Genomic DNA, 56,396 nt, shown 5'->3' on the forward strand with positions numbered 1-56,396 from the left:
GTGGATGCTTGAGTGGGAAGGGCAGCAGCATGGAACACTCTACATTTCAGGAGATACAGTCTTTTATGAAGATATCGTAGAGATAGGCCAGCGTTATCACGTTAGCACGGCATTTCTCCACTTTGGAGCTTCTCATGTTGATGCCTTTGGTCCAGATCCTCTATCGCTCACAGGGCAAGCAGGCATTGAATGTGCAAACCTTTTTGAGAAGGCGACTATCATTCCCATCCATTATGAAGGATGGTCCCACTTAACTGAGGGTCGTTCCGAAATTGAGCAAGCATTTGCCGCAGCGGGATTAACGCAACGGTTATCCTTCCTTCCTTTGGGCAAAACTGTTGTTCTCAATGTATGACTACTCCCCATCTGATGTGTGTTTGAGATGCTGTTCAACGAATCAACCTGGAAAACTTGGTCCAGATGGAAACCAGTTCATGCCTCTGCCTCCCATCTTGGAGCGAGGCACACACCGTTTATCACGTTTCATCCATTAGCCCATACGAAACGGCTCGACAATGGGGCCAAGAGCGAGAACCGCAACAGATGCCAGCCCAACAACAATCAGCATGGTAAAGATGATCACTATTCCCAAAAGGACGGAATCGGTTTGCAGCTTTCCCGGCGTCATGGGCCGGCGACTCTGTCTGCTCAACTTTCCAGCGTGCAGCAGTCCAGTGGAACCAGATACTGCTTGCCTATTATTGCGGAAACAAGATAATCTGATCATTTTCTTCTCAATGCAATATGTCAATGCAGGTAAGATGAAGTATATTGCGGCATCATCTTACCTTTATGCTCCCTACTGAGTCATACCTATCCAGCACAATCTCGTGCGAAGCCCTGAGCATTCATGCTTCCATTGTCCTAATATCTTCCAACTCTAAAAGGGAAGATGCTTATGCTTCCTAATACTGTTTTGCAGGTGCAATGAGAGAACAGCATCTGATTGACATCTCCCCATGGCTCAAGCCAGGGGATTCTCACCCTCGCGAGTGAGCTTTCCTGCTTCGTTGGAGGTTGCCGCCAGAGTGACACGTCACTCTCTTGGTCTTACACCGCCTCCACAGGCCTCACTTTCCCTGAGCCCCAGGGGAGTTTCTCAATATTGCAAGTGGGAACGTGGTTCTTGTCCCCGTTCATCAACTCACATGGTTCTCGTGAGTTGGCAATGGAAAGAGAGTGGACATTGGTGAGACACGCTCGTGCTTTTCCCCACGGGAGCGATGTACCGTGGAACGCCCAAACACTCTTCCGTTTTCAATGGACTACTCATCTCTTCTCATTGAGATCTTCAAAACCGGAAAGGAGAGCGCCATTCATCCCCATGTCTGAAGAACAGGGGTCTTCTGGCGCGCTTAGATAAAAGGAGGCGCCAGATATACCATCTTGACCTTGCTCGCCAAGCATCGCGCTTGCGCAACGCTGTCCAGGAGATTGGCTATGCTACCTGTGGCAAGGGAGGCGAGCGTCTCTCTATGAAGCTTGGTATGCTGGTATCTGATGCCACCCTGCTTTGGTCCTTGTATTTAGTTCCACTTCCGCCAATTGGTCAGATTGAAGTTCTAGGCATTGACGATTGGAGTTATCGACGTGGAAAACGCTATGGGAGTATCCTGGTTGATCTGCGGACTCATAAAATCGTTGACCTGTTGCCTGAGTGCAGCGTCAAATCTGTCGTGGCTTGGCTCGAGGAACATCCCGAAATCGAGATTATGAGTCGAGATCAAGGCAGCACCTACGTGGATGGAGCGGCCCAGGGAGCTCCTCTCGCAATTCAGGTGTGTGACCACTGGTACCTGCTCAAAAACTTGGGAGAGGCTGTCGAAACGTTTCTCACCCGAACCCACGTTCGTCTCCTGACAAGGCAAGCATTACACCGTTACATGAGCAACGCGAAGCAGCGAGGGAGTCAAGTCGCGTGATATGAGCTGTGCGGGGAGCTGCGGACACTCCACACGCACCTCCTTCGTAGGGAGATGTATGTATACGCATCCGCTGCTCGGCCACGTTCAGTCAGGGCGTCAACCCAGAAGCTCCGCGAGGATCCTTGAGGCCGCTTCGACGTAGAACTCGGGGTCGATGACGGCCATCGTCATCAGGCCATAGGGCTCGACGCTCGGTCGATGCTTCTGGAGAATGGGCATGAGGGCGTCGGAGTCGAGTTTGATCCCCTCCGTCTTCATGGTGGTATTGTCAAGTTATCGACTGGAGAAGAGAGGAACTGTGAGAAAAAGCTTGTCAGGAGAAATATGGGAGGTGAGAACTGGAAAAAGAGGCCCGTTAAGCCACCACCTTCTCGATGGTAATCTCATACCACGTCTGAAATCGTTTCTGCATGAAGGCACGATAGTCTGAAGCATTGAGGCGATGCCTTTTGGGTCGAAAATGCTCAGAGATGGGTCCAAAGGCCGAGAGGAACCGTTGGGCGTGACCAGGGGATTTGAAACAGCGCATGGTTCGCTCTCGTTGTCGGGTAGGTTGATGGGAGTTTTCAGCCCGATTGTTCAAGCTTTTGTGTTGGCGGTGTTCCACACCTGGCAGGATCTCTTTCTTTGCTGCGCTCTAGCTTGCCAGTGTATCGGTAATGATGACCCGTGGGACGTATTCAAGCCCTTTGAGCAGCTTGCGAAAGAAGCGTTTGGCCGCTTTCTTATCACGTCTGCTTTGAACCAGGATATCAAGCACGGTGCCATCCTGATCAACTGCGCGCCAGAGGTCGCTCCGATTCCCACTGATGGTGAGAAAGACCTCATCAAGGTGCCACTTGTCCCCCGGCCGAGATCGCTGACATTTCAGTGTATTGGCGTAGGTTTGACCAAATTTCCGACACCATTGCCGAATCGTTTCAGAGGTCAGCATGATGCCGCGCTCTGCCATAATCTCCTCGACATCACGAAAGCTCAAAGAGAAGCGAAAATACAGCCACACGCAGTGGCTGATAAGAATGGGCGGAAAGCGATATCCTTTGCATTGAGAAGCAGTGACATGCGTTTTCATACCGCTGAGTATGCCAGACGTTTCCCTTGACTGCAATCAATTCTTGCTAACTTGACAGTACTGTGCAGACCTCGTTCTTGCATGATCTCTTCCAGATCTCGATAGCTGAGCGTATAGCGAAGGTACCAGCGGACGCAGAGGAGAATGATCTCAGCTTCGAAGTGACGCCAGTTAAATGGAGCTTGTGTTGTCATCAATTTCTTTTCTCATCTTTTGTTTTATCATATCTGATGAGTTTTATTTTTGCAACACAACCCAAGGGTGGTATCCTACATCTCAACCCCTTGAAGAGAGGCGCCTCGCAAGGAGAGCTGTGAGAGATCCAGACCACACAAGTGTCCGCGCAACTCTCGGAGCAGCGCAAGCAGATTCGCTGGTCCATACCCCTGAGCCTCGTCAGCCCAAGAGCGAAGCTCGTCGAGGAGAGCAAGGAGGTGTTCCTCTAGCGCGGTTCGCCTCGGATAGGAGCGGCGCAGACTAGCCAGAATGGGGATCACCAGGAGGCGCTGTTGGGTCTGCCGCACATCTTCCTGGGAGGAAGCCAGTTCCAAACTATGCTCGACCAGACGCGAATATCGGCCTTGTTTGATCTCGTCGGTCACCTCCACAATAAGCCGTGCCGTCACATATTCCATCACGGCCGATTGCAACGTGAAGATCCCCGGTCGCAGGCCTAGCTCAATAAGAGCACGGCTGTGCAAGCTCTCGATGGCTTCCAGCACAGAAGTGCGTGGCAGGGACGCGCCGAGCACAGCCAGCAACTCCTGTAGGTTTGCCGGTTCGCGCAGGATCGCCAACCACAACAGCACACTCTGTTCGACCACTGAAAGGCGGGCGTACTGCTCATCGAGCAGCGCCCGCACCCCGCCAAAGACGACCTCCCCTTGTTCCAGGAACGGGACGATCTGGCCCTCGAAGAGTTCTACGATGGTCCGCGCGACGATTTTGAGCGCCAGGGGATTGCCCGCATACGCTTCGATGAGCCGCATTTGCTCTGACGTGCTGCCTGCCACTCCCTTTTCGACCAACAACTGGTAGCACGCCTTGGCCTCCAGCCGGGCCAGGCGCAAGGCCCGTACAGCAGATCGGTTGCCTTCCAGCGGCACCAATTCGCTCGGTTTCTCCCGGCTGGTCAGCAACAGGCAGCTCTGATGCTCGGTTTCCGCTACCCGGCGCAGCACCTGGAAGAATCCCTCATACCCTGCACGTATGCGGCCGCAGTCCTGCCCTTCCTCTAAGAACGACTCCAGGTTGTCATAGACCAGCAGGACACGCCTGTTGCGCAAGCATTCCAACAGGAGATCCTGGCGTCTTTCGAGGCTCGCAGAGGTGCCGAAGAGTGCCTGGGGAGCAAGGACCTGCAGACAGTTATCGAGCAGCGCTTCGCAGGTCGGGACATCGCGCAGGGAACGCCAGATTACCACTTCGAAGCACTCGGCCCCCTGATGCATCACCTTCGTTGCCAAGGCCGACTTGCCAATGCCCCCCTGGCCCAGCACACTGACGACTCGACAGCGTTCTTGAAGAATCCACGTAGAGAGCAGATCCAGTTCCCGCTCGCGTCCATAGAAGCTCGCCACATCTGGCGCGTCGCTCCAATCAACACGTGGTCCACTCCTGAAAGGAGAAGCGAACGCATGGGCCGTAACACCAGTCTCCTCCGCGGGCTGGGGTGCAGGGGAAGCCAGTGTGTGGGAGAGCAGCCCACCAAGCCATCCATCATCCAGGAGAACCTTCTGGCGGGCCATTTGCCAGAGCGTACGAGCCTCCTCTGCCTCACACCCGACAGGCCAGGCCTGGCGCTCTACGGCCAGAGCCACGAAGCGTTTGAGGTGATCGACACTTGGATAGCTGAGACCTCCCTCCCAATCGGTCACGGAGCGACGCCTGACGCCAAGTCGGCCAGCTACTTCGGTTTGTGTCAATCCAAGCCTGGTGCGCAAGGTCAGCATGACCTGGCCAAAGGCGTAGTCTCGCTCGCGGTACGAGTATCTCTTCATGGCCCTTCTCCTTTCGTCTCCTTCTCATAAATGCCGCGATGTGAAGGAATGTGTGGTGTGAAAGTGAGGCGATGTCCAGTGACATACGAGTACGTTACTTAGTATACTCCAAAGCAAGCGAACAGTCTATTAGCGCCCTTCCACAACGATCGAGCTGCGCAAGGACGAGAGGATGAAAGGAACGTTATTTCACTGCAGACATGATGTATATTGTCTGTCATTCGTCATCGAGGAACCAGATCCATGACCATAAGCCGCATGTTGGCACGTGACCGGAAAAGCAAGGCTTAATGCCCTGGTGGGTTGTGTTGCCAGAATGACGTAGACAAAAGGAGAATCATGTATGACACTCCAAACCTACGAAACTACACCAACCCGCTTCGTTGAAGCGAACGGCATCCGCTATGCCTATCGAAGCTTGGGGAAGGAATCCGGCACCTCGCTGGTATTCCTGATACACTTCCGGGGCACGTTGGACAACTGGGACCCAGCTGTCGTCAACGGCCTGGCCAAAGACCGACCTGTCGTCCTCTTCGACAATGCCGGGGTTGCTCGCTCAGGTGGCCAAACGCCCGACAATGTTGCCCAGATGGCCCGCCACGCCCTGGCGGTTATCCAGGCGCTTGGGCTGAGACAGGTTGACCTGCTTGGCTTCTCTCTGGGCGGCTTTGTAGCCCAGCAGGTAACGTTAGACCGTCCTGACCTGGTTCGCCGTGTAATCCTGGCAGGAACTGGCCCGCAGGGCGGCGAGGGGTTTGCCCCATTCTCGCCGGAGGTCCAGGCGATTACCGAGCAGGAACAGTCCAAGCCGGAGAATGCTCTCTTTCTCTTTTTCTCCCCGACGCAAACAAGCCAGGCGGCAGGCCGGGCCTTTTTGGAACGGCTCGGGGCACGCAAAGAGGATCGCGAGCCGCCAAGCAGCGTCCAGGTCAGGGATGCCCAACTCGCCGCGATCCAAGCATGGGGCACACCGCAAGGTGAGCGCTACGCACGTCTGCGGGAGATCAAACAACCTGTTCTCGTTGTGAATGGCAACCAGGACATCATGATTCCAACAATCAACTCCTACATCCTTGCACAGCACTTGCCAAACGCTCAACTCATCCTGTACCCGGACTCAGGTCATGGCTCCCTGTTCCAATATCCAAATTTATTCGTCGAGCACGCCTCTCTGTTTCTTCACGGCTGAAGTGCTTGCGGGACGGACCGCACCATGCCGACCGTCTTGCCAGCATGGTGCGGTCCAGACCACGCTCGATATGGAGGTGCGCTGTATGCGGGTTCGGAATCTGTCACAAAGTCGATTTGTTCCTCTTTGAAAACGAATCTGGGGATGGACGACGGTGATGTATGATCTGCCGTCTTCATTGATGACCATAGAACAAAATCCTGTCCTCAGAGATGCGGTGCGTGTACTCGACCGCGAGTTACGGGCTTTGGTGAGCCGCGTAGTTGTGGTAGAACTGGATCGGACACTGAAGCAAATGGACCATCAAAACTGAAAAACGCCTCACCGTGGAAGCGTTTCGTGAACGCTTCCACGGGAGCGTCATCTCTTCAGTTTTAAGGAACAGGCGGTCTTTCCGCACGTCTGGTATGGAGACAACGAAAGAGGAGGAGGCTTTATGGAAACCGTTAACAAATACCCAATGCTCTCCGAGCGCACACGTGGATGGCTCAAATACCTGCACCGCAAGGTCAACACCCCCGACAATTGGGACCGAGGGGGGCATCCCTCGCCGATGTGGGATGATAAATCCACTCCGCCGACGCTGTGTTTTGCCCGCTTCGATCTTATCGACTCCAGCTATGCGCTGGCGCTGATGGCCGATACGACACCCGCGTGGCGCGAGGTGTATGGCTCCATCCTCGACCAGTTGCTCCAACGTTATGGGACCTACTGGGGAGCCATCGACTGGCAGACGCAAATTGATGACGATCCGCTGCGCGGCGCCTATCCCGAGTCCTGGAACCGCATCTACATCCCACCCGATCGGGTGGGTCGCTACAATGTAGCTGGCTGGACCGCCAATGGCATCGAACCGTGGGGACTGCAGATGGACCCGATTGGGGCCGATGGCAACCTCTTCTACAAAGGGTTTTTCAATCTGCTCCTGGGACTGTACCGCTACGTGAGCGGGGATAAAAAATGGAACAGGCCTTTCACCATCATTGGTGATGGAGCAAACACCTTCACCTACAGCCACAGCAGCATTAATCACCTTCTCACGCGGCAGTTGGCCGCTCGTCGTGAGGGATGCCACTGCGAGAACACGAAGATCTGGCCTTATTGCATGGTTCCCGCGGGCCTTGGTTTGAAACTCCACGATGTGCTCTACCAGACGCAGACTCACTGGGTCTTCGACCGCTGGTGGCGGTACGCCAAGGAACACTATGTGCGGCTCTCCGATGCGGGACGGCTTGAATGGGCTGCCTATTACTATGACCCAATCATTGACTATCTGTGCGACGGCGGTTTGGCGGCGGCTGCCTCTCTGGTGTTCTACCTCTCACCACAGCACTACCATGACGCCCTGCACCTTTATGAACAATGGGCCGACGATACAACTTGTCCCCCTGTGTCCCAAGACCCCGATCCGGCAAGAAAGAAGGCGCTGCTCGTTGATCCTCGCAGCTTTGCTGTGTGCCTTTTGTGGGCACGTGAAATGGGGGACGCTGCACGTTACCATGTTCTGCACGCCCTTGCCGAGCAGATCTGTGAACCAACGTGGAACCGAGAGCGTGGCGAGTTCTATTACCGCTTTGGGCTCTCCGAGCCGTATCCGCGTGGGCAGGCCAATGCCGTCATCATGGCTGCTGAGGCGGGTGGCAAGCAGGCGTGGTGGCGGATTTTTAACGAGCCAAACTTGCGCAAGTTCGACCAACCGACCGTGTCCGGTGTCGACTTCCCCCGACTGGGGATTTCTCAAGCCATCTGCGATGAGGAAAAAGAGATCCTAGCAGTGTCGACCTATGCCGCCGACCCCTGGATGTCTGGCACCTCGACGACCTTCGTGGTGGATCACCTGCGCGAGCCAGCACAGGCTCGCGTTCTTCGTGATGGGAATGTCTACGAGGGATGGCGGGTCAGCAGGGAAGACCAGATAGAGATCAAGGCGGAGGTGCAAGACCATTCGTATCTCGTCATGCATGTATGAGGGGCAAGAGTGCGAAGCTGGACGGACGGTTGGGAGGCGATCTTATAGGTTCAATCTCCTCGTTCTTGGGTTGCACTATCACACGCATTTGACGGCATTATTCGAGCAGCCTGTAGAAGAAGAAGTGATAAAGAGTGTAGCTATTCCCATACCGCTCGTGCCATCAAGCAAATAGGTTGAATACCATGGTCATTACTTCTCTTGTTGAGAGGTGAGGAAAGGAAGAACCCATTATGACACAGCAAGATGAGAACAGAATCTCCGAGAGAGCCGATCTGTCCATCACCGAACACACAGTCAAGACCGAGAGACATACCACCTTCTATCTGGCAGCGGGTCCGGAAAATGGTCCACTCATCATCTTCGTGCATGGCTGGCCTGAGTTATCGGCAAGCTGGCGGCATCAACTGCCTACACTAGCAGCGCTGGGGTTTCGCGCCATCGCGCCAGACATGCGCGGGTATGGGCGTTCCTCTGTGTACTCCCAGCCCGCTGATTATGCCCAAGAGCACATCGTTGGTGACATGCTCGAACTACTGGACGCTCTGGGCAGAGAGAAGGCTGTCTGGGTCGGTCATGACTGGGGGAGCCCAGTTGTGTGGAACCTTGCCAGTCATCATCCCGATCGCTGTTATGCCGTGGCCAGTTTATGTGTGCCTTACTACACGCTTGAACGTGGATTGGACCAGTTGCTGGCCCTGGTCAATCGCGAGGTGTATCCAGAAAACGAGTTTCCTGCAGGTCAGTGGGATTACATGCTGTACTATGAAGAGAATGTGGCTGAAGCTATTGCGCCCATGGATGCCAACGTCTTCCGATTTGTGAAGCTGCTGTTTCGCAAGGGGGATCCAACTGGGGAGGGAAAGCCAGCACCTACTGCGACGGCCCGTCGGAGTCACGGCATCCATGGGATGAGTACGATCCCCGACCTGCCACGAGACACTGACGTGCTGACAGAGGAAGCCCTGAGCATCTATGTCTCCGCCTTGGAGCGCAACGGATTTTATGCGCCAGCCTGCTGGTATCTGAATCATGGCGTCAACGCTGAGTACGCTATGACAGCCCAGAATGGTGGTTATCTCGAAATGCCTGTCTTATTCCTCAACGCGCGGTATGACTACATATGCGAGTGCACCCATTCGCGATTGGCCGAGCCTATGCATACCTACTGTCGCCAACTCACAGAAGAGACGATTCGCTCAGGCCATTGGATGGCGCAAGAGAAGCCGATTGAAGTGAACGCAGCTTTGGTGAAGTGGCTGGCGACCAGAGTCCCTGAGGTATGGCCACAGCAGAAGTGAGGCCAAATGCTTCGGTGAGCATCGCAATAGATTCCCAGGCTCGCAGATTAGGGGGAACGCGCGCAACGCTGAGGAACAATTCTAGATCTGCGTCAAAACGTATGTACGATTGCTCGAGGTGCATGCGCATCAAGGATGATGAGCAGCCAGTTGCTGTCAGCCAGCTCAAGTGAAGGGAGAACTGCGATGTGAAGGAATATGAGGTGTGAAAGTGAAGCGATGTCCAGTGACGCGCAAGTACGCTGCTTAGTATACTCCAAAGCAAGTAAACAGCTCTATCGGTGTCCTTCCGCAACGATCGTGCTGTGTAAGAACAAGAGGATGGAAGGAGCGTTGTTTCACTGAAGAAACGATGTGTATTGTCTGTCATTCGTCATTGAGGAGCCAGGCCCATGACCAATCGGATTGAGCTTGAACCCGAGGCGCAAGCCTTCACAGAAGCGGCTGCCAGGTCACCTTTGCCTTGTACTCTTGGCCCCCAACAGGGGCGGCTCGCCCTCGATGAGGCGCAATCTGGCAAGATTCGCAAGCCTTATGTCTATATGAAAGACCTGATCATTACAGCCGATCCAAGAGAGCAGGTAGCACTTCGCATCCTGCGGCCCCAGAACGCGCAGACACCGCTGCCAGTCATCGTGTATTTCCATGGTGCCGGCTGGGTCTTCGGCAGTCTGCAGACACATGATCGCTTGGTACGCGAACTCGCCGTCGGAGTAGGGGCCGCGGTCGTGTTCCCGGTGTATCAACGCAGCCCGGAGGTCCGCTACCCAACGGCCCTTGAGGAATGCTATATGGTGGCACAGTGGGTCGAGAGATTCGGGCAAGAACATGGCCTGGATGCTGGGCGTCTCGCTGTGGCTGGCGACAGCGTTGGGGGCAACATAGCAACGGTGATCACGAGGCTCGCCAGGGAGCGTGGGGGGCCAGCCATTCGGCTCCAACTGCTGTTCTACCCGGTGACCGATGCGGCCTTCGATACAGCGTCCTACCGCCAATTTGCCGAGGGGTACTCCTTGCGGCGCGACACCATGATATGGTTCTGGGATCAGTATACGCGCCATCCTGGCGAGCGCAACGAGATCACGGCCTCGCCGCTTCGAGCCAGCGTTGAGGAATTGCAAGGACTTCCCCCGGCGCTCATCATCACTGCCGAGGCCGACGTGGTGCGCGATGAGGGGGAAGCCTATGCCAACAAGCTGCGACAGGCAGGGGTGCGTGTCACGGCTGCTCGCTTCCAGGGGACCATCCACGACTTCGTGATGTTGAACGCCCTGGCTCAGACCGCGGCCACGCGGGGGGCAATTGCTCTTGCAACTGCTTGGCTACGTGAGGGGTTCTCGATTCAGCTCATCTAGGAGCTTTGCGCTCCAAACACCCGTATGGAGATATCACACCTCGTCACATGAGTAGGGGTCTTCCGTAGAGTTGATACCACTGGCGAATCCCTTTAAGCCAAGTCGTAGAGGCGAACAAAAGCGGAACGGCGAGTCTGAGCACGAGGCAGACCCTCAAACCATGCCATACTACGCACGATATTGAGAGCAACAGCTGTGGCGACGTGTTGCAAATGAGTCTTTTCCTCTCCAATAGAGCGGGAACGACGCAAACCCATCATGCGAACTCCTTGAGAATTTGTCCCTTCAACTCCGGCTCGCTTGGCGTAGATCTGGGCAAATTCCTTGGTCTGCTCCTGCTTTCGCCTCTGCATCAAGGCAACATATTGTTCCTGCGGACGGATCGTCACTGTCCTGCGTGTATGGCAACTTGAGTGTGTGCAGAGAGAGCGAGACGGGCATGCCTGGCAATCGGTGGTCGAGAACTTGATTTTGATGACCTCGTTGGTCCGGTTGTCAATAGCTGGCGCCCAACTACTACTTGTGCGACCCTGCCGTCCATGTCGCCTGTTGCCGTTCCCAATCGATGAGAAAGTGATCAACATCGAACCCCGTGTGTTGAGTGGCTTGCCAATGAGAGTTCTTGCGAGTCGGACCTACCAACTCAAGTTGATAGTCGCGCTGACTCTCGACGAGGAATTTCGCATCCACATAGCCAGTATCCACAATATGCTCGGCTGGCAATAATGCTTTGCGGTCCAGCTTGGCATGAATGGTTGCCGTCATCGCATCATCAGAGACGGGAGCCGAGGTGGTTTCGACATGGGTGATGAGCAAGGGCAGATGAGGTTCGCAGCTCTCGATGAGATGCACTTTGTAGGATAGGAAGCCGACGAGTTGCCGTTCTTAGTACTTTTCCGACTTCCCTCCTCCGAGCCTAGCATGCGCCCTTTCGATGCACTAGGCTCTCCAGTATCGTCATATGATGTTCATGAGCTTGATAGCTGTGTTTCACCGGAAATCCATGCTGGATATCCTTGTGACACGTTCGGCAAAGAACCAGTGTTTTGCGACGTCGAGCGGCCATGATTTTCACCCAGAGAGGCTTCTCACGGCCTCGACGCCCCGTGACCGCGCTCCTGGGATCGACGGAAGACGCAAAGCGTGCCCTGGCTCACTTTGAAGCCCAGTTGCCTGAACTCCATACGCACTTGAGCAATGCCGCAGGCTGGTTTGAGGTCTTCTTTGTCCCTAAACGAAGCGTCACACCCGAACTCCATGCCTTCCTCAAAGCCCTGGCAAGCCTGCGCGAACGGGGGCAGCCCATCCCTGACGGCCTAGCCCAGGCACTCCCTCTCAAGGTCGTCTCCCTCCTGCAGGGGACGACCTCCCGCGCCAGTACCACAAGGTGATCTTCCATACTGTCAAGTTGGGACCCTACGTCCGCTATCGCTGGCGCGAAGACGCGCACTTGTATACCATCTCACTCGGTCTCAGCCAGAACGCCTTGCTCACGAAGTCATTGAACCGCTTCACAGGGGATTTTACCTGCCCATCGGGGAAACAGAGCAATACTGTCCTGCTGGAAATACAGCAAACAGATAGAAGAGGAGAAGAATCAGCCCATAAACTATGAGAAGGAGGCGTATGCTTTTAGGGAAACCTTGACGGAAGTGAACCTTCTCAAAAAAGAGATGAAGGAGCCTTCGTGTAAACGTCAAGAGAGCAACACTTGCTATGAGGAGAGTAGCGCCAAAGAACTCGATGTTAAACCAAAGCCTTCCACCTGCCTCAAGGTTGCCAAAGCATTGAACACTAAGAATGTAGTTAGAAGCGAGGCAAGCAAGAAAGGCGACAAGAGCGATAAATCCATCAAGGATCACTTTGAGGCAGAAGTAAATGACAAGAGATCCAGTGAGATGAGAGCGAGCCATAAAGGAAAATCCTCCTGTTTATTCGTAGCCGAGAAATATATCATAAGGGCATTGCTAGTATCAATGTCGTAGAAGTTACTTCTTGCGCCCATAGGTGTAGATTTCGCGCACACAAGTTCCTCAAGAGGAGAAAAACAAGAGACTTTTTCAAGGTTCTCCGTTTGGTTGACAACAACCGCACATGTGAAACTATGTCACAGGGAAGAGAATAGCTGTTTTTCGCCACGGATATTGCATGTCGTTGTCGAGATTGTGGCGAGGTTTACTGCTTTTCCTGAAAGCTTTGAAAGATGGCATTAAAGATGCCCTTGTTCGCAGCAAATTGTTCTGGTGGTGTGCTAAACCAGATGTTATAGAGATGATGGTGGCTCGCGTACGCGATCTCAACCTTCGCAGGCGAAAGATACGACTGACCCGCAGGCATATTCACCATGGCAGTTGACCAGGTGAGCTGATGAATAGTTATTTTGCCTTGCCGCTCGATCGTACCTATTTTAACCGCATTATTCTGACACAGTCTCTCCGGTGACATTGACCCATTTTTCTTTGCAGTCACAACCAACAAGATGTTCTCAATTTTATTTGAGGGGTGAAGCTCTATTTGTTCTAAAAAGAGATCACTCTTGTTCGGATCTAACGTTGTAGATCTCGCTATCCATGTTGCCGGGTAACGAAAGGTAAAGTACGGCGAGATAAGTACTTTCCACCCCCGAGGATCATCAAGAGAAGCGACCGGCGATGGCGAAGAAAGGGGAGGTGTCTGAGTAACTCTATTGGTGGTTTGCGAAGGTATCGTGGCTGTCATCGATGGCGCGCTTCCAGATCCAGATTGCGAGCTACACGCGCTTACAATCCAGCTAGAGAGTAGGAGCATTAAGAGAGAAATAAGGGCATTTAGCATTCTACGAGAATAGGGAGAAAGAGAGGGTATAGATTTTTCATGAGAAGAACGCATGGTGCTACCTTTCCAATATAATGATCATTGGCACATGTATAATGTTCTCTACAAGTGTAGTCATAGCTGAGGGCACACGCCACATCGACAACTCACATTCTTCTCATGATCTGCTCATTGATTTATACATTGAGAAACGAAGTGAAAGGAGAACTGCGGAGCTCAGTGAGTGGGAGAGGAAGCGAAAAGGAAGAAAAGAGGATTTTCTGGAAAGAAAAAGACAACTAAAGAGGTGACACTGATGCTATGCTTCTGCGATGCTCCAACCAACTTGTACGCTAGACTACAATGTAGTCAAAGACTCTACTTGCCGCAGATTAAATATCACTAAGTTTGCACTTTCCAAATGGGTAAAAAATTGAAAGCATGGAAGACTCATGATACAAAAGAAACAAGCAAAAAACGTCTTTTGTCAGGAGTCAGCCATGCCACACCCTATTGTATGTCTGGACGCGCGTTTTCGCCAGTATCTCGAACACTGGCAGACCTTGTTTTCGCGCCCACAATTTCAGCACTTCGTCACCGTGCTGCTTGCGTTGGTCGTCGGTTCCCAAGGGTTCACGCTCTTGCACTTCAAACGGGCGGTGGCTGGGAGCAAAAGCCTGGCAAGTCTGAGCCGTTTCTTTGCTCAAGCTCCGTGGGACCAAACGCCTCTGCATGCCCTGGCCTGGTCTCGCTTTGTGGCTCAGATGCAGCCCTGGGTCCACCAGGATCTCTCACACCAGCGCACGTTGCAACCTGTTGGACGAGGTCGCCCTCGCAAGCTCTTCGTGATAGGCTACTTGATTGGCGATGACTCGACGATAGGCAAGCCAAAAGGCGTAAAGATGCAAGGCCTGGGGCGACATCACGACAGCAAGCAGAACCAGCGGGTCAAGGGCCATTCCCTGGTGCAAGGCCTCTATGTCTTGCTTGGACAGCATTTTCCGCTCGAGCCCCGACTCTATCGTCAGCAGGCGACCTGTGTGCAAGAAGGGATCCCTTTCCAGAGCAAGATTGCCCTCATGATCGAGATCATCAAGCAGTTTGAGCCACCGCAGAACACGCTCACCCATGTGTTGCTCGGCAGTTGGTACAGCGCCAAAGCCATCTGGAAAGCGGCGCGAGATCGTGGCTTTTTGATCACCACGGCCTTGCGCAGCAATCGCTCAGTGCGCATCCCGGATGCGACCTCGCCACAAGGCTGGCGTTGGCAACGCCTTTGCGCCTATGACGAAAGCTTACCGGATGTGGCCTTTGTGCCCTGTGCCTGGCCGCGCAACCCCGAACATCGGGTGTGGGTGCATGTATTGAACAGTTCGGTGAAAAGCTTGTATCGCTGTCAACTGATCATCATTCGTCAGCATCTCGATGATCCAGTGAGCCGGGCCCGCTTCTGGGCTTCAAGCGATCTGCAGGCCGATGTGGAGCAGTTGCTCACCTCTATCTCTCGTCGTTGGGACATCGAGGTTTTCTTTGAAGACGTCAAAGAACTGCTGGGCATTGATCACTATCAACTGATGAGTGCCCAGGGGCTGCAGCGCTATTGGAGCTTGTGCTGGATCGCCTTCTCCTTTCTGGAGGAGCATCGCGGCTCCTTGCAGACCCAGCGGCAACGGCATGTAACGCTGGGGGAAGCCAAACGGGATCTCCAGCACATTCATCACCGCTTGCTTGTGGCATGGATCACTGATCACGCGCGTCAAGGCACCACAAGCGATCAAATTGCTGATCTCTTGGCCGCTTAAGCGGCTTGTTTGTAAATGTGCAAACTTAGTGTTTGTATTTCTTGTACACCTTCTTCACCGATATTCTGTGCTTGCTTGCTAACGTCTTTGTCAGCGATTGTTCCATGACCCATTTGAGTTTGCTGAGGGTGTACAGGTTGTAGGCCATGCGGTAGTAGTTGACGAGCCCCCGATATTCAAGCTGATACGTCGCTATGATGGTAAAGTCACTTTCGTTGAGCAACTCCGCTCGGTGCGTGGGCTTCCCTTGGCGCATATATCGCTTGCATTTGTCCTCGATGACCTTTTTTGGCAGCTTCAGACCGATGCCACCATTGATGCTTCGGCCTTTTCGCCCGTCCTTGTCACGGGTTTGTTTGGCGTTGCTCTGGAAGGTGGTGATTTCGTAGTTCAGAAATTTGGCAGCGCTGTCCCGTGTGTGGGTGATCAACGTCTTCTCGTCCGAAAGATTGAGCTTGAGTTCCTCAAGCAGAAATGTTCGGAGCCGCCGTTTGATAGCCTCTGCTTCTTCCTTGGAACCGATAAACGACAGTGCAAAATCATCGGCATACCTTACGTATCGCAGTCGTCGGAAGTCGGGGTCCTGGGGATCAATGGAGGGAAGTCTTTGGGCCTGTTGCTTGATTTTGCGGGCAGCCTCCGTCTGCCCTCTTTTATGCAGTTTGCAGGCGCGATTGATCAGGCGATTGTATTCCTGATTGGGCTTTCTTTTCTTTCCTCTGGTGTATTCAGGGATGAGTTCTGTTTCCACGAACCTGTCCAATTTTGAGAGCAGGATATTGGAAAGTATGGGGCTGAGTATTGAACCTTGGGGGACACCACTCAGTGTTTTCTTCACCTTCCAGTCTTCCATATATCCTGCGTCGAGGAGCTTTTTGACGAGATTGAGAAATCGCCCGTCCTGGATATGTTCGGCGAGTGCCGAAATGATAAGGGTATGATCGAGGGAGCCGAAGCAATCCGCTATGTCCCCCTCGATGATCCACACTGTGCCTTGCCAGATCCGGTAGATTTCTCGGAGCGCCGTATGGCATCCCCGTCCTTCACGAAAGCCATGAGAGTGCTCGCTGAATGTCCCATCGAAGTAGGCGTCCAGGATCATTCTCATGACCTCAGCAAGCAGTTTGTCACTCCAAACGGGGAGGCCGAGCGGCCTCTTTTTCTCGCTCTTCTTCAAGATGTAGGTTCTTCGTGCTGGTTGCCAGTGATATCGTTCCTGCTTCAGTGCAGCAATGATGGCTTCAAAGGTTTCCAGTGAGGTGCCGTCGGACGTCTCTTCCATCACGCCGGGCGTCATTGCGCCAGCATTTCGATACATTCGACCGTAGGCGGTGAGGTACAGGTTGGTGTTGTACAGTTGTCTGTAGACGCGCTTTACTGGCAAGCCCCGCTTGCCCCGTTCACGGAGAAGTCCTACATACGCTTCGGTTGTCTGCACTTTCGCATACCTCCATGCATGAGGAACTTCCTGATACCTTCCCTCTGTGTGGGTATCCATCACACACTCTGGCCCTCCTTCAAGGGCTGCCCCTTCATTCCTCGCGGGAGCATCGTTGCTCTTTGAGTTCTTACTATGGGGGTTCCGTCGCCATGCGGTAGAGTAGACGGCGGGCGAGGTTCCATTGCTGGACCTTTTCCCTCCGTCCCTCTCCGAACCACGCATGCCCGTTTCCGTAGCACGTGGCTCTCCGGCCGCAGCTGGGGCCAACCGCATCTTTCCCGTGTCAGCGGCAGAGCTGTGCCCTTCTGACCTCACCGCTTGGCGGACCTTGCGCCATACGCTCGATTATCGCGGTGAGGGCCGTCGCAAGCAACTCCGTTTTCGCCGCGACTCTCAGACCTATCTCACCTTGTTGGAGGAGCTGCTTTGCGGATCAGGTTTGCCGTCGTAGAAAAAAACTAGAATCGTAAACTCATCTTAGAGAGGCGTTGCTCCAGAGCAACCAAGTATGCGTGAGGATCTTTGTGAAAGCGAGACTGTTTGCGTCGAATCTCTTGGCGAGATGACACCTCGCAGCGCAATTGACGCCAACGGGTCAGATCGTCGGGAATCAGCTCCTCGTCGCTGAAAAGATGCAAGCGGGCGGCCAATGTCGTGGTCAGGCGAACCGGTCCGCGCACTACCAGCCCAGGAATGGCTCCTCGACGCCCCGTTGCTCGGCGCTCACTCGCTCGCACCTTGCCAAATGCTTGCTCCAGGTCATTGTTGGTTTTGGGCAAATCCGCAATCTGATAGCAAAAGAAGAGATGAGGTGCATAGCTCTGAGTCACTTTGAGGAAATGCACCAGGGCTGGGCGTCCAGTGTCTGCTTGTTTCGCGGCGGTTCTCATTCGCTCGAGCGTGGCTTCAAAGTGGTTCTGAACGATATCTGCCTTCCACTGTTCCTGGTTGCGCAATATCTCAGCCACGTCCCAGAGCCATGCAACAAGCGGGCAGACCACCGCAAAGAGTTCCTTGGTAGCCTGCAGACCTTTGTGGAAGAGACGTTTCAATCGTTCAAGTTCTTTGGGAAGCCCCTTTTTTCTTCCATGCGATCCAACGAGTTGCTGATGGCTTGTAGCCGCTGCTGTAACCGGAGTCCAGAAGCGGACAATGGCGGTATGCCATCGTCGGTCACACTGGCTCGAACCGCCAAGCAATACGCGTGAATCACTTCAGCCTCCTCATCGTCTCTTCCCTCGATGGCTCGTTCGATGGGACGAACTCCTCGCACCTGCTTTTTCAATTCCTTTTTCGCATGTCGATCGGCTTCGTAGAGAGGCTTGCCAGCTTCTCGCAGGTAATGGAAGTGACAGAGTTGATGGGGGACCTGAGGCATGGCTGTGGCAACCGCACGGCGAATGGAAAGCTGCCCATCGGAGATGATGCCGTGGATCGGGACGCTGAGCAGGTCTTTTGCTTCGCAAAGCAGCCCTGTCAGATCGTCTTGCGTTGAACTCAAGAGCGCGCGCCAACACGATTTCCCCAGAGAGGACTTCTCGAATGACCCAGAGGACCTCGTGACCTACATCGGGCTGGAGTCCATCGATGGCCAGAATCACGCGTCCCTGAGAGGTGAAGCGTTCTTGGTGGCGTTGCCGACACGAGAGATGCAGCGTGACCAATTCCTCGTAGCGGTGCATGAGATGCTCCACCGTTCGTTCGCATACCCGCAACCCACGTTCATGCAGCATGCGCTGCATCTCCGGCGCTGAGCGATGCTCTCGGTAGCGCCATTGACCCACCAATGCGATCAGGTCTAGCCCGCTTTCCCCATGCGGTAACGCCCAACGACCTTCTTCCTCTGGTCGGTAGGGCTGCTTGTAGGCCTGGCAAGCGGGATTGTGGCAACGACGAACGACGAGGCGCAATTGGACGAGGCCCTTAGTGGTCAGGATCTTGCGATGGGCATGGTAGCTCACCGGCATCCAGGTCCCACACGACTGGCAATGCTGTTTTTGTGGCTCTAAGCGGATATGTTCCTCTGCTTCCGGGCGAGCAACTCTTCTTCCTCTTGCTTTGAACCAGAATATCAAGCATGTTGCCATATTGATCGACCATCAAAGTGAGCTTCGCTTCACTTTGATGGTCAAAAACACCTCATCAAGATGCCTCTTGTCTCCAGTGTGGCTACATCGATGTTTGAGCCCGTTGGCGCAGGTCTGACCACATGCGAGGCACAGATGCCTGGTGGCCCAGAACTTGTGGCGATATCTGTCAGAATAGGAGCAACTGCTAACCTTTATAGCGCACACGCGCACTTTACGGAAGAGCTTGAAGATAACGCTACCGTCTACTACTTCGATGGCTATCAAACAACGATCAAACGCTTCACCATGACGGAACTCTCTTGAACAAAAAACTTCTAGGAAAAGTAGCCTGGGCTAGTCGCACAAAGATGCCTATTGAAAACCTCCCCTGACCTCGTTAGATGATCATGCTCATATATGTTAATGCGCTTCGATTAACGGCTTCTGCAACGAGATCGCTCAAATTCAAACTTGGCCGCCGACAAGCACACACCTCCTGCTGGCCCTGGACAATAAGCTCCTCCAGATCAGCGAGATTCCCCTATAAATACTCTCGCCCATTTGCGGGTGCCTTTTGTTTTGTTGTAAGCTTGCGACAAGGCATGGCAATAGGACGATGCGAGAGATGCACACAAACGCGAGGGGCTTTTTTTCAGAGGGAGAGTTATATGCTGCCAACTATAGAAGTTCGCTGGTTTTGCCAGGGAGACCTTTCGCTCTCTATCTGGCAACATTTCCTCAACAACACAATCGGCCAGGAGGAGGCCGTGGAGAAAAGGCTTGATATCTACCTCGCTCTGCCGGGCGTCGAGGACCTGGGCATAAAGTTGCGGGGGCAGGATGCCACGCCTCAGAAAGCTTCCGACAAGCTGGAAATTAAGTGTCGACAGGAAGAGCGCAGCCTCACCCCATTTACGGGCACCGGCAAGCTCGAACACTGGCAAAAGTGGGGTTTCAGCGGCGAAGAGGGAACGAGCCAGCTTTCAAGCCTCCTAACGGAGAACGAGCCAGCCTGGATCAAAGTAGAGAAAACGCGTTGCACCCGCAGGTACGCCGCCGTAAGTGACACCATCGTACACGCATTATCTCCCGCAGAGCAATCCAGCAACAGTTGCAACGTCGAATTGACCACACTGTACGCCAGGCAGCAAATATGGTGGACACTGGGCCTTGAAAAAGTCATCAGCCTCCATGGCTTAGAAGCCGCAGAGCACACACTCAAGCTCGTTGCACAGCATATTCTCACCGAATTAAACATTGATACGTTAGCTGTAGAACACTCTTATAGCTATCCTAAATGGCTACAAAAAATAGGTAGTTGCGATTTTAGCAATAGTATCGGCTAATACCCAAGGGCCAATCAGACCTCGTCACCTCTTGCGGCAAAAGGAGGCCTCGCGCCTTCATTATCAGCATAAGATGAGGATGACCCTGCTCCAGTTTTGTGGAGTGTTTAGCTGTGGAAGCTGAAACATTGCAAAAGTGCCGATGAATGGTTAAAGGCCCCTCTGAGCATCTTTCTGTGTTTGCACTTTGTAGGCTAATGGACTCAAATAGCCAAGCGAGGAATGACGTCTGACCCGATTGTAAAAAGCCTCCAGATAGACAAAGAGCGCTGTTAAGCGTTAAAACTGTTTTACACCTATGCTAGCTGCTGCTAAATTTCAGCGGGGAAGAGATAAAGAAACAGCGTATTTTAGACTCAGGACAAATATCCGTCTTATAATTATATGAAGTCACCACATGCTAATGAGATCTCTTCCTTCACTCACACAGGAGAAGAAAGGATACACCATGAGCCGGAATCTTGTTATACTAGTGAGCCTCGTCACACTTCTCATTACTATGTTTCTCTTTGCATTTCTTTCCTCTCTCCCGTATCGATTAGCTGTTATTGTAGGCTGGGTACTTCTTACCTGCATTCTTCTCGATCTTTCAAGACGGCATTCTGCACCTCTTGCCCAAGGAGAGAAGCCTCAAAAACTGGGACCATATACGATACGACAAAGCCTCAGTTGGCTAGACATGGCTTGGCGTGATCGACAGAGATACGATCAAAAAAACGATGGGAAATAGCTACAATGCGGTTGAGATCGTTATCTGCATAGACTCAAGATGCAACAAAACATCTCTGGCAGTTGCCACCAGATCTTCACACGTGCTCGCATTGAAGAAGAGTCCGTGAACACGTGCATCTTCGAGTGGAAGGCTCCCAAAGGCAGGTCACGCAACGGCGCGTGACCTGCCTTTGGAATCAGTTCTCGTGCGTTCAAAACGTGTGGCATCATTTCCATACCTTTCTTACTTCAGTGCCTCAAACTGAGCTCTCTTTGCCAAGCAAGAGAATGACCCGCTCTCTGAACGCAGGCCCCATATTCTCTTCGCCGAGCAAGTGCGCCCTCAGATGTTGTACACTGATCCCTTCGAAGCTGCGCTTCTGTGAAGCAGATGAGAACTGTTCAGGTTGTGCTTCCTCGACACCACGACCTGCTCATTCTGCACGGGAAACCGATCGAATTAGTGGAGACTGCACTGATGGGGAGGATTCTGCCAAGCGGATATAGTGGTCGCTGATGCTTGACAGTGCTCACGTAGCGAACACGCTCGGCAATAGCCGATACACACCACAAGAGCACCCGCAATGAGCCGTCGCGCTCTGGTCGCCACTCTTGTTGGATGGCTCTCCGATTTCTCCACGACTTTGCGTCCCTTTTGACAACGTTCAAGCCGGACGGGATCTTCGTATGATGAAGATCCCGCAAAAGCCTCTGGAGGCCTTCGTACCCAAGAGGGCATTGCCAGGTTTGGCGGCACTCGCGGTTATCTTTCAATGTTGCGTAAGCTAGAGGTGAAGCTGCTTGCTACACTGGAACAAACCTTGGCTGGGAATCCTGTTCTTCCGCTTTTGCCAGAGCCTTCTGAATAGTTGCTATTTTCGCGTGTATCCTGGAGGAACCTCGTTTAGGAATACTGATGCGCCCAAAGCGCCCCTCATCCTGGAGCATCGGTCAAGTAACCGTGACGACAGGTGACAAGCCAGCAATCACAACTGCCAAAACGTGATGTGCCATCTCCTCTTTCGTGATGGTTTGGTCTCCCCAGCTCCACTGCGCTGCGGGGCCGATAATCGCCCAACTGATGGCCTGTGCTGTGACTTCTCTTGCCTCTACGCGCTCAGGAACCTCTGATGGAACCTGCTTGAGCCATCTCAAGAGGAACTCATAAAGTTCTCGTTGAAGTGCTATCTCGTAGAGCGGCTCAAACTGCCGATCGGATGGCTTGTGATACCGACGCACAAGCGCCCAAAAGTCGAACACGGTCACTATCAATCGATGTAAGGTCTCCTTTTGCAGGGTGGAGGAGGCAGGAAGTTGGCGCGCGAGAGCCCTTTGAAACTTCTCGCGTAGCCAGCCCTCCACAAGCGCATATTTGTCTTCAAAGTGGGCATAAAACGTGGCTCGATTGACGGTGGCACGTTCCGCGATTTCTTGCACGGAGATCGAGTGGATATTGTGTTTTTCTTCAAGCAATGCGATGAACGCTTGTAACAACAACTGACGGGTCCGTTTAACCCGTGGATCGTTTGCATTGACGAGTGTGGTCATATTCCTTGAAATACTCTCTTATTTCCCTTCTGAAAGAAAGCAACACTTTCCTGCTGGTGTGTCTACACAACGATCCCGCCTGTTTGTTGATTGCTTTCAGCGGATGACCTATCTTACTATTCCTACAGTGTAGTATACACGAAACTGCTATCTAAGCAACACTGTTGTGCTTCTATCCTTGTCACTCTGGCAAGCAATTGGAGGCCGGCAAAGAAAGGATGAGTCGTATGAAAGCAATGGGAAGAGCCGCTGGAAGACCGGCTAGCGTTGTGAAAAAGGCGCTTTCAGTCTCCTGTCCGCAAGCCTACAGGGTACTCGTCAAGGTCCACGCACCTTCTCTCAATCCGACCTGGAGGTGGTTTTCATGATTGTCGTCGCAACTCCCACCGGCCTGATCGGTCACCAGGTCCTCGACAATGTTTTTGACAGTGCAGAGCCCATCCGCGTGATCGCACGCGATCCCTCTCGCCTCCATCACCTCCCCACAGTCATACCCTCGCGAGGGCCTCGGCCGCAACCTTCTCCGCTCCTCCTCCCACAACCCTCCCATGCTCTTCTCCTTCCCCCTCACCGTTCGCTCATTCTCGCGACCACACCGCGCGCAACAACAAGCGGTTCAACTCCTCATACCCTGGGACTCGCAACGTCGGAACACACATGCCTCTCCGACTCTCTTCTCCCTCTACATCTCATAAGGCATATAGAATACGTAAAAACAGCAGAGAAAACTCTTTAACGTAATCTGACCGGAAAGTGGCCGCTTCCTGTCCTGGTCGAAGATGACCATCCCTCATATACTCCTAAGTTAGTGTTTGATTCTCGCCATCTAGCCGATAAGAAAGAGAAAGAGGTGTTTTCAAAAAAGGAGCAAAAGAGATGAAAAGAAGCCAACAGCGCATGCCGATGACGCTTGATCGGCCGGCCTACCCCTCCGATCTCAGCGATGAGCAGTGGGCCATATTGGAACCACTGGTGCCAGCCCTTTCGCCAGAGGCTGCCTACTACGTCCACGAGCGACGCGAAATTGTCAATGCCATTTTCTATGTGTTGCGCAGTGGCTGTCCCTGGCGCATGCTCCCTCACGAGTTTCCAGCCTGGGAAACCGTCTATTATTACTTTCGCAAATGGGAACACGAGGGCGTCTGGGAACGGATCTTGCACATCCTTCGGATGCGTGTACGCCGCAAGCAAGGCCGAGAGAAAGAGCCCAGTGCTGCGATCATCGATAGTCAATCCATCAAAACGAGCGCTGTTGGCGGCCCGAAGAAGGGCTTCGATATGGGGAAAAAAAATCTGGGGTAGGAAGCGTCATGCACTTGTTGATACGCAGGGCAACCTCTTGGGAGTGAAAGTCACTGGAGCTGAGAGTTCCGATCAGGAAGGAGGCCGACTCTTGTTAGAGTCAGTAAAAAAGCTCCTTCCTCGCCTTAAGCTGATTTGGGCAGACAGCCACTACGGAGGCACCTTCCGCACCTGGGCCAGGGTAATCCTGGGGTGGGAAATCCAAATCGTCAAAGCACTCACCGTTCCCAAGAGGGGACTGCTGGTCTACGAGGATGAGGAGGTCGACTGGGACAAGCTCTTCCCCAAAGGCTTTCATCCCCAGCCCAGAAGGTGGGTTGTCGAGCGTACCTTCTCCTGGATTATCCTCTGGCGTCGGCTCTGTCGCGATCACGAGGGACTTCCCTGCAGCAGCGAGGCTTTGATCAAAATCGCAATGAGCGCTCGCATGTTGCACCTGCTCAAGCCCTCTTTTTTCTCGTATTGAGAATCAAACACTAACTAAGAGTGTGTCTGAACTAGAAAGAAAAGGATTGGAAAGGCGTTAACCGCCGAAGAAAGAGCTGGATAGAAGCGATCTGGATGAAGGCTTCACTGCATTGGGGCAAGCTCTCATAATCGCGAGCCAGACGCCGGAAACGAATGAACCACCCGAAGGTTCGTTCGATTTTCCAACGATGGAGTTGGACGAGAAACCCCTTTGCAGGTGAGCGAACGAGTTCGCCATTGATGAGGATCAATGGATCGGCCTTGGGGACGATTTCAGTGTCCCAACCCAATGTGGTTTTGATCCATTCGATGAGAGAATCCGTGTAGCCGCTATCAGCGAACAGATGACACAGGCGAGGGAAGCAGCCTCCCAGGTCTTGCAAGAGCAGTGGGGCTCCTAGGCGATCCATCAAGCGAGCCGTATGGACCTTGACTGCCAGAAGCAGTCCCTGGGTATCAACCAGGACGTCCGCTTGCGCCCGTGAATTTTTTTTCCCAGCATCAAAACCCCGTTCGCTGCCTCGCACAGGGCTGGTTTTGATCGATTGACTATCAATGATGGCCGCGCTGGGTTCGGGGTCGCGCCCCATGTGGGCACGCACCTCTCGGCGCAAGCTCGTCATCGCTCGCTCCCAGGTTCCATCACGTTGCCAGCGGCGGAAATAATGGTACACGGTTTTCCCATTGGGCAAATCGTGAGGCATTTGCCTCCACGAACACCCGGTTCGCAGGACAGAGAGAATGCCATTGATGATCTCGCGACGCTCGACTCATTCTCTCGGACTCCACTGCGCTGGAGGCGGGAGCAATGATTCTAAGCGCTCCCACTGCTCATCCGTCAGATCGGAGGGATAGGCTTTCCGTTTCTGGTAATCACTCATCTGTTCTGCTCCTTTCTTTGGCTCTTGTTGGCTCCTTTCTTTCAGTCTAGCACGACTTCGTTTAGTTCAGACACACTCTAAAGAGGATGCAAGCGAAAGGATTTGGTATGGCAAAAGAAACCCAAATTGAGAAAGTGGTTCACTACTACACGATTGCAGCAAGAGACTATAAACAGTTCTGGACCGGTCCTGAGGATCTCGCCATGCACTTTGGCTACTATGATGATACAAAGGGAATCTCGACGCATGAAGAAGCCCTGCTCCATATGAATAACATTCTGGCCGGATACGCACACATTACACCGGAAGATCGGGTACTGGACGCAGGGTGTGGTTATGGTGGCAGCTCTCTCTGGTTGGCTGGCAACGTCGGGTGCCAGGTCACAGGCATTACACTTGTGCAGGAACAAGTTCAGGAGGCTCAGGCCGCAGCCCAAAGGCGCCAACTGGAGCATCGCACCCAGTTTGAATGCATGGATTTCGCACACACAACGTTTGCTGACGCCACCTTCGATGTGATCTGGACATTGGAAAGCCTGGTCCATGCAGAACACAAGCGTGACTTTCTCCGTGAAGCATTCCGTCTCCTGCGACCTGGTGGTCGCCTCCTCATCTCTGAATATATGCTTCGAGAAGATCCACCGCTTTCGTCTGAGCAACAAGCATCGCTCACGCCCTGGCTCACAGGCTGGGTAATGCCAAATCTGCTGACGCCAGATGAGTATACCTCCATGATGCGTGAAGAAGGCTTTGGAGCCATCCAGGTCAGAAATCTCACGGAGTGGACGCGCCTTTCGATCAGTCGGCTCGGCAAAACCGGCCTCCCTGTCCTGCCTGCCGCTTCACTGGCAATTGTACTGACTCGCATCCTCTCCCTCTTCCGTCTGTTTCGCAAGGAACGTGTCCACAATTTCGAAGCGGGAGTCTGCATGAACCAGGCGTTACGCAAAGGGTTGTGGCAATACATCGTCATCATTGCCCAAAAGCCCTCAGCTTCAGCGATGCATCTCTAGTACTAGTATGCGGTGCGAAATGACTCTCCAGGCCGCTTGAAGGCTAATTGTTGATGCGCTTTTCATTTCGCACCAAGGATCCTGGCCTGTCTCCAGGGTCACGCCGTCTTCAGGAGGGCGATGCGGCGCAGATTGCTGGCGATCACCCCCAGGCCCAGCCATCGCTCCATCCCATCTCTGCCATGATAGCGGCTCTTGCGCCAGCCATAATCCCGCCGCAGGCTGGCAATGCGCCCTTCGATCCCGGCTCGCCACCGATACCCGCGACGGAAGCGTGGAGTGCGTTCCAGAGCTCGGCGTTCCTCCGATGCCTTCCCAACTGCCGGGATCGCCACCTGTTTAACTCCTGCGGTCTTGAGCTTCTCTTCAGTGTCAGCGGAGTGAACCCCGCGATCTGCTGTTACCAAGCGAGGAGGCTGAGCAAACACCTCCCAATGGTGAGCGACCGCATCAATCGCCTGCCCATGCTCTTGCGGGTGCTCCAGGAGCTGATAGCGCGTTACCAGCCCTCCCTCAACTTCATCGAGCGTCACGAGTCGCCCAAACTCCACAAGCGCGCCGCCTTTGTGCCGTGGAATGGCTCGTGTGTGTGGCTCAAACAGGCTGAGCACTTTCTCGCTGGATGGTACCTTCTTGTTCTCCAGGACGCGCTTACGGGTTTGCGCGATCACCCGCACAACCTGCGGCAATACCTGTTCCACTTGCTGCAGCAGGCGGGTCGCTGGTTCCTGGGTCTCCTTGCCCAGCACGCTTACCACCTGGCGCACCTGTTTGACCATCTGCTCGGTCGTCTCCACCAGCTTCTCGTACAGCTTCTTCTGCTCAGCTTCCTTGTCTTCGCCTTTGCGTCGCAGTCCACGGTGGAAGGTTTGGGCGGTTCGCCGCGCAGTCCGCAGCCGGGAACGGCAGAGCTGCTGCACATTGTTCACCCGCTCTTTGAGCAAGCCTTTGGCCCTCTGCGCCACGCGGGAGAGCACCCGCACACTGTCGACCAACAGTCCGCCATCGGTGGGGTGGTGGATCTGGGTTTGCACACAGGTGGCGTCCAGTCGCAGCTTGCGCCCTTGAGTCACCTTGGCATGGACCGCCAGTTGCACCACACGATCGTTCAACGCATGCAGCGTTTCTGGACGCAGGGTATGGGTCCACCGAATCAGAGTGGCTTTCGTGGGCACGGTCTGGAAATACACGCGGCAGAACCACCGGAGCACCAGGCCATCGGCCACGCGCTTTGTGGTCTCTTCGTAACTACAGCCATAAAGGTGTTTGATCAGGAGCAGACGCAGAATGACTTCCACTGGCATGGAGTGCCGTCCATGCACCAGGGTGTGTTGGTAGCGCTTCCCCAAGTCGGTGTGTACGGCCTGATACAACTGGTCATCTTCCAGCAGCGTGTCCAGAGTTTTGAGGATGGGGTCGGTCTGGGCCGCTACTTCTGGGACACGAGCAAACACATCCTCGACGGGGTAACTATCGATGAGCATGGGATCCATCCTTATGCTTGTTTTTCCTCCTATTTTACCACAGCTATTACAGCCGCAAGCGGCCTGGAGAGCCATTTCGCACCGCATACTAGTACTAGAAGAAAAACGGTCGGTCGCCTTGTTCTCAGAGCACATGCATCAAGAGCACCCCCCTGTCAATATGTGTCAAACCTCATGTTAGTCGGTCTGCGCCTGAGCAACGCTGCGGGCTGGTTTGAGGTCTTCTTTTTCCCCAAACGACGCGTCACGCCCGAACTCCATGCCTTTCTCAAAGCCCTGGCGAGCCTGCGTGAACGGGAGCAGCCCATCCCTGAGACCCTGGCCCAGGCTCTCCCTGCCGAGGTCGTCTCCCTCCTCCTGCAGGGCGTCTCTCTTACCGATCTCCCGCGCCAGTCTCACAAAGTCATCTTCCATCTCGTGCAGCTGGGACCCTCTGTGCGCTCTCGCTGGCGCGAAGACGCGCACACCTACCAGGGCATTGTAGGGCACGAGATCAGCTAAAATCCCTGACAACATAATGTCAGGGATTACTGGTATGCTAGAGGCAAGTTGCTTTTTGATCTGCAAGAAAGGATAAGATCTATGAACTCAGCGCACCTGTTCCCTGTTTTTGATGGACATAATGACACCCTTACCTACCTCTTTCGCTCACCGGAACGCAGCTTCTTACAGGAGAATTCCCAGGGACACATTGATCTGCCTCGCGCCCGCAAGGGTGGATTCGCGGGCGGCTTCTTTGCTATTTTCCCCCGCTCGACTAGCCAGCAGGGTCAAAAGCCCGGAACATCTCCAACCGGAGAGCGTTCATTCCCGGCCCTTGACCCTCAGCAGGCTCACCAGTTCACCTTGTCTGTCATGGCCTACCTCTTTCGCCTGGAAAAAGAGGCAGAGGGGCAGATAAAAGTTGTTCGCACAGGTGAACAATTGGCCTGGTGCCTACAGAACGATGTTCTGGCAACCGTGCTCCACTTTGAAGGTGCTGAAGCTATTGATCCCAACCTCGATGCACTTGAAGTCTTCTATCAGGCGGGACTTCGTTCTCTGGGCCTCGTATGGAGTCGCCCGAATATTTTCGCTCAAGGTGTTCCCTTCACGTTCCCCCACTCTCCCGACACAGGTCCAGGGCTCACGGATGCCGGACGGGAACTGGTACGTGCCTGCAACCAGCTACGTATTATGCTTGACCTCTCTCATCTCAATGAGAAGGGCTTCTGGGATGTGGCTCGTCTCTCCGATGCGCCCCTGGTCACGACACACTCAAATGTCTTCGCCATCTGCCCCTCGCCGCGCAACCTCACAAATAAGCAACTCGACGCCATCAAAGCCTCCGAAGGGATGGTCGGACTAAACTTCGCGCTGTCCTTTTTGCGTGAGGATGGGCACAACAATCCCACAACGCCCCTTGATATCATGGTACACCACATCGACTATCTTGTTGAGCGTATGGGCATTGATCATGTCGGCTTTGGCTCGGACTTCGATGGCGGAATCACCCCGTCACAAGATATCGGTGACGTTACAGGTCTCCCCAGGCTCATCTCGGCCCTACACAATCACGGCTATGATGACGCAGCCCTGCGCAAGCTCACCCACGAGAACTGGCTCCGCGTCTTACGCAAGACCTGGCAATCCTAAAACGATATTGTGGCGCTCATAAATATCGTGCCTACATATTACGGAAGAGTGGGAACATGTAGAGAACGAGTCACAGGTTGCGCTCATAAATTACGCGCCTACATATTACGTTCTCGCATGTTGTACATGATCGCGTGTAAATAATATGGCATGCGACCATGGAACGGTAATGGCATATGTAATATGTAGGCGCGTAATTATGTTCTTTTAAAACTTAATCTGATGATATAGACTGGTGGGCAAACACTAGGTTGTGATGAGGTTTCCACTACACCTACCTATATTCCCACAATAGTGCACCCACTACATCCTACATGCTTTCTCTCCTCTTCTTCGCATGCTTCATACGTTAGCAGTAACACCTACGCAGGACATTTGCCAAGGGTAATACGCTCGCACGTTTCCCTATCGGATATGTTGAAGTAGTTGCTCTCCAATTCGTAATGAGGAAGAAACTGACCTTGTTAGCGCTGATGTTGTCGTTCCGTTCAGCTCCTAATAATTGCTAAGGAGAGTTTAGGTGTCAGATGAGGAACAGAGGTGTTGCTTGATACGTCCAAGCAAACGCTCTTGATCAGCTTTGTTTCTGATAAAAAAGACTTTCTCTTGATATTTTTTTAGATACCTACGCACAAAGGCTGCTGTAGGAGGAACTGAAATTCCATCTCTTTCCAGACATCTGAGTAAAATTTCTGCATCTGGTGGTTCTCTCCTCTCTCCATACTCTTCAAAATACCTGCGCATGAAGGCTGCTTTAGGCGAGTGAGAAGGGACCTTATTTAAATAGTGGTTGTGATTATCTTTTAAGAGTTTCACAAGCAATTTTATGCCATTGACACCGGGATAAGGATTGATGCCACGGAGGCTTTTTGAGATATGACGACGAATCATGCGAGATGCAGCCACAGGCCAGGGGATCTCAAGCAACACGATATAATCAGCCTGATAGAGCAACGGGTCTGTCCAGATAATATAACTTCCTTCTGTGACCCATCCAGGTTGCTCAGCAATAGAAAAGGCATCATTGAGAGACTCTGCCATCTGCGTCCCATTTTTCTGGCTTATCTTATCTAGCTCATAATGAGGAACAGCAAACCTGGAAGAGAGAGACTCTGCCAAGGTTGTCTTTCCACTACTAGACCCTCCGATAATGTGTATTTTTATCATGTTTTTCCTTGGTTGCAATGTTTATCTTCCTTGGAGCAAGGATACTCAATTATTGTGAAACATGCAAAATTTGCCATATTTGCTGATATCTCCGCCGCATAGAATGCCTGGAGGATAAAAAGGCAACAACTCATTGCTCCTCTGAGGGCGAAAACAGAAGAGCTGGATGTTTGCCAGATGCTTTAGCACTGCTTGCGTGTCTGAGGCAAGCAAAATCGTTGCCAAGTAATGTGGCAATCTTCATTTTTCTTTGGCACATACTTGATCGCTCCATCCAACGCGCAACAGAACAGGGCAATCAGTGTGAGCAAAGCATTGAAGCAGGAGGGACGTTCGTTTTGACAGAAAAACACCCATCATCCCGAATTGACAGAAGGAGGAATGGAGAGGAAAGATCAGCCAGAGGAAGCTGAGCGCCCCCTTCAAGCGGTAGAGCGGCACCTATGCCAACAGGTGCTGCTCTACCATGCCATGGCATTCCTGTTGCAGCAGGTCATGTCGAAGCACCTTGGAGGAAACCTCAAGCAAGGAGAGAAGAAAGGCAAAGATGAAACTGGCCATCAACAAGCGCTTTCTGTGTTGCTCCCATGCCCACAGGCTTGATTCTTCCCACAATATTTTGGAGAGGCATAGCAAGCGAATCGAATCACTTGGTCAATACCCTTACAAATAGCAAATCTGGCCCTCCAACGGAAGCATTTGCCCTCCGATAAGGATCTGGCATAGGTTTAGTAATAAGCTGATCAATATTTGGCCAATGCTCTCATCTGCAGTTTTTCCTTCCCCTTTCATCTCCTCCATATAGACACCCTCTGGGAGTCTCATCTATACTACTGCAAAGGGAATGATCTATTTGTGAGAGAAGCCAGATTTCATGCCTGATAGCGCATTTCATTGGGAGATCTCCTATGCCACAAGCTACTAACGGGCATTCTCAACATGTCACCGTACCGCTGCGTATCGAGCACAATCGCCCCTTTGTGGACTTTACATTGAAGGGGGTGGATGGCAGTACCCATACAGCTCGCTTCTGGATCGATACAGGGGGCGGCGCTTTTCTCATCTCCGAAGCCTTGGCACGGAAACTTGGAATGTCGTGGGAGGAGGTGATTGAAAGCGATGAGGGCCGTTTTGCCCCTTGTTCGCCACCAGCGCTTCGCCTCGCTGGTATGCCGATACGTCTTGAGCATACCCAGGCTCTTGTTGTCCTCGACCAGCCTGTGCACATGACGCCTGGAATCTTTGCCGATGGGCTGATATGCGGTAGCCTTCTCGCACAGTATCATGTCATTTTTGATTTTCCTCACCACCAATTCACACTGGCAACACCTGGCACCCTACCACCTCAGGGCGCTCCTCTGGGTACGCCCATTCACCCGGAATCGGGTTTTCCTCGCCTTGAGGTACAGATCGATGGGCAAACATACGGGATGCTGCTCGATACTGGTGCCTCACATACCATGATCTCACGTCCCTTGTTGGAGACGTTCACAACGGCGCATCCCGATTGGTCACGCGCAGATGGAGCGATCGGCACTGCTAACATGGGGGACGAGCAAGCAGATACCAAGCAATGCATGGTACGCCTGGCAACATGCACATGGGGACCATACCAACTTGCCGATGTCAGTGTCGTCTCACGAGATCCTGGTGTGTTTGAGGAGCGTCTGTCTCCATGGATGACAAGTCCAATCGTTGGCGCGCTCGGTGGCAATGTGCTCAGATGTTTTCGCGTTGAAATCGACTATGCCGGACAAACAACATACCTGGAGCAATACGCCACACCCACTGCCCACGACATGGACCTGATTGGACTCACGCTGTTGCCTCAGAGAGATGGTTCCTATCGTGTCCTGGAGGTAGCAACAGGTGGCAACGCTCAAGAGGTCTCTGAGCAGATCCAGGTGGGTGACATCCTTCTGTATGTCGATCAACAGGAGATCTACGGTCTCTCGCTAGCGAGCGCAGTGGATGCATTGCGCGGTGTGCCTGGTCAGATGCATACATTGCAACTGGAACGCATGGGCCAACATCGAGAGATACAGGTTCCTGTCAGGCGCGTTCTCTAAATGCGGTGAAGCACGCGCTGGCGCAGGAGGGCAAAGCCCATCTTACTGTACATCAGAAAGCGCAGCCAGGGGGAGGAGGATATCATGGTATGAGCGAAACGAGAGCGACGCAAACGAACCGACAACTGGGAACAGATCTAGCAATGGGGCCGTCATCCGGAGCAACGGTTCTATGAGAACATCAGACCGCTCTCGCTCTTTGGTATTCCACCTGCTGAACGAACACAGGAGACTGGGTGAACAGAAAACACATTGCGAAGGACTGCTGATGCTTTCTGCATAGAAGGTATAACAAGCCTCTTTCGTCCGACGAAGCAGCAGCGGGAAGATCATCATCGATCTCTCCCTATTCCCATGTGTCTGCTTATTGTTGATTTGAAGGCCGAATATCCTGACTTCAGTCTCCGCGAGATTGTTGACATTTGTTTCGTCCAGTTTGATCGTCGCCCTTATCACAATACGGTCAAGCAAGTCCTAGCTGATGGCCTCAGGATTCCATGATCAGTTACTTTGCCTGATGCTCAAGGAAGGAGGTTTCCGAATCGGCGAGCTTTTATGTTTGCATATAAAAGATCTTGATTTTGGACAGGAGGAGGTCTACGTTCGTTTTCGCCCTGGCAATGAGAACCAAACTCGTGCCAAGTCCGATACAGCAGAGAACGCTTTGTTCATCTTCCTCCCACGGTAATGGGCCTGCTTGATATCTACATCACTGAAGTCTGGGTAGAGGCCAGCCCTCAGACTGATCATCTCTGGGTTGTGCTCAAAAAAGATGCCAAGAATCGTGAAGGGAAGGCAACGGTTTGGGAGGGCTCTCTCTGTAGCCGCTGTCGAAAAGATGTTTCAGCACTACTCGAGAAAATCAGGTGTGAACTTACTTATGAGGGAATTACTTGGAGTCTCGTCAACCCCAGAACTGGCTTGTTTTTGCCTGATTGCTCTTTTCCCAAGCAATTCAGCTTGTTGTCTTTTCAGAGATGAGATGATAGACAATGAGATGAACATGATGCTCATCTCGTTGATACTCAAATGACTGTTTCATGATCTAATCATGCATCTTATTAAACCATGAAGCAAGAGGTAAAACCGCAATAGCCTCACCGCTTGGGATGAATCCCAGCGGCTTGCAGCGGGCTAAAGCCCTATAGTGTCAGCCATTCTTCTCTGCACATTGAAGCGGGTTTCGATGTAGTTCTAATATGGGCGGCCCTTCTTGATTTCTTTCTTCTCGATGCACAGGGCCTCATACACCCTTCTGGCATCATGCGAGAGAAAGACGCTACCACTGGCACAAAATTTCCTGGGAAAACCACTTCCCATCGGGTATACTTTCCCCAAATGTGTAAATTGCGTTCCCATTGAAAGATTGACGAACTTTTGGTATGCAGAAGAAAGCGCGCCATCAGATCGATGAGAGGCTCATGGTCGTACCAGCAATCGAAGGCATTGATCTGTTCAAAATAACGCAGGTGACAATGGCCTTAGAAAAGACCTATCAGGACGGGGACACATCCGTACAGGCCGTTCCGGCCCACGTCTGCCGCAGAGTTGCTTGTGCTGCGCCAGGACACAAAGAACTTGTTTAACGAGAACGATCTCTCACAAGAAGTCAACACCAACAGCGTGTAAGGAGAAAGCAATGATCCCACCAGACCCAGACTATGTGGTGCGCGTGCAAACCAGTTTTGGTCGTCAACAAGCTATGGCACTGCTAGGAGCCCAGATGACCGAGGTGCGGCCTGGGGTAACGGAAATTGTCCTTCCCTTTCGAGAAGAACTGACACAACAGCATGGCTTTGTGCATGCAGGGATTATCACTGCCATTGCCGATTCTGCCTGTGGCTATGCCGCGCTGAGTCTGATGCCACCAGGCGTGGGCGTCCTGACCATCGAATTCAAGGTCAACCTCCTCAATCCAGCGGCAGGCGAGCGTTTCATAGCACGAGGCCAGGTAGTAAAGCCGGGGCGCACCATCATGGTTTGTACGGGCGAGGTAGTAGCCCAACGCGCGGATAGCACTCAGCAGACGGTCGCTCTGATGCAGGCGACAATGATGGTCGTGCGTGATCGCCCCACTGTCTCGGATTAGAAAAGCGTGGATCCGCGCTTTTCTTTTTCCAATGTACAAAGTTTCGATGAAAGAAGTCACATGAGGAACGGTTTTTCCCGCGAATGCATTGACCAGTGTTCAATATTGTGGGCAAAACCTGCTCAATCCGTCCGTAGGGCATTTACAAAGAAGGCTTGGGGACACAAAATGAGGGAGCACTGGCACCCTCCAACGCACACGCACACTTAAATCTCTCCGATATCGTTCCCTTTCTCACACTGGCTGCTCACACAACATTATCCCACATGCGAGGCATCCTGGGAAGAAAACACCTCATGCACACAGCAGCAGCTATAGCTGCTGCTAAGAGATGCCAGGGGCCGAGACCAGAGATCACTGCAACAACCGCTGCTACGGCTGCTGGCAACCCCATTCGCCTCCTTTACACGCAACACAAGCTATATATGGGATCCTCATCCACGTGCGACACCTACTTTCATGCTCGATTCTCTCCTCTTCCCCTCGTTCTCTTCTGTAGAAAAACAATGATACAAATTTGGAAGACAATGACATAGTTATCAAAACTCAAGCGCTCATAATTTGGGTTATTTACCGAATTTGGTTTGTCTGGACAGAATGTCTCTTGAATAACCCATTGGCGTTTCAGTAGGGCATACCTTTGAGGCAGAGGAGAAACTATGGTTGTATTTCCAGGAGGCGAAAACACAGCACAAAACTTCCGAATACAGTGCCCCAACGACTGATGGTGGTCACTGCAACCCCTAACTTGTCCGCAACCTCTACCTGCGAATACCCACGCACTCGACGTGCCTGCTTGAGCATATTCTTCATCCTCATCACGCCTCCCCTTAGAGCCACTCAATACGGGTCACCTGACCGGTATTGTCAAATTAGTGTATGAAGAAGGCATCGTTGGGAGGAAATGCTTATAAGGAAAACAAGAGCAAACGAGAACTGGAGCATATGGACGTGTTATACGGCCCTGTTTCCAGTGGTGATATCATTCCAGATCCCAAAGCGCTCCTGCAGAAGGGCACGATAGTTTGAAGCGCTAAGACGCTGCCTTCTCGGTCGGAAATGGTCAGAGATGGGTCCAAAGGCCGAGGGGAATCGTTGGGCATGACCGGGCTAGGTGAAGCGCCGCATCGTACGTTCCCGTTGTCGTGTTGATTGATGGGAGTTCTCCGCTCGATTGTTCAGGCCTTTGTGTTGCCGATGCTCGACATGAGGCATGATTTCTTTCCTGGCGGCGGCATAGCTTGTCAGTTTGTCGGTAATGATGACACGAGGTACGTACTGAAGCCTCTTCAGAAGCTTGCGGAAGAATTTCTTGGCTGCTTGTTTGTCGCGTCGACCCTGGACAAGAATATCAAGCACATTGCCGTGTTGATCGACGGCCAGCCACACATAGCTTCGCTTTCCATTGATGGTGAGAAACACTTCATCCAGATGCCGCTTGTCTCCCAGCCCTACGCGGCGACGTTTCAGCTCATTGGTGTATGTTTGACCGAAGTTGAGGCACCATTGTCGACTGGTTTCGTAGGTGAGTCTTACTCCACGCTCTGCCATGAGCTCTTCAACATCACGAAAACTGAGCGAAAAACGGAAATACAGCCAGACGCAATGACAGATAATCATGGGCGGGAAGCGGTACCCTTTGTAGGGCGAAGATGAGGTGTTCCTTTTCATGAAGGCATTGTATCATGCTATTCAGCTTTTTGTGTGGTTTCGGCAACTTGACAATACCTTGCTGGCATCGATAGGTTCGATAGCCAAGGGCGGTTTTCTTGTTGCATTGCTTGGTTTCAATGAGAGACAGTATGGACAGCTCATGGTCGCTCCTCTGAGGTATTCTTAACAGCTGCCAATGTACCACAAGAAGTGCTCTCAAACCAGACGGTGCTCTCAGTTCTGACGCTTCCCCTTAGCGACACACTGGTCAAGAGCAATTCCTGGCAAAAGGCCAGGAATTGCTCTTTTAGGCATACTGTATCTGATCTTCTGAGAGCCTCTGTATGAATCAAAATCTTTCTTAAATGGCCCCTTTCATATACCTAAAAATGGCCCTTTTAACAGGTCCTTTATCTGAGTATACTTCTTGGTGTCAGTAAAAGACAAGAGCACGAACGCTGCATTGCAGCAAGGAGAGAAAACAGTGATAGACAAAGGACACCGCATACAAGCGATCGCCATTACCGCCTTTGGCGACCCTGATCAACTCAAGCTTGTGGATCTGCCTGTGCCACCCTGTGGCCCAGAGCAGGTCCTCATCAACGTCCAGGCAGCCGGCGTCGGGATGTGGGATGTGAAAGTGCGGCAAGGAAGCGTCGTATTAGATGGGCAACAGTTTCCACTCGTGCTTGGTTGGGAATCAGCAGGAATCATTGCAAAGGTGGGAGAGGCAGTCACGGGATGGGATGTGGGAACCCGCGTGATCTGCGCGACATATCAGGTTGGCATTGGTCATTATGCTTCTGCCGTGGCTGTCCCTGCGAATCTCGTCGCTCCAATGCCCTCCTCGCTCGATGCCCTACACGCATCAGCCCTTCCCGTCAACGGGCTGACCGCTTACCAGGCGATTTTCGAACAGCTGAAGATCCAATCGGGAGAAACGCTCTTGATTACAGGTGCGGCGGGAGGAACCGGCACACTTGCTGTCCAACTGGCGGCGCGCGTTGGAGCACACGTCATGGTCACTGCAAGGAGCGAGCACCACCCATACCTTCAGCAACTGGGAGCAAGCGAACTCATTGATTATACGCAAACGGACTTCGCGGAGGCTGTTCACGCGTCTCATCCTGAGGGCATCGATGCGGTCCTGGACTGCGTTGGGGGAGAGACAGCGGCAAGAAGTATGCAGGTGGTACGCGAAAGGGGGCGGCTCGTCACCATTGTCGACCTTGAGCGGGTGACACCCACACGTCATATTGACACGCACGTACTCTACATCCGCCCTGATGGGCGACAATTGGCCGAACTGACGAAGCTGGTGGACCATGGTCAGTTGACGGTTCACCTTGATCAGGTGTTTCCCCTCGCCATGGCCAGGCAGGCTCATGAGCGACTGGAGACGCGGCACCATCAAGGAAAAATCGTGCTCAATGTATCAGGATGAAGACCCTCTATGGTCAAGTCCTAAAAACCATGAGGAGATATTGTCAACTCAAGGCAATTGTTGAGTTTATCACCAGAAATTCAGGAGAGAAGTGGGCGCCGGCCCAAAATCTTCTCGGAAGAAAGCCCTCTGAAAGACCTCAAATGAAAGTTCAGTGGTGAAAGCTCATCAAGAGAAAAATGGAAGTTGACAATACCCACGACCGATATGGCAACAACGCTCGTCGCCATCGTGCAAGGAGGATATGTCTTGGCACGAGCGTTACAAGATCCGCAGCAGATGGGCAAGGCTCTACGCGGTGCCCTGGCTCTGCTCGAGAGCATCGAAGAGAGATAACATCATGCCGACAGAACCATCTTCATCATTTGTTTTTTGGAGAAACGGTTTTCCGTTGTAAATAAGCGCTGCAACGGATAGCCATAAAAGCCGCCTCTGAAAGGGCTCGGGGCAGATGCTCATTGCTCCTGGCCTCTCCGCGAAAAGCACGTATTGCATACACACACTTTTTCATAGCTTGTTACAACCGATGTGGCGGAAGAGGGATCATCTCCATTGCATAATATTTCTTGAGGTTCAAAGCGGGAAAACCTCTTTGCCACCAGGGATGGGGATACTGTGAAAGGGAGAGAGACAGTATGATGTTCAATCCACAAAGCAGCGAGTCAAGCATGCTCACATCGCGTGAAACACTCCTCAGCACGCTTGAGACGCTTCCCGATGCGTTGTTTGTCGTCGATGACGCCACAACGATTGTGTATGCCAATGCGAGAGCGCAGACCATGCTCGGCACCACACAAGAGGCGCTTGTTGGAAACAGCTTCTGGTGCCTCGCTCCTCACCTGGTGAGCACAACGCTCTACCAGGCGGTGCTCAAGGCCAGACAGACGCGGAAACTGACCGACGTGGAATATCGTTCCCCGGTGACCCAGACCTGGTTCCATGCACAGATCTCGCCCACCGGAGTGGGCCTCGCGGTCGTGTTCCAGGAAAACACGGAACCAACGCAATGCCAGGACGCCCTTCGTCATAGTGAACAGCGGTATCTGGGTCTCCTGGAGCACAGTGCTGAGCGGGTCGCGATGTTGACACCGGAGGGGCTGATCCTGGAGATCAGTCAGCGTCCCTTGACGGACGCGCAGGTCCAGCTCGAGGAGGTGATTGGCAAACCGCTCACCGCTGTTTCCTGGTGGTCGTCTGTCCCGCATGCCCAAAGGCAATTATGTGCGGCGATCGAACAGGCCAGACAGGGAGTGACGGTACACTTTGAAGCCCGCATATATCCACACCCAGGAAGGTATCTCGACCTTGCCGTGACGCTGACGCCCCAATGTGCGGCAAATCAGCAGGTCGAGTATCTGATCTGTACGGGATTCGATATTACCCAGTACAAGCGCGTGGAAGAGGAACTTCGTACTGTGCTCGATACCGTGCCCCAATTTGTCTGGATCAGGCGGCCTGATGGTTCCGTCGCCTACTGTAATCAACGCTCGCACGACTATGCTCATATGATGTCCGAGCAATGCACAGAGGATGAATTACTCCAGCAACTGCCTCCCGCTGGCCGGCAGTGCATCCAGGGTATGTGGCACACAGCCCCCCGAACGGATATCACGCATGATGAAGCGGTCTCACTTCAGTTTGTACATCCTGAGGACCGAGAGCGGATCTTGGCTCTTCAGCGCCAGGCATTAGAGACAGGGAAACCCTATGAGTTTGAATATCGTCTCAGGGAGAGACAGCCGGACACCTATCGCTGGTATTTAGCACGGGGTGTGCCTCTGCGGAACGAGGAGAGGCAGATCGTCCAATGGTTTGGTACCTGCACCGATATCCATAGGCAGAAACAAACCGAGAACGCCTTGCGCCAGAGCCAGGAACGAGTGAACCATCTCATGAGTTCCAGCGTGATCGGGATCTTTTTCGCCGAAGGAGATGTGGTGGTGGAAGGGAACAACACCTTCCTGAGGATGACGGGCTATAACCGAGACGAGCTGTGCCGGCGGTGCATCAACTGGGGCAATTTCACCCTGCCAACCTCGAAGCCCTCGCTGTTCCAGCAAGTGCACCAGGAACTGGTCGTGCAGCAAGATACCACGCCCTTTGAAGCCGAACTCGTGTGTAAGGATGGTAGCCGCCTGGACGTGCTAATGGGAGGAGTGGCCTTTCATGGCGAGGTGCTCCAGGGCATCGGCTTTGTGCTGGACAACTCAGCCCGCAAGGAGCTGGAGCAGCGCAAAGATCACTTTCTAGGGATGGTCAGCCATGAACTCAAGACACCGCTCACGTCCTTGAAACTGCAAACGCAACTATTACGAAAGCAACTGGGAAAGCAAGGCATCTACAACGCGGATACCGTTCTTTCTCGGATGGAGGCACAACTCAACATGGTTACCCGGTTGGTCGGAGAGTTGCTCGACCTCTCCAAAATTCAGGCTGGCACCCTGGAGTATGCCCAAGAAACGGTGAATCTGGACGACGTGCTCCAGGAGGTCGTTGATATCGTGCAACAGATGCAGACGACCCATACCATCGTCGTGCATCGTGCCGCGTGCCCCCCTCTTCTGGTCGGGGATAAGGACCGGCTCGAGCAAATGTTGCTGAACCTGATCAGCAACGCGATCAAATATTCCCCGGGAGCCAACATGATAGAGGTGGATATCAAGGCATCCGAAGAGGCCGTGACACTCAGCGTGCATGATCAGGGTATCGGCATTCCACAAGAGCAACGCGAGAAAATCTTTGAGCGCTTCTATCGGGCGGTTGCTCCACATCAGCGCGCCTTTCCAGGCCTCGGAATGGGCTTGTATATTGTCGCGGAGATTGTGAAATACCATGGAGGATCCATCACGATGGAGAGCGAAATGGGAAAAGGATCGACTTTTCAGGTGACGCTTCCCCTGAAAAGAACATGAGGAGCGCATATGCATACGTTCCAACAAAATACATGGAATAATGTCCTTGCTGTCAAGAGTATTCTCATTGTCGAAGATGATCCCATCCTTGGCAATCTCCTGCTGGAAGTGCTCCAGGAGGAGGCAATCTATCAAGGACATCTTGCCCCGAGCGGCGAGATGGCGCTGAATATGCTGCAAACGATCACGCCTGATTTGTTTCTACTAGATTATCATCTCCCTGGGATGAATGGGCTTGAACTCGCCGATCAGTTGCAGCTTAGAGAAGGAGGTGAGCAAACACCCATCCTCCTGATGAGTGCCGATTTGCCACAAGAAAGCGGCGCCTTGGATCATCTCAGAACGCTCCAGAAACCCTTTGATCTGGAGACGCTGCTGCAATTGATCGCAAATCTTCTTGCATGAGAAGGACAATAGTTTTTTACCAGAAAGAGATGGTAATCGTATTCAACCCTTTCTGGTAAGTGATGGTGATCGTTGCTACCATTCCCCTCATTGCAGGTGCATGGCTGCGTTACGTCGGCCTGCTTTGCCTGGTCTTGTTTACTGGAGCACTGACCATTTTTGTGATTGCGCCATCAGCGACCGGATTTCCCGCGCTCACCCTGTATGGTGAGTTTCTATTAAAGGATGTCGTGCTGGCTGCTGCCACCGTGAGCATCATAGCGATGGATGCAGCCAAACAAGCATACAGTAATAAGCGCAGTTGACTACCTAACGCTTCATAGATGAGGGTGTACACTTGGTGCACTCTACCTGAAACTCACTGCTCTGCTGCATACACCTCCTGATGTGCCGATCTTTCTAGATCAGAGAGACGTGATCCAGTATGTTAATACAAGAACCGCCGCCAGATTGGGACAAGCAAACACGAACTGCCGGCAAGCTATTTGGCAGTGTGCGCCACGCTCGAAGGATTCCCTACAAAGATGCGCAGGGGGCGATTCTGCACTGGATTTCACATGCAAAGACATCGATGTTTAAAGCAGGCCGAACAGACTGAAGAGGCCCTGTGCCAGAGCCAGGAACGGGTGCGCACACTGATAAACTCAACGAATATCGGGATCTTTGTCGGTGAAAAGGAGCAGATTGTGGACGCCAATGACACCTTTCTACGCATAATCGGCTATACACGAGAAGACCTGCGCGCAGGGCGTATGAACTGGATGCAGATGACCCTCCAGAGTATCTAGCTCGTACTCAGCAGGCCCAGCAGGAACTTGATGCCCAGCAGTCGCTGACGCCCTATGAGAAAGAATACGTGTGCAAAGACGGCAGTCGCCTTCCCGTGCTCGTGGGCGAGGTCCTCTTACAGCATCACTCATTCCAGGTGATTACCTTTGTGCTGGATAACTTAGCGCGCAAGGAACTGGAACAACGCAAGGATGCCTTTATCAGCATGGTCAGCCATGAACTGAGAAATCCCCTCGCCGCCTTGAAACTGCAGACCTCCTTACTGCATCGGTAACTGGCCAGGCAGGGCCTCCAGGATCCGGCACTTTCCAGCATGGAAACACAGATCGACAAACTTATCCGGCTGGTGGAAGACTTGCTCGACGTCTCCAAAATCCAGGCTGGCAAACTGGGGTATCGGCAGGAAAGAGTCGATCTCGACGCCTTGCTCCATGAGGTGGCCGACACGATGCAACAGATCGAGGCGACGCATACCATTGTGGTACGTGGCGCAACTTCCTGCTCGCTGGTGGGAGATAAAGACCGGCTGGGACAGGTCTTTACCAACCTGCTCAGTAATGCGATCCCCGGCCTGGGGCATGGGCTTGTATATTGTCGCGGAAATCGTCAAACACCATAGGGGAACCATCACGGTGGAGTGCGAACAAGGAAAAGGATCAACCTTTCAGGTGACGCTTCCCCGGAAAAGAACATGAGGAACGCGTATGTACATTTCCCAACAACGAGCAGGTAGTGATTTTCCTATCGTCAAGAGCAAGTTGACAATACCGCTTTCCCTCAAGCCTCTGTATAGATCGAAATCTTTCTTCAATGGCTCCTTTCGTCTATCTAAAAATGGACCTTTTGACAAGTCCTTTATCAATATATACTTCTGATGTCAGTCAAGGAACGCTTGTCGTCGGGAGAGATGCTGGCTGCATTGCTTGCCGAACCGGCACACGCATGTGTGACGACACATTCAATCATACTGTATTGCCTGACTTAATGTGTGTGTGGCCGCACGACCGAAACCCTAACCTTACGTTTATTAATGGAGGTTTTTCCTATGAGAGTTTTTGTTACCGGCGCGACAGGTGTTATCGGCTCCGCCGTCGTCCGCGAACTGATCGAGGCGGGCCATCAGGTCCTTGGCCTGGCGCGCTCAGATGCAGCCGCTGCCTCGCTTGCTGCCGCCGGCGCACAGGTGCATCGTGGTTCCCTCGGTGATCTTGACAGCTTGCGCAGCGCAACGGCTGCATCTGACGGCGTCATCCACCTCGCGTTTATCCACGACTTCTTCGCGGACTACGAGGCCGCTGCGCGCACGGATCTGCACGCCGTCCAGACAATCGGAGCAGCGCTCGAAGGCTCCGGCAAGCCGTTCGTGATCACCTCAGGAACATTGATGCTCACATTCTTTCTCCCGCAGGGGCGTCTCGGGACGGAAAAGGACGTGGCAGACGCCGGGTCGGTCGCACCCCGGGTCGTATCGGAGAATGTGGCGCTCGCTCTTTCCCGGCGCAGCGTGCGCTCATCGATCGTGCGACTGTCTCCCTCGGTTCACGACAAAAGAAGAGGCGGCTTCACGGAGGCCCTAATCGCTATCGCCCGTGAGAAGGGCGTCTCTGGCTACGTCGGCGATGGTTTTAACCGCTGGCCCGCTGTGCACCGGCTCGATGCCGCTCGCCTGTTCCGTCTGGCGCTGGAGAAGGCCCCAGCGGGGTCGGTGCTGCACGGAGTCGCGGAAGAGGGTGTGCCGACCCGCACCATCGCCGAGGTGATCGGTCGACATCTCGATCTTCCAGTGGTCTCCATCTCTCCAGAGGACGCAGGCAATCACTTTAGCTGGCTTGGACCCTTCTCCTCGAAGGACAACCCGACGTCGAGCGCGCTAACACGCGAACTGCTGGGGTGGCAGCCAGTACACCCCACGCTGATCCAGGATCTCGAAGATGGGCACTTCTTCGAGAACAGGATGATTTCATGACTGAGATCCATGACTTGAACGACAGGGATCGTCAGATCATCGAAGAGTTCCGTGCCAACGGGGCAAAAAGTGGCGAACCTCACACCCGCCCGACTTCCATACCTGTCGAGGGAGGTCGCATCTACGTTTTCGCTGGCAATAGGGGCGCGCTAACCAATCCGGTAGTGTTGCAAAAAAAATTAAGCTCACCAAAATAAGAGTGAGATTTGTGGTAGAAGAAGCCTTTCTTGATAAAGATGCGTACCTTTTGTATTTTTTACATCGATACGATTTTCGGGTATGCATCATTTTGATGAGCTTAATTTTTTTTGCAACACCACCATCTGAGCTACTGGAAAGGAGGAATAGGATCTATTGAGCTGATAAGAAGATGACTCGTATACCGATGTTGTTTGAGAGAAGATGCCCTTTGAAAGAAACGTTGAGCTTTCTCGCATGTGCTCTCAAATCGAGATAGAGATAACCAAGGAGACGAAGAATGAACACAATCCACAATATAGGGGTGGCAGCACAGATTGGTCGCTACAGTGATGGGGTGGAGGTCTCAGGCAATGCTCGCTGGTTGTATGCGTCTGGAACGCCCGGTATCAAGCCTGATGGGACCGTGCCAGAGACCATTGAGGAGCAGGCCGACCAGGCCTGGAAGAATATTCTGGCCATCCTAGAATCTGCTGGCATGGGGGTAGCTGATATCGTGAAGGTCAACCAGTATCTGATTCACGCAGAGGATAAATCGGCCTATATTCAAGTTCGGGGCCGTTACCTGGGTGAGGTTTGTCCAGCAGGCATGTTTTCTGTGGTTACCGAATTGATTTACCCGGAAATTCTCGTTGAACTCGAGGTCATTGCAGCAAAAGCTGAAGAAGATTCATTATGAATAAAATGCATAGAGTAGCAACAAAGGTTGCTCAGGCCAGTGATGGCATTGAGGTTCCAACGAATGCTTGCTGGCTGTCTACGTCCGGAACATCTAATATCAGGCCTGATAGAACCCTGCCAGAGACCATTGAGGAACAAGTCGAGCAAGTTTGGAGAAACCATTCAGGCAATTTTAGCAACTGCTGATATGGAGGTCACAGATATCGTTAAGATTACCTTATATCTGACTCGTCGAGAGGATTATCCGGTCTGTCTTGCATCCCAGGACCGTTTCTTAGGCGATGCTCGCCCAGCGGCCATGTCATCGATTGTGTCAGGATTTATTCGTCAAGACTTTCTCGTCGAGGCTAAGTGGTGCATCCACCAAGTAATGGTAAAATAGGAACATCTCAAAAGTGAGGTGTTCCATGCCAAAGATTTTACAAGTACGAGCGATGACTGACGAAGAAAGCAAGATGATAGAGCATTTGAGCCGTTCTAGAACAGCGCCAGCAAGGCAGGTAGAAAGAGCCAAGATAGTGCAATGGGCGAGCGAACAACAGCGTGTTCCCCAGATCGCGACCCGGTTAGGAGTCGCGGAGAATACCGTGCGCAACTGGCTCCATCGCTTTAACGAGGCAGGATTACCTGGACTCTTTGATGAGGACCGAACCGGGCGACCGCCAACATATAGTCCCCAGGAGGTCTCAGTCGTGGTGGCGACCGCTCTTACCAAGCCCGATGACCTCGGTTTGCCCTTTGGGCACTGGACCCTAGATCGGCTTGAGGTGTACCTCAATGAGGAAAAAGGGATCGCCATCAAGCGCAGCCGGATCAACGAAATCTTGCAGGCGGAAGGGCTGCGATGGCGCAAAGATGAGCATTGGTTTGGCGAACGGGTTGATCCCGACTTCGCCAAAAAAAGGGGGTCATCACTACCCTCTACACGGTTCCACCAAAGAGGAGCACCGTCGTGAATCTCGATGAAATGGGCCCTGAGTCGGCGAAAAGTTTTCTGGGGAAGAAACTGGTTCATGCTCAGCCCGCTCCAGAGAAGGGCAAGCCCGCCGAGCGGGCCAGCCAGGAGATCGACTATGGACGCCGGGCCAAGGGGTATATCTTTGGTGCCTTTCAACCTGCCACTGGCGAGGCGTTGACGAGGCCCTACGACCGGCGAACGACGGAAAACTGGATCGATTTTCTCAACCAGGTTGAGCAGTGGGTTCCCCAAAGCATCGAACGCATCTACGCGATCTTGGATAATCTGGCAATGCATCGGGCAACCGATGTCCTGCTGTTTGCTTTGCAGTATCCGCGTTGGGAATTCGTCTTCCAGCCGACCTATGCAGCTTACTTGAACCTGATTGAGCCCTGGTGGAAAACGCTGCGTTCCCTGGCGCTCAAAGGGCGGCGCTTCGAGACCTGGGAACAGGTCTGTGATGCTATTGATCGAGCGACAGTTTACTGGAACGCTCATCGTCATCCTTTCGTTTGGGGGCGAAAGCGGCGTCATCGCCCTCGTCGTTCATCTGGGATTGCCATCCCGGCCAATGTCCGTTAATTTGGTGGATGCACCACTAAGGTACAAGCAGCGAAGTAAACGGAATGGAGGAAAAATCATTGAGAACCATTGACCATCAAGAGTTGAAACAGAAAATGGACCATCAGATATCCTTTCGTCTGGTGATGGCTCTGAGTGAGTGGCAGTACCAGACGAAACACATTCCTGGTTCCCTGTACTTCGCCACCATCCAGGATGCGCTGACCGAGCTTCACAAAGAAGACGAGATTATTGTCTACTGTTCCGACCGAACCTGCGTTGCCAGCGCAGCCCTCGGCAAGTTGCTTGAATATCAGGGCTATGCTCACGTGTTGCATTTTGCAGGTGGGCTGGCCGAGTGGGAACAGGCAGGCTATCCATTAGAAGGCCGGGATGTCCCGGTCTGATCGTGTGGCCAGCAGCAACCTATAAATTCGTGCCGGGAAGCTTTCAGTCACATCGGCCTCGTGAATGCAGCCTGGGCTATCTCACAAGCGGAGAAAGAACCGCGAGAGAGGGGAATGTGAAATCGAATGGGCGTGAAAAAAGGAACGAGTGCGCTAGATGAAAGAGGCACCTCCTCATAAATTGATTTGCTGAATATTCCGTGCGGTCAGGCCGGCCCTCCCCTCGACAATTTCGAATTGTACTGGAACGCCGGCTCTGATCGTGCGGTAGCCCTGTCCAGGAAGCGCCGTGAAGTGGAAGAAGATCTCCTCGCCTGCTTCTTCTCTCACGATGATACCGATCCCCGCGTTGGGGTCAAACCAGCGGACGACTCCTTGGGCTATCGGCAAGCCGTTCTCCCCCAATGCAGGACTTCCCTTGAGCCACTCCTGCTGGGGAATACGAATCCGCCGCACCTCTGGCGTATTATACGCCTCGTAGCGATAATCGGAACGGGTTTCCATGATCGCGCGCAGATCCCGTCGCAGCTCTTCAGTCGTGGGGCGACCCACGAAGTACCAGCCATTATAGATCGTGTGGATGCGCAAGTCTGGCCGCAGCACAAACGTGTACGGCTGCGCACGATAGGCATACTCGCCTTCCGTCTCGTCGAGAATGTTGATCTGTTTGATGACAACCCGCTGTTCATCCGACAAGAACGTCCGCTGCGCCCCCAGGCTCGCTCGGAACGCTGCCTGCACAAGCGGTGGATCCACGCTTACCGCCACGAGCTTGCCATAATTCACCGCCAGTTCGCGTTGGAACTCCACGAGTTGTCGCATCTGCTGCTGGTCACGCGGGCAGAAGAACCCGCGAAAGAAGACCAGGATCAACGGATACCCGTCCTGGAACCCCAGGTGGGTGTCGAGGAAGCTGGGCTTGGTGAAATGGGAGAGTCGCATGGGCCCGTTCTGGTAATTCGGCAGTTCAAAATCGGGGAACTGGTCATCGAGCCGAAGATTGGTGGTCATAATAGTCTACTCCTTTCCCCTCAATAAAGGATATGTTGATTGACAGCCATGCTTGAGAGCGAAGCGATGGCTGACAGATGCAAAGTGCCAGGTAGTTGCCCCAGAGACAGCATGCATCGTACATGAGTATGTAAAATCTACAGTTTCGATGAAGTTGACAATACCCGTCTCCACGAGTGTCTGTCGCAACAAGATCATGTGATCCTCGCATAGGATGAATACGGCCACATGTAAGGCATGAGATCTTGTGGGTGGTACACGATTGCCTCTCAGACAAGATGCGTGCGCTCAAAGCGTCACTCACGCTGACCATACACCTTCTCGGCGATCGTGAACAGTAGCCTGGTGAGCAGGCCTTTCTCGCCGCCCTGACCAACACGACAGCCCCCTACATTCCAGAACGCCTCCAGGGCCTCGACACATCCGTGACCGCGCTCCTGGGATCAACGGACGTTTCCAAGCGTGCCCTAGTCCACTTTGAGGCGCAGTTGTCTGAGCTCCATGCTCACTTGAGCAACGCCGCGGGCTGGTGTGAGGTGTTCTTTGTCCCCAAATGACGCGTCACGCCCCAACTCCATGCCTTTCTCAAAGCCCTGGCGAGCCTGCGTGAGCGGGGGCAGCCCAACCCTGAGCGCCTGGCCCAGGCTCTCCCTACCGAGGTCGTCTCCCTCCTCCTGCAGGGCGTCTCACCTACCGACCTCCCGCGCCAGTCTAGGGAAAGCCTCATAAGGCCAACTTCCCTCCCATACCCTTTGAGAAAAGATGACGCCTTCTACCCACTCGGCTGCCGCCTCCAATTGTCCCTGTGTCAGTCGGCCACACCTCCGCTTGCAGCGCCGACAGCCGATCAGGATAATCTGCAAAGGGGGGCGCGCTGCATAGAGAGAAGAGGGCCAACAGTACTGAGAACTTTCCTTATCGGCAGTATAGCTTGCCAAAAACACGCCTACAGTGCTGATAAGGCGTTATTTTTTCTCTATTTTTTGGTGTTTTAACGGTGCCGATAAGATGCACTGGCTAGAAAACGCCCCGGTAACAACCTGGCGGAGTACTAGAGGAGCAGCTTGTTCGATCCTATCCTGGAGCGCTACCTGGCATCTTTGCTCACGGCAGATAGACAAGGCTTCTGCCACCGACGCATCCCACTGTAGAAAGGTGACAGGCTCCTCTCCTGCCTCGGACAAACACATGTACCACAAGGGTTAAAACAAGTTTCTTGAAGAGTAGACAAATATCTCTTTCCATTGGCATTTGTTGCTCTTGCGTTCGTACTTCATTTCTGCTATAATTACTCCTCGTACGGTGAGTTACACCGGAATTCACGCCTGTGGAGATCCTGTAAGACCCAGTAGATCCAGGCAAGTTGTTCGTTGAAGCAGGAACCGAACGCGAAATATGGCTTGTCCCTATTTGGGTAAGTTTCGGATAACGGAAACTTTCTCCTCTCATACATTCATGTTCAGAAGGTAACCCCGAACCGTGCATCCTCTAGGACCACTCCCTAGAGGATACACCTCCTCGCCAGCAAAGCATATTGAAGAGGGGTATACTCCTTATTCAGCTTCATCATGTGTAGGTCCAGGCGCGTACATTTCCCTTGAATATGTCAGAGCAGAGCTTTGCCCAGGACGCGCCGCCGTCAGCGAGGGCGGACGCCCAGTTGCGCAATCCATCTCTGCTCACCCATTGCTTTCCCTCTCACAAGGTCTGCGACCTCTCTTCCGTCCCGGGCAACGAAGAGCAGAGTGGTATCTGAGATATGCCACTGCCGCCACGCCTCGAATATCTAAGGCACATGACCACGCTCGTCGCTCGCGCTCTCCTCATCGGCGGCATATATCTCCTGCTCGTCGTCGCCTGGAGGCAGTTCACTTATGACGATCCCCTCCTCGACGGGTGGCGCTGTTGGCGGCCCATCGAGCTCAAGCTCTAAATGGGCAATGCGATAGATCTTCTCATACCCTACGCGCTCCAACTGGCGTAGGGCACACTCATGTCAGCGCCTCCTCTTCTCCTCGTTCCTCGCCAGCTCCTTCTTGCCTTACTCGCTCACCTTCCAGGACAACAGACTCACTCCGGTGATGTCTTGCCAGAGGAGAGTCTCTTATTTACTCGCCGGGAGCGATGCCTGCTCATAGGCGCACTCCAACGTCGTGCGCATCCGACGCCCAAATGAAGCGCTAAAACTCAAAAACCAAACTTAGTGCCGTTTCAAACATCATAACGAGGCAATAAGATTCATAGATAATATTAGAAAGCTTCCTTCCCAAATACAAAGAGAATAAGTTGACTTTTGGAACAAACCGGTCTATTATATCTTTATGAAAACAACTAGCGCCAGACAGCTCCTTTTGGAAGCAGGCAAACAACTGATTTGGGAAAAAGGGTATACCGCAACAGGCATACAAGATGTTTTACAAGCAGCGGGTGTTCCCAAAGGCTCCTTTTATCATTACTTCGAGAGTAAAGATGCCTTCGTTCTTGCCGTCCTCGAGAGCTACATTCAAGAATACGATACGCACGTTGGACACTATTTGGAAGATGAGAGTCTGACTCCGCTCACGCGCCTACACCAGTTCGTTGAAGCCGCTTCCCGCTGGTTTGCGTCCTTGCCTTCCTATCGTGGCTGCATTATTGGAAATCTCAGCCAAGAATTGGCCGCTTACAACGAGCGATTTCGCCTCAGACTTGCTGAGGCACTTGAACAACTACATGGTCACATTCGCCACTGTTTACAACAGGCCCAAGAAAACGATGAACTCTCCAGAGACCTTCAGGTTGATCAGGTGGCACACTTTTGTCTGAATGGTCTGCAAGGCGCACTTTTGCGGATGAAAGTGCATCAAGATCCAGCACCAATTCATGCCTTTCAGACGCTCCTATTTGAGCGTGTTCTCACCCCGTGAATCTCGTCTCTTACTCTAGGGTGGCTTCCCCAACGTGCTCATTATTTTTGCTCATACGAATAGACCGGTCTATTTTTAGAAAGAGGAATAAATATGACAGATGCAATATCAATAGAACAGCGACTACAAGCCATTATGGCTACAAATCTCCCATTGCAGCAACAGCTTGACGCTATTCTGATACAGGGGAATGAGTTACTTCCGAAAGACCTGCTCCAACACGTCTTGAGCACCATTGAACAACTTATCGTTTCCGGAGCAGCAGAACATGCCCTCAAAGAGGGAGCGCATATCCCTGATTTCACCCTCCCCGATGCACGAGGCCACGCGGTATCCCTCTCGCATCTACTACATTCAGGACCAGTCGTAATCGTCTTTTATCGCGGTGCTTGGTGTCCCTACTGCAACCTACAGTTACATGCCTATCAGCAGATACTGCCTCATATCCTGACATTAGGCGCATCCCTTGTCGCGATTTCTCCACAGATGCCAGACCAAAGTCTCACTCTCATGGAAAAACAGGCATTGACCTTTGCTGTCTTGAGTGATGTTGGCAACCAAGTGGCACGCCAGTTTGGACTCGTCTTTACTATCGATGAAGCGGTACGTACGGCTTACCAACAAATTGGTGCCAACCTACCTGCCTACAATGGCAACACATCATGGGAACTGCCAATGCCAGGAACATTTCTCGTTGATCAATCAGGAATTGTGCGTCTGGCATATGTCAATCCAGATTACACGCGCCGTCTCGACCCTTCTCTGATTCTCAAACAGCTGACAGATCTCACATGCGAAGCTCCATCTGCCCAAGAGATGACACACCTATCAGAGAAATAACCGCTTCTTCCTGACAAGAGCAGCTTCACATCTGTCGCTTCAGCCCCATACGAGAGCTTTTTTCTATCGATAAGGATCACATGATCTTCTCCGCACAGCGAGGACTGCAATTCGCGTTTATGGTTCCTCTTCAAGGAGAAGATAGACAAGGAGAGTACCTATTTTATGCATGTACGAGTTATCAGCCTGATTTTGCGCTTCTGCGCCATCCCTGCCCTCATTCTTGGCATCCTCTTTTGGATTGGATTGGTGGTCCCCACAAATGCGCTACTCAGTATCCATATGCTTCTGGGCATTCTCGTCATGCTTGGCCTCTGGATGATGAGCATTGCTCACTTCAAAAGCAAACCTGGTCTCGCCATAAGTATATTACTCCTCAGCCTGATCGCCATCATCTTTGGTATAACTCAGGAGAACTTCTTCGTTCTTGCTCCTTCATTGATCTGGCTGATCAAGCTCATCCATCTGCTCCTCGTCTTTGGCGCTCTCACCCTGTGCAATATGCTAACAAGATCACCTCACCCTACTGAGAGAAAAACAACCTTCTTGCAACAAAAGAAGATCCTTCCTCAGGATAACTGAAACCCATCAATCAATGCCCAATGCGCTCGTACACCTTCAGTGGTTGCTTCTTTCACATGGGAAAACGTATCGCAGATTACAAATGAAGAAGCAAAATGCAAGCTATTTTGCTTCTTCTGTTCACAGCCGCTTAGGCAGCGTGTGGAACGTACGATAAGTATACCTGGAAATGGTCATATTTCCGGCATATCTCAGGTATACTTGCCACAGAAAAAGAAAGAGATCCAGAAGCAACTTCAGCGCGTATCAAGGCAAAGGGAGGCCCAATCCCAAAGTGTGTATTAAAGGAAGCGAAGGTATGAGAGCAGTTGTCTACGACGGGTACGGTCCACCAGATGTGTTGCAGGTCAAAACCATCGAGCAGCCAGTCTCTAGAGAGGACGAAATACGTATCAAAATCTATGCTACAGCGGTCACCCGAGGAGACTGCGCGACACGCGAAGCCAATCAAAAGAGCAGTCTGCCCGTCAGGCTCCTCAGTCGCTCCGCCTCTGGCCTCCACAGACCCAGGCAGCCAATCCCTCGGCAGCGAGCTTGCTGGTGTGGTAGACGCCGTTGGTGCGGCAGTCAAGGAGTTTTCAGTTGGTGACCATGCCTTCGGCAATAATGGGTTTAACTTCGGGGCATACGCAGAGTTTCTCTGCATACGCGAGAGTGCTCTTATCGCGCATATGCCAACTGGCATATGCTTCGAGGAGGCCGCAGCTATCTGCGATGGGGGGCTCAATGCATTGTGGTGCCTGAGGCAGGCCAATCTCAAACCTGGGCAGAAAGTTCTCATCTACGGTGCTTCAGGAGCCATTGGCACCGCAGGAGTTCAGCTAGCCAGATCCCGTTCCCCCGCTTCAAACCAGTTCGCGGCCCTCGCTCTCTGGCATGCGCGATCCGTTACAACGTTCATACCTACTCGCTCAACTGGGACGCCCAGACGGTTCGCCTCTCGACCACTCAAGGCAGGATGAGCCTCTCCTTTCGCGTTCCTCACTTCAGCGAGCGCTATCGTGGATGTCAGGTGGCCACCGCAGACCTGGTGTACCGCAACGGATTGTGGTGGTTGCATGTGGTGGTGCATGTCCCTGAGCCCGTGGTTGAGCGCCATCCTGAGGTGATCGGGGTGGATCTGGGACTCACCCGTCCTGCGGTCACCTCCACCCGTCAGTTTCTTGGTACCCGTCACTGGAAAGAGGTTGAGCGTCGCCGGTTCCGCCTCCGTCGCAAACTGCAGTCCAAAGGAACAAAAAGCGCGAAACGACATCTCAAAAAGGTGTCTGGTTGCTCTTTGCGATTCCGCAGGGACTGCGATCATGTGCTCTCCAAACGCATCGTGCAGAGCACGCACCCAGGAGCCACGATTGTTCTTGAGAACCTGACCAACCTTCGAGAAAGGGCCCGCCATCGCAAAGGCGAAGGGCAACGCAAACTGCACTCCTGGTCCTTTGCGCAGGTGTACGGCTCATTGCCTCCAAAGCACAGGGCGTGGGATCGTGGTCGAGCGCGTCGATCCGCGTCATACCTCGCAAACCTGTTCGCGCTGCGGGCATCAAACACGAAACAATCGGCGTTCGCAAGCGGTGTTTCACTGTCGCTCCTGCGGGTATCACCTCAACGCTGCACTCAACATACGGGGCAAATTTGTCTTGCTCAGAGTGGTAGGCCTGTCCTGAGTGGGTCGTTGTCAGACGGCCTTTCGTCTCCGTCTTCGGACGAGAGACAAGCTCCCGCCCTTCAGGCGAGGGTCTCTGACAGGATAGCCTTCATGCCCTACACCACCGATGAGCGAGGCCTCGCCGAAGTCAGATTCTACCAGATTCCTCTCGTTCCTCCCCAGGATACTTCAGACACAAAATAGCAGCGCTAAGGTTATGCAGGCACTTCTAAAGAGTGTGCCTGTATATACCTCTCTATGTATTCTTGACTTTCCTCTTTCCACAAGTTATTCTGTATTTATATCAAACGTTTGATATAAATCTATCCGCGAGGAATATATGCCTAAGCTCGTCGATCATGATAGGTATCGTAAGGAACTTCTCGCGCAGTGTTTTGACCTGTTTGCGCAATCTGTGTATAGCGCGCTTACCATGCGACAGATCGCAGAGGCGCTGGATGTCTCCACTGGCACGCTCTACCACTACTTTCCAACCAAGGAAGCGTTGTTTCAGCAGCTTGTCGAGGAGGTCACGCAGCAAACGATCTTTGCGGCCAGCGCGCAGATGCGACAGCATGACACGTTCGAAGAGCGCCTTATGGCCCTGTTTCGCTTTCTAGCCGAGCATGAGGATGATCTGCGGAAACAATTGCTGGTAACCCTTAACTACTATCAACATCGTGACCTGTATGGCAAGATGGCGGGAAGAGTCCTGCAAGCCGGGGAGGATCGCTACACACAGGCGATCCAGAGCGCCATTGGCCTGGCTGATCCCCAGTTATGCTTCCTCCTTCAAAGCCAGATCCAGGGCTTCTTAATGCTGCGAATGCTTCATTGCGTCAAGGCTCCCTTTATCGAGCAGGCCCGTCCGTTCGTGCATATGTTCGCGGAATATATGCGGAACGCGACCAAAGATAATCAGACCTCTTAAGGATTGTCTAGAGAAGTAGGACAAGGAAGGAGAACTTCTATGGCAGCAGTACCCAATCGGACCTATACAACCTTGACCAGTCGTGGGCTTCGGCATGAGATGTTTCCTATGCGGCTCTACCACAAGGCAAAGAAGTTGGGTATATGGGACCCACGCGACATTGATCTGACACAGGATATACAGAACTGGCCGCGTCTTCCAGAGGAAGACAAGGAGCGTTTGCGCCCCCTTATTTTCGCCTTCCAGGCTGGTGAAGAGGCCGTAACACTCGATCTCTTACCACTCATTATGACTGTCGCCCGCGAAGGTCGTCTGGAAGAAGAGATGTTCTTGACAACCTTCCTATGGGAAGAGGCCAAGCATACCGAGTTCTTTCGCCGCTTCATCGACGAGGTCATGCACACAAGGGAAGACTTACACAGCCCCCGTTTGACGGAGGAGAGTGAACGCGACCTGTTCGGAGAAGAGCTTCCGCATGAGATGAACCGCCTGCTCACCGAGCCGTCCCCGGAGAATCAGGCACGGGCCTCAATCCTCTACAATATGATTATCGAAGGTGTACTCGCGGAAACAGGCTACTATAGCTTCTCCAAGTTGCTTGGGCAAAAGAACATGATGCCTGGGCTACTCCAGGGCATCCAGCTTATCAAGCGCGACGAGTCCCGACACATCGCCTATGGTGTCTACTTTATCTCTCGCCTCGTCGCGCAAAACAAAGACCTCTGGCCCCTGATCGAGTCGCGCATGAACGAACTATTTTCCGCCATTGAACGCAACCAGCAGAAGAACAAAACCCCCGAAGACACCCGTAACTATGCCCGGCAGCAGTTCGAGAAGCGCTTGGCGCGCATTGGACGCGCCCGCAACCAGACACTAGAGCAGGTCTATCAGTTCTCCGGCGAAGAGACAGCGGAAGCTGAAGTTGTGTAAGCACAGTGTAGAGCAGACGAAAGCGCCGGATTCACGTTGGCGTGCCCGGCGCGCTTTCAAGGAGGAAAAGCATGCGTGTTCAGGCAGCTATACTATACGAAACTTGCAAACCTACCCCATACGAAGAGTCGAAGCCCCTGGTCGTTGAAGAGGTCGAGCTAGATCCGCCCGGACCCGGTGAAGTCCTGGTAGAACTGGTCGGGGCGGGCCTCTGTCACTCGGATCTCTCGGTCATCAATGGCTCTCTATACCCCAAACTCCTCCAACCAATGATCCTAGGTCACGAAGCCAGCGGCATCGTGCGCGAAACAGGCACGGATGTGAAAGATATCAAGGTAGGTGACCACGTTGTATTCTCGTTTGTGCCAACCTGTGGTCACTGTCACTACTGCTCAAATGGTCGGCCCGCGCTCTGCACAAATGGTGGCGCGGCCAATGGGCGCGGCGCGCTCTTGAGTGGCGCGCAACGCTTCCGCAAGCTAGATGGCTCGCCCGTCGCCCACTTCCTGGGCGTCTCCGCCTTCTCGCGCTTTACCGTAGTTGCGCGGGAATCACTTATCGTCATAGAGAAGGATGTACCGCTAGAGAAGGCCGCCCTCTTTGGCTGCGCCCTCATCACCGGCGTCGGCGCGGTCATGAACACCGCCAAAGTCTCACCGGGCGAACCAGTCGTCGTCTTCGGCCTGGGCGGCGTTGGATTGAGCACGATCATGGGCGCGAAACTGGTTGGAGCCTCCCCCATCATCGCCGTTGATATGCTAACCTCCAAGTTCGACCTCGCGAAACGCCTGGGCGCAGACTTTACCGTGCCAGCGGGCGATGGGGATCCGTTAGCGGCAATTCGCGACATCACGCGGGGCGGGGCCGAATATGCCTTTGATGCGGTAGGCAATACCGATGTGCTGGCCCAGGCCTTTAAAGCCACCCGACCCGGCGGAAAAACTATCG

At 53.0% G+C, this 56,396-nt stretch carries 58 protein-coding genes and 7 pseudogenes (2 of these 65 running past the window's edge); 42 read left to right on the top strand and 23 right to left on the bottom strand.

Annotated elements, in window-relative coordinates:
* Positions 1-355 carry the 3' end of an MBL fold metallo-hydrolase gene (locus tag K3T82_RS46115; protein ID WP_220200190.1) on the top strand. Its footprint begins 443 nt before the window's first position, so the window shows 355 of its 798 coding nt (coding positions 444-798); its start codon lies beyond the left edge, outside the window; its stop codon occupies positions 353-355.
* Positions 356-490: 135 nt separating this feature from the next.
* Here the strand turns inward: K3T82_RS46115 and K3T82_RS46120 are convergent, their stop codons facing one another.
* The gene (locus K3T82_RS46120; protein WP_220200191.1) at positions 491-727 is read right to left on the bottom strand and encodes a potassium-transporting ATPase subunit KdpA; all 237 of its coding nucleotides are present in this window, start codon (positions 725-727) and stop codon (positions 491-493) included.
* A 685-nt stretch (positions 728-1,412) separates the two neighbouring features.
* On the opposite strand from K3T82_RS46120, the gene K3T82_RS46125 reads away from it, so the two are divergent.
* The gene (locus K3T82_RS46125; RefSeq protein ID WP_220200192.1) at positions 1,413-1,922 is read left to right on the top strand and encodes a transposase; all 510 of its coding nucleotides are present in this window, start codon (positions 1,413-1,415) and stop codon (positions 1,920-1,922) included.
* Positions 1,923-2,021: 99 nt separating this feature from the next.
* Here K3T82_RS46125 and K3T82_RS46130 read toward each other — a convergent pair whose 3' ends face one another.
* The 4 genes and pseudogenes from K3T82_RS46130 to K3T82_RS46145 form a co-directional block, all read right to left on the bottom strand.
* Positions 2,022-2,183 carry a hypothetical protein gene (locus K3T82_RS46130; RefSeq protein WP_220200193.1) on the bottom strand — a complete coding sequence of 54 codons (162 nt, stop codon included), beginning with the start codon at positions 2,181-2,183 and terminating at the stop codon, positions 2,022-2,024.
* A gap of 97 nt (positions 2,184-2,280) precedes the next feature.
* A pseudogene (locus tag K3T82_RS46135) lies at positions 2,281-2,997 on the bottom strand (IS6 family transposase).
* Between the two features lie 53 nt (positions 2,998-3,050).
* Positions 3,051-3,191 (bottom strand): annotated as a pseudogene (locus K3T82_RS46140) (IS6 family transposase); the annotation flags it as partial.
* A gap of 75 nt (positions 3,192-3,266) precedes the next feature.
* Positions 3,267-4,997: a helix-turn-helix domain-containing protein gene (locus K3T82_RS46145; protein ID WP_220200194.1), complete on the bottom strand. Its 1,731-nt coding sequence runs from the start codon at positions 4,995-4,997 to the stop codon at positions 3,267-3,269.
* 343 nt (positions 4,998-5,340) lie between these two features.
* Here K3T82_RS46145 and K3T82_RS46150 point away from each other — a divergent pair, with 343 nt between their 5' ends.
* The 4 genes from K3T82_RS46150 (at position 5,341) to K3T82_RS46165 (ending at position 10,811) form a co-directional block, all read left to right on the top strand.
* Complete coding sequence (locus K3T82_RS46150; protein WP_220200195.1) at positions 5,341-6,186, top strand: alpha/beta fold hydrolase; 846 nt, start codon at positions 5,341-5,343, stop codon at positions 6,184-6,186.
* 436 nt (positions 6,187-6,622) lie between these two features.
* On the top strand, positions 6,623-8,155 hold the full coding sequence (locus K3T82_RS46155) for a linalool dehydratase/isomerase domain-containing protein (protein WP_220200196.1): 1,533 nt from the start codon (positions 6,623-6,625) through the stop codon (positions 8,153-8,155).
* Between the two features lie 233 nt (positions 8,156-8,388).
* Entirely contained in the window at positions 8,389-9,456 is a 1,068-nt protein-coding gene (locus K3T82_RS46160; RefSeq protein ID WP_220200197.1) for an alpha/beta fold hydrolase, read from the top strand.
* A 392-nt stretch (positions 9,457-9,848) separates the two neighbouring features.
* Positions 9,849-10,811, top strand: coding sequence for an alpha/beta hydrolase (locus K3T82_RS46165; RefSeq protein ID WP_220200198.1), 963 nt, complete (start codon positions 9,849-9,851; stop codon positions 10,809-10,811).
* A gap of 92 nt (positions 10,812-10,903) precedes the next feature.
* Here K3T82_RS46165 and K3T82_RS46170 read toward each other — a convergent pair whose 3' ends face one another.
* From K3T82_RS46170 to K3T82_RS50790, 3 genes are all read right to left on the bottom strand, one after another.
* Positions 10,904-11,395, bottom strand: a complete 492-nt coding sequence (locus K3T82_RS46170; RefSeq protein ID WP_220200199.1) for a transposase — start codon at positions 11,393-11,395, stop codon at positions 10,904-10,906.
* Complete coding sequence (locus K3T82_RS46175; protein WP_220200200.1) at positions 11,328-11,627, bottom strand: hypothetical protein; 300 nt, start codon at positions 11,625-11,627, stop codon at positions 11,328-11,330. Before K3T82_RS46175 ends, K3T82_RS46170 begins: the two co-directional genes overlap by 68 nt.
* Before the next feature lie 100 nt (positions 11,628-11,727).
* Positions 11,728-11,877, bottom strand: coding sequence for a hypothetical protein (locus tag K3T82_RS50790; protein WP_420799427.1), 150 nt, complete (start codon positions 11,875-11,877; stop codon positions 11,728-11,730).
* On the opposite strand from K3T82_RS50790, the gene K3T82_RS46180 reads away from it, so the two are divergent.
* Positions 11,858-12,202 carry a hypothetical protein gene (locus K3T82_RS46180; protein ID WP_220200201.1) on the top strand — a complete coding sequence of 115 codons (345 nt, stop codon included), beginning with the start codon at positions 11,858-11,860 and terminating at the stop codon, positions 12,200-12,202. The genes K3T82_RS50790 and K3T82_RS46180 overlap by 20 nt on opposite strands.
* A 261-nt stretch (positions 12,203-12,463) precedes the next feature.
* Positions 12,464-12,796: a hypothetical protein gene (locus K3T82_RS46185; RefSeq protein WP_220200202.1), complete on the top strand. Its 333-nt coding sequence runs from the start codon at positions 12,464-12,466 to the stop codon at positions 12,794-12,796.
* A 190-nt stretch (positions 12,797-12,986) separates the two neighbouring features.
* On the opposite strand, the gene K3T82_RS46190 is transcribed toward K3T82_RS46185, so the two are convergent.
* Positions 12,987-13,256 (bottom strand): hypothetical protein, encoded by a 270-nt coding sequence (locus tag K3T82_RS46190; RefSeq protein ID WP_220200203.1) that lies wholly within the window; start codon positions 13,254-13,256, stop codon positions 12,987-12,989.
* Between the two features lie 848 nt (positions 13,257-14,104).
* On the opposite strand from K3T82_RS46190, the gene K3T82_RS46195 reads away from it, so the two are divergent.
* Positions 14,105-15,406: a transposase gene (locus tag K3T82_RS46195; RefSeq protein ID WP_220198795.1), complete on the top strand. Its 1,302-nt coding sequence runs from the start codon at positions 14,105-14,107 to the stop codon at positions 15,404-15,406.
* Positions 15,407-15,431: 25 nt separating this feature from the next.
* Here K3T82_RS46195 and K3T82_RS46200 read toward each other — a convergent pair whose 3' ends face one another.
* A complete protein-coding gene (locus tag K3T82_RS46200) occupies positions 15,432-16,844 on the bottom strand; it encodes a reverse transcriptase/maturase family protein (RefSeq protein WP_220200204.1) in 1,413 nt (470 codons plus the stop codon).
* Between the two features lie 184 nt (positions 16,845-17,028).
* Between K3T82_RS46200 and K3T82_RS46205 the strand changes: the two genes are divergently transcribed.
* Positions 17,029-17,298 (top strand): hypothetical protein, encoded by a 270-nt coding sequence (locus K3T82_RS46205; protein WP_220200205.1) that lies wholly within the window; start codon positions 17,029-17,031, stop codon positions 17,296-17,298.
* 7 nt (positions 17,299-17,305) lie between these two features.
* Here the strand turns inward: K3T82_RS46205 and K3T82_RS46210 are convergent.
* A pseudogene (locus tag K3T82_RS46210) lies at positions 17,306-18,784 on the bottom strand (ISNCY family transposase).
* Here K3T82_RS46210 and K3T82_RS49570 point away from each other — a divergent pair.
* Positions 18,731-18,856: a hypothetical protein gene (locus K3T82_RS49570; RefSeq protein WP_268886753.1), complete on the top strand. Its 126-nt coding sequence runs from the start codon at positions 18,731-18,733 to the stop codon at positions 18,854-18,856. The pseudogene K3T82_RS46210 and the gene K3T82_RS49570 sit on opposite strands and share 54 nt — an antisense overlap.
* 34 nt (positions 18,857-18,890) lie before the next feature.
* Here K3T82_RS49570 and K3T82_RS50795 read toward each other — a convergent pair.
* Positions 18,891-19,075: pseudogene (locus tag K3T82_RS50795) on the bottom strand (IS6 family transposase); the annotation flags it as partial.
* Here K3T82_RS50795 and K3T82_RS46215 point away from each other — a divergent pair.
* Both K3T82_RS46215 and K3T82_RS46220 read left to right on the top strand, forming a co-directional pair.
* Positions 18,995-19,240: a hypothetical protein gene (locus tag K3T82_RS46215; RefSeq protein WP_220200206.1), complete on the top strand. Its 246-nt coding sequence runs from the start codon at positions 18,995-18,997 to the stop codon at positions 19,238-19,240. The pseudogene K3T82_RS50795 and the gene K3T82_RS46215 sit on opposite strands and share 81 nt — an antisense overlap.
* Positions 19,241-19,584: 344 nt before the next feature.
* Positions 19,585-20,262, top strand: coding sequence for a hypothetical protein (locus K3T82_RS46220; protein ID WP_220200207.1), 678 nt, complete (start codon positions 19,585-19,587; stop codon positions 20,260-20,262).
* 150 nt (positions 20,263-20,412) lie between these two features.
* Here K3T82_RS46220 and K3T82_RS50800 read toward each other — a convergent pair.
* The 3 genes and pseudogenes from K3T82_RS50800 to K3T82_RS46235 all read right to left on the bottom strand — a co-directional run.
* Positions 20,413-20,535, bottom strand: a pseudogene (locus tag K3T82_RS50800) (IS3 family transposase); the annotation flags it as partial.
* Between the two features lie 1,389 nt (positions 20,536-21,924).
* Entirely contained in the window at positions 21,925-22,521 is a 597-nt protein-coding gene (locus tag K3T82_RS46230) for a TetR/AcrR family transcriptional regulator (RefSeq protein WP_220200209.1), read from the bottom strand.
* A gap of 304 nt (positions 22,522-22,825) precedes the next feature.
* On the bottom strand, positions 22,826-23,071 hold the full coding sequence (locus tag K3T82_RS46235) for a hypothetical protein (protein WP_220200210.1): 246 nt from the start codon (positions 23,069-23,071) through the stop codon (positions 22,826-22,828).
* A gap of 347 nt (positions 23,072-23,418) precedes the next feature.
* On the opposite strand from K3T82_RS46235, the gene K3T82_RS46240 reads away from it, so the two are divergent.
* A protein-coding gene (locus K3T82_RS46240; RefSeq protein ID WP_236031958.1) for an IS5 family transposase occupies positions 23,419-24,289 on the top strand; the annotation gives its coding sequence in 2 pieces (ribosomal slippage) (positions 23,419-23,802 and positions 23,804-24,289; 870 coding nt in all).
* A 31-nt stretch (positions 24,290-24,320) separates the two neighbouring features.
* On the opposite strand, the gene K3T82_RS46245 is transcribed toward K3T82_RS46240, so the two are convergent.
* Together K3T82_RS46245 and K3T82_RS50805 are read right to left on the bottom strand one after the other, a co-directional pair.
* Complete coding sequence (locus K3T82_RS46245; RefSeq protein ID WP_420799431.1) at positions 24,321-25,046, bottom strand: IS5 family transposase; 726 nt, start codon at positions 25,044-25,046, stop codon at positions 24,321-24,323.
* Between the two features lie 15 nt (positions 25,047-25,061).
* Positions 25,062-25,172 carry a transposase gene (locus K3T82_RS50805; protein WP_420799428.1) on the bottom strand — a complete coding sequence of 37 codons (111 nt, stop codon included), beginning with the start codon at positions 25,170-25,172 and terminating at the stop codon, positions 25,062-25,064.
* Between the two features lie 107 nt (positions 25,173-25,279).
* Here K3T82_RS50805 and K3T82_RS46250 point away from each other — a divergent pair, with 107 nt between their 5' ends.
* A complete protein-coding gene (locus tag K3T82_RS46250; protein ID WP_220200211.1) occupies positions 25,280-26,185 on the top strand; it encodes a class I SAM-dependent methyltransferase in 906 nt (301 codons plus the stop codon).
* Positions 26,186-26,283: 98 nt separating this feature from the next.
* Here K3T82_RS46250 and K3T82_RS46255 read toward each other — a convergent pair whose 3' ends face one another.
* The gene (locus tag K3T82_RS46255; RefSeq protein ID WP_220200212.1) at positions 26,284-27,669 is read right to left on the bottom strand and encodes an ISNCY family transposase; all 1,386 of its coding nucleotides are present in this window, start codon (positions 27,667-27,669) and stop codon (positions 26,284-26,286) included.
* A 174-nt stretch (positions 27,670-27,843) separates the two neighbouring features.
* Between K3T82_RS46255 and K3T82_RS46260 the strand changes: the two genes are divergently transcribed.
* Entirely contained in the window at positions 27,844-28,170 is a 327-nt protein-coding gene (locus K3T82_RS46260; protein WP_220200213.1) for a hypothetical protein, read from the top strand.
* Between the two features lie 81 nt (positions 28,171-28,251).
* The gene (locus tag K3T82_RS46265) at positions 28,252-29,304 is read left to right on the top strand and encodes a dipeptidase (protein WP_220200214.1); all 1,053 of its coding nucleotides are present in this window, start codon (positions 28,252-28,254) and stop codon (positions 29,302-29,304) included.
* Positions 29,305-29,820: 516 nt separating this feature from the next.
* Here the strand turns inward: K3T82_RS46265 and K3T82_RS46270 are convergent.
* Entirely contained in the window at positions 29,821-30,471 is a 651-nt protein-coding gene (locus K3T82_RS46270; protein ID WP_220200215.1) for a P-loop NTPase family protein, read from the bottom strand.
* Positions 30,472-30,852: 381 nt separating this feature from the next.
* On the opposite strand from K3T82_RS46270, the gene K3T82_RS46275 reads away from it, so the two are divergent.
* The 4 genes from K3T82_RS46275 to K3T82_RS46290 all read left to right on the top strand — a co-directional run bounded on the left by K3T82_RS46275 (position 30,853) and on the right by K3T82_RS46290 (position 34,629).
* Positions 30,853-31,074 (top strand): hypothetical protein, encoded by a 222-nt coding sequence (locus K3T82_RS46275; RefSeq protein ID WP_220200216.1) that lies wholly within the window; start codon positions 30,853-30,855, stop codon positions 31,072-31,074.
* 305 nt (positions 31,075-31,379) lie between these two features.
* On the top strand, positions 31,380-32,540 hold the full coding sequence (locus K3T82_RS46280) for an aspartyl protease family protein (RefSeq protein ID WP_220200217.1): 1,161 nt from the start codon (positions 31,380-31,382) through the stop codon (positions 32,538-32,540).
* A 1,382-nt stretch (positions 32,541-33,922) separates the two neighbouring features.
* Positions 33,923-34,126 carry a hypothetical protein gene (locus K3T82_RS46285; RefSeq protein WP_220200218.1) on the top strand — a complete coding sequence of 68 codons (204 nt, stop codon included), beginning with the start codon at positions 33,923-33,925 and terminating at the stop codon, positions 34,124-34,126.
* Positions 34,127-34,179: 53 nt separating this feature from the next.
* The gene (locus K3T82_RS46290) at positions 34,180-34,629 is read left to right on the top strand and encodes a PaaI family thioesterase (RefSeq protein ID WP_220200219.1); all 450 of its coding nucleotides are present in this window, start codon (positions 34,180-34,182) and stop codon (positions 34,627-34,629) included.
* A gap of 657 nt (positions 34,630-35,286) precedes the next feature.
* Here K3T82_RS46290 and K3T82_RS46295 read toward each other — a convergent pair.
* Both K3T82_RS46295 and K3T82_RS46300 read right to left on the bottom strand, forming a co-directional pair.
* The gene (locus K3T82_RS46295; RefSeq protein WP_220200220.1) at positions 35,287-35,448 is read right to left on the bottom strand and encodes a helix-turn-helix transcriptional regulator; all 162 of its coding nucleotides are present in this window, start codon (positions 35,446-35,448) and stop codon (positions 35,287-35,289) included.
* Between the two features lie 135 nt (positions 35,449-35,583).
* Positions 35,584-36,300 (bottom strand): annotated as a pseudogene (locus tag K3T82_RS46300) (IS6 family transposase).
* Positions 36,301-36,766: 466 nt separating this feature from the next.
* Between K3T82_RS46300 and K3T82_RS46305 the strand changes: the two are divergent.
* From K3T82_RS46305 to K3T82_RS46355, 11 genes and pseudogenes are all read left to right on the top strand, one after another.
* Positions 36,767-37,726 carry an NADP-dependent oxidoreductase gene (locus K3T82_RS46305; RefSeq protein WP_220200221.1) on the top strand — a complete coding sequence of 320 codons (960 nt, stop codon included), beginning with the start codon at positions 36,767-36,769 and terminating at the stop codon, positions 37,724-37,726.
* A gap of 186 nt (positions 37,727-37,912) precedes the next feature.
* On the top strand, positions 37,913-38,062 hold the full coding sequence (locus K3T82_RS46310) for a hypothetical protein (RefSeq protein ID WP_220200222.1): 150 nt from the start codon (positions 37,913-37,915) through the stop codon (positions 38,060-38,062).
* Positions 38,063-38,364: 302 nt separating this feature from the next.
* Positions 38,365-40,638 carry a PAS domain S-box protein gene (locus tag K3T82_RS46315; RefSeq protein ID WP_236031959.1) on the top strand — a complete coding sequence of 758 codons (2,274 nt, stop codon included), beginning with the start codon at positions 38,365-38,367 and terminating at the stop codon, positions 40,636-40,638.
* Positions 40,639-40,647: 9 nt separating this feature from the next.
* Positions 40,648-41,043, top strand: a complete 396-nt coding sequence (locus K3T82_RS46320; protein ID WP_220200224.1) for a response regulator — start codon at positions 40,648-40,650, stop codon at positions 41,041-41,043.
* Positions 41,044-41,105: 62 nt separating this feature from the next.
* Positions 41,106-41,348, top strand: coding sequence for a DUF417 family protein (locus tag K3T82_RS46325; protein WP_220200225.1), 243 nt, complete (start codon positions 41,106-41,108; stop codon positions 41,346-41,348).
* A 200-nt stretch (positions 41,349-41,548) separates the two neighbouring features.
* Positions 41,549-42,527, top strand: a pseudogene (locus K3T82_RS46330) (histidine kinase dimerization/phospho-acceptor domain-containing protein); the annotation flags it as partial.
* Positions 42,528-42,877: 350 nt separating this feature from the next.
* The gene (locus tag K3T82_RS46335; RefSeq protein WP_220200226.1) at positions 42,878-43,798 is read left to right on the top strand and encodes an SDR family oxidoreductase; all 921 of its coding nucleotides are present in this window, start codon (positions 42,878-42,880) and stop codon (positions 43,796-43,798) included.
* Between the two features lie 478 nt (positions 43,799-44,276).
* Positions 44,277-44,675 carry a RidA family protein gene (locus K3T82_RS46340; RefSeq protein WP_220200227.1) on the top strand — a complete coding sequence of 133 codons (399 nt, stop codon included), beginning with the start codon at positions 44,277-44,279 and terminating at the stop codon, positions 44,673-44,675.
* A 409-nt stretch (positions 44,676-45,084) separates the two neighbouring features.
* A complete protein-coding gene (locus K3T82_RS46345; protein ID WP_220200228.1) occupies positions 45,085-45,633 on the top strand; it encodes a helix-turn-helix domain-containing protein in 549 nt (182 codons plus the stop codon).
* Positions 45,630-46,217: a transposase gene (locus tag K3T82_RS46350; RefSeq protein WP_220198502.1), complete on the top strand. Its 588-nt coding sequence runs from the start codon at positions 45,630-45,632 to the stop codon at positions 46,215-46,217. The genes K3T82_RS46345 and K3T82_RS46350 overlap by 4 nt, the downstream gene beginning before the upstream one ends.
* Before the next feature lie 59 nt (positions 46,218-46,276).
* Positions 46,277-46,603 carry a rhodanese-like domain-containing protein gene (locus K3T82_RS46355; RefSeq protein ID WP_220200229.1) on the top strand — a complete coding sequence of 109 codons (327 nt, stop codon included), beginning with the start codon at positions 46,277-46,279 and terminating at the stop codon, positions 46,601-46,603.
* A 174-nt stretch (positions 46,604-46,777) separates the two neighbouring features.
* Here K3T82_RS46355 and K3T82_RS46360 read toward each other — a convergent pair whose 3' ends face one another.
* Together K3T82_RS46360 and K3T82_RS46365 are read right to left on the bottom strand one after the other, a co-directional pair.
* A complete protein-coding gene (locus K3T82_RS46360) occupies positions 46,778-47,614 on the bottom strand; it encodes a cold shock domain-containing protein (RefSeq protein ID WP_220200230.1) in 837 nt (278 codons plus the stop codon).
* A gap of 1,786 nt (positions 47,615-49,400) precedes the next feature.
* Positions 49,401-49,589: a hypothetical protein gene (locus K3T82_RS46365; protein WP_220200231.1), complete on the bottom strand. Its 189-nt coding sequence runs from the start codon at positions 49,587-49,589 to the stop codon at positions 49,401-49,403.
* Positions 49,590-49,607: 18 nt separating this feature from the next.
* Between K3T82_RS46365 and K3T82_RS46370 the strand changes: the two genes are divergently transcribed.
* From K3T82_RS46370 to K3T82_RS46415, 10 genes are all read left to right on the top strand, one after another.
* Positions 49,608-49,790, top strand: coding sequence for a hypothetical protein (locus K3T82_RS46370; protein ID WP_220200232.1), 183 nt, complete (start codon positions 49,608-49,610; stop codon positions 49,788-49,790).
* Between the two features lie 145 nt (positions 49,791-49,935).
* Complete coding sequence (locus tag K3T82_RS46375) at positions 49,936-50,520, top strand: TetR/AcrR family transcriptional regulator (protein ID WP_220200233.1); 585 nt, start codon at positions 49,936-49,938, stop codon at positions 50,518-50,520.
* Between the two features lie 93 nt (positions 50,521-50,613).
* Positions 50,614-51,360 (top strand): peroxiredoxin-like family protein, encoded by a 747-nt coding sequence (locus K3T82_RS46380; protein WP_236031951.1) that lies wholly within the window; start codon positions 50,614-50,616, stop codon positions 51,358-51,360.
* A gap of 165 nt (positions 51,361-51,525) precedes the next feature.
* Positions 51,526-51,942: a hypothetical protein gene (locus K3T82_RS46385; protein WP_220200234.1), complete on the top strand. Its 417-nt coding sequence runs from the start codon at positions 51,526-51,528 to the stop codon at positions 51,940-51,942.
* A 298-nt stretch (positions 51,943-52,240) separates the two neighbouring features.
* A complete protein-coding gene (locus K3T82_RS46390) occupies positions 52,241-52,531 on the top strand; it encodes a hypothetical protein (RefSeq protein WP_220200235.1) in 291 nt (96 codons plus the stop codon).
* On the top strand, positions 52,485-52,904 hold the full coding sequence (locus K3T82_RS48825) for an MDR/zinc-dependent alcohol dehydrogenase-like family protein (RefSeq protein ID WP_236031952.1): 420 nt from the start codon (positions 52,485-52,487) through the stop codon (positions 52,902-52,904). The genes K3T82_RS46390 and K3T82_RS48825 overlap by 47 nt, the downstream gene beginning before the upstream one ends.
* A complete protein-coding gene (locus K3T82_RS50950; protein WP_236031953.1) occupies positions 52,901-53,791 on the top strand; it encodes a hypothetical protein in 891 nt (296 codons plus the stop codon). Before K3T82_RS48825 ends, K3T82_RS50950 begins: the two co-directional genes overlap by 4 nt.
* A 136-nt stretch (positions 53,792-53,927) precedes the next feature.
* Entirely contained in the window at positions 53,928-54,518 is a 591-nt protein-coding gene (locus tag K3T82_RS46405; protein ID WP_220200238.1) for a TetR/AcrR family transcriptional regulator, read from the top strand.
* Between the two features lie 39 nt (positions 54,519-54,557).
* The gene (locus tag K3T82_RS46410) at positions 54,558-55,448 is read left to right on the top strand and encodes a R2-like ligand-binding oxidase (protein WP_220200239.1); all 891 of its coding nucleotides are present in this window, start codon (positions 54,558-54,560) and stop codon (positions 55,446-55,448) included.
* A 71-nt stretch (positions 55,449-55,519) separates the two neighbouring features.
* Positions 55,520-56,396, top strand: the 5' portion of a protein-coding gene (locus tag K3T82_RS46415) for a zinc-binding dehydrogenase (protein ID WP_220200240.1). It continues 260 nt past the right edge of the window; 877 of the gene's 1,137 nt are visible here — the first part of the coding sequence; its start codon is at positions 55,520-55,522; the stop codon falls past the right edge of the window.

The sequence above is a fragment of the Ktedonospora formicarum genome (genome assembly GCF_016587355.1).
In the GTDB taxonomy this organism is placed as follows: domain Bacteria; phylum Chloroflexota; class Ktedonobacteria; order Ktedonobacterales; family Ktedonobacteraceae; genus Ktedonobacter; species Ktedonobacter formicarum.

Bases quoted from the DNA above. Each gene is read 5' to 3' on its own strand.
- K3T82_RS46120 (WP_220200191.1), bottom strand. From the start codon at position 727: ATGATCAGATTATCTTGTTTCCGCAATAATAGGCAAGCAGTATCTGGT.
- K3T82_RS46130 (WP_220200193.1), bottom strand. From the start codon at position 2,183: ATGAAGACGGAGGGGATCAAACTCGACTCCGACGCCCTCATGCCCATT.
- K3T82_RS46145 (WP_220200194.1), bottom strand. From the start codon at position 4,997: ATGAAGAGATACTCGTACCGCGAGCGAGACTACGCCTTTGGCCAGGTC.
- K3T82_RS46150 (WP_220200195.1), top strand. From the start codon at position 5,341: ATGACACTCCAAACCTACGAAACTACACCAACCCGCTTCGTTGAAGCG.
- K3T82_RS46155 (WP_220200196.1), top strand. From the start codon at position 6,623: ATGGAAACCGTTAACAAATACCCAATGCTCTCCGAGCGCACACGTGGA.
- K3T82_RS46160 (WP_220200197.1), top strand. From the start codon at position 8,389: ATGACACAGCAAGATGAGAACAGAATCTCCGAGAGAGCCGATCTGTCC.
- K3T82_RS46165 (WP_220200198.1), top strand. From the start codon at position 9,849: ATGACCAATCGGATTGAGCTTGAACCCGAGGCGCAAGCCTTCACAGAA.
- K3T82_RS46170 (WP_220200199.1), bottom strand. From the start codon at position 11,395: ATGTTGATCACTTTCTCATCGATTGGGAACGGCAACAGGCGACATGGA.
- K3T82_RS50790 (WP_420799427.1), bottom strand. From the start codon at position 11,877: ATGGCCGCTCGACGTCGCAAAACACTGGTTCTTTGCCGAACGTGTCAC.
- K3T82_RS46190 (WP_220200203.1), bottom strand. From the start codon at position 13,256: ATGTCACCGGAGAGACTGTGTCAGAATAATGCGGTTAAAATAGGTACG.
- K3T82_RS46195 (WP_220198795.1), top strand. From the start codon at position 14,105: ATGCCACACCCTATTGTATGTCTGGACGCGCGTTTTCGCCAGTATCTC.
- K3T82_RS46215 (WP_220200206.1), top strand. From the start codon at position 18,995: ATGCCTCTTGTCTCCAGTGTGGCTACATCGATGTTTGAGCCCGTTGGC.
- K3T82_RS46220 (WP_220200207.1), top strand. From the start codon at position 19,585: ATGCTGCCAACTATAGAAGTTCGCTGGTTTTGCCAGGGAGACCTTTCG.
- K3T82_RS46230 (WP_220200209.1), bottom strand. From the start codon at position 22,521: ATGACCACACTCGTCAATGCAAACGATCCACGGGTTAAACGGACCCGT.
- K3T82_RS46235 (WP_220200210.1), bottom strand. From the start codon at position 23,071: ATGGGAGGGTTGTGGGAGGAGGAGCGGAGAAGGTTGCGGCCGAGGCCC.
- K3T82_RS50805 (WP_420799428.1), bottom strand. From the start codon at position 25,172: ATGAGTGATTACCAGAAACGGAAAGCCTATCCCTCCGATCTGACGGAT.
- K3T82_RS46250 (WP_220200211.1), top strand. From the start codon at position 25,280: ATGGCAAAAGAAACCCAAATTGAGAAAGTGGTTCACTACTACACGATT.
- K3T82_RS46255 (WP_220200212.1), bottom strand. From the start codon at position 27,669: ATGCTCATCGATAGTTACCCCGTCGAGGATGTGTTTGCTCGTGTCCCA.
- K3T82_RS46260 (WP_220200213.1), top strand. From the start codon at position 27,844: ATGTTAGTCGGTCTGCGCCTGAGCAACGCTGCGGGCTGGTTTGAGGTC.
- K3T82_RS46265 (WP_220200214.1), top strand. From the start codon at position 28,252: ATGAACTCAGCGCACCTGTTCCCTGTTTTTGATGGACATAATGACACC.
- K3T82_RS46270 (WP_220200215.1), bottom strand. From the start codon at position 30,471: ATGATAAAAATACACATTATCGGAGGGTCTAGTAGTGGAAAGACAACC.
- K3T82_RS46275 (WP_220200216.1), top strand. From the start codon at position 30,853: ATGGAGAGGAAAGATCAGCCAGAGGAAGCTGAGCGCCCCCTTCAAGCG.
- K3T82_RS46280 (WP_220200217.1), top strand. From the start codon at position 31,380: ATGCCACAAGCTACTAACGGGCATTCTCAACATGTCACCGTACCGCTG.
- K3T82_RS46285 (WP_220200218.1), top strand. From the start codon at position 33,923: ATGCAGAAGAAAGCGCGCCATCAGATCGATGAGAGGCTCATGGTCGTA.
- K3T82_RS46290 (WP_220200219.1), top strand. From the start codon at position 34,180: ATGATCCCACCAGACCCAGACTATGTGGTGCGCGTGCAAACCAGTTTT.
- K3T82_RS46295 (WP_220200220.1), bottom strand. From the start codon at position 35,448: ATGAGGATGAAGAATATGCTCAAGCAGGCACGTCGAGTGCGTGGGTAT.
- K3T82_RS46315 (WP_236031959.1), top strand. From the start codon at position 38,365: ATGTTCAATCCACAAAGCAGCGAGTCAAGCATGCTCACATCGCGTGAA.
- K3T82_RS46320 (WP_220200224.1), top strand. From the start codon at position 40,648: ATGCATACGTTCCAACAAAATACATGGAATAATGTCCTTGCTGTCAAG.
- K3T82_RS46325 (WP_220200225.1), top strand. From the start codon at position 41,106: ATGGTGATCGTTGCTACCATTCCCCTCATTGCAGGTGCATGGCTGCGT.
- K3T82_RS46335 (WP_220200226.1), top strand. From the start codon at position 42,878: ATGAGAGTTTTTGTTACCGGCGCGACAGGTGTTATCGGCTCCGCCGTC.
- K3T82_RS46340 (WP_220200227.1), top strand. From the start codon at position 44,277: ATGAACACAATCCACAATATAGGGGTGGCAGCACAGATTGGTCGCTAC.
- K3T82_RS46345 (WP_220200228.1), top strand. From the start codon at position 45,085: ATGCCAAAGATTTTACAAGTACGAGCGATGACTGACGAAGAAAGCAAG.
- K3T82_RS46360 (WP_220200230.1), bottom strand. From the start codon at position 47,614: ATGACCACCAATCTTCGGCTCGATGACCAGTTCCCCGATTTTGAACTG.
- K3T82_RS46370 (WP_220200232.1), top strand. From the start codon at position 49,608: ATGTCAGCGCCTCCTCTTCTCCTCGTTCCTCGCCAGCTCCTTCTTGCC.
- K3T82_RS46375 (WP_220200233.1), top strand. From the start codon at position 49,936: ATGAAAACAACTAGCGCCAGACAGCTCCTTTTGGAAGCAGGCAAACAA.
- K3T82_RS46380 (WP_236031951.1), top strand. From the start codon at position 50,614: ATGACAGATGCAATATCAATAGAACAGCGACTACAAGCCATTATGGCT.
- K3T82_RS46385 (WP_220200234.1), top strand. From the start codon at position 51,526: ATGCATGTACGAGTTATCAGCCTGATTTTGCGCTTCTGCGCCATCCCT.
- K3T82_RS46390 (WP_220200235.1), top strand. From the start codon at position 52,241: ATGAGAGCAGTTGTCTACGACGGGTACGGTCCACCAGATGTGTTGCAG.
- K3T82_RS50950 (WP_236031953.1), top strand. From the start codon at position 52,901: ATGAGCCTCTCCTTTCGCGTTCCTCACTTCAGCGAGCGCTATCGTGGA.
- K3T82_RS46405 (WP_220200238.1), top strand. From the start codon at position 53,928: ATGCCTAAGCTCGTCGATCATGATAGGTATCGTAAGGAACTTCTCGCG.
- K3T82_RS46410 (WP_220200239.1), top strand. From the start codon at position 54,558: ATGGCAGCAGTACCCAATCGGACCTATACAACCTTGACCAGTCGTGGG.